At 38.5% G+C, this 57,671-nt stretch carries 51 protein-coding genes; 23 read left to right on the top strand and 28 right to left on the bottom strand.

The genetic code is table 11. The annotated features are described in order from the left end of the window. Positions 1–146 (bottom strand): winged helix-turn-helix domain-containing protein (locus tag B0I26_RS10320; protein ID WP_245934764.1); only part of this gene is annotated, 146 nt, incomplete at its 3' end. A 411-nt stretch (positions 147–557) separates the two neighbouring features. Between B0I26_RS10320 and B0I26_RS10325 the strand changes: the two genes are divergently transcribed. The 17 genes from B0I26_RS10325 to B0I26_RS10405 all read left to right on the top strand — a co-directional run bounded on the left by B0I26_RS10325 (position 558) and on the right by B0I26_RS10405 (position 21,788). Further along, a complete protein-coding gene (locus B0I26_RS10325; protein ID WP_111645366.1) occupies positions 558–1,850 on the top strand; it encodes a restriction endonuclease subunit S domain-containing protein in 1,293 nt (430 codons plus the stop codon). Further along, positions 1,850–2,893, top strand: a complete 1,044-nt coding sequence (locus B0I26_RS10330) for a ParA family protein (RefSeq protein WP_111645367.1) — start codon at positions 1,850–1,852, stop codon at positions 2,891–2,893. Before B0I26_RS10325 ends, B0I26_RS10330 begins: the two co-directional genes overlap by 1 nt. A gap of 25 nt (positions 2,894–2,918) precedes the next feature. Further along, positions 2,919–3,275, top strand: a complete 357-nt coding sequence (locus tag B0I26_RS10335) for a hypothetical protein (RefSeq protein WP_111645368.1) — start codon at positions 2,919–2,921, stop codon at positions 3,273–3,275. 18 nt (positions 3,276–3,293) lie between these two features. After that, entirely contained in the window at positions 3,294–5,171 is a 1,878-nt protein-coding gene (locus B0I26_RS10340) for an HsdM family class I SAM-dependent methyltransferase (RefSeq protein ID WP_220084976.1), read from the top strand. Between the two features lie 4 nt (positions 5,172–5,175). Beyond that, a complete protein-coding gene (locus B0I26_RS10345; protein ID WP_111645369.1) occupies positions 5,176–6,432 on the top strand; it encodes an AAA family ATPase in 1,257 nt (418 codons plus the stop codon). Further along, positions 6,429–6,941: a hypothetical protein gene (locus B0I26_RS10350; protein WP_111645370.1), complete on the top strand. Its 513-nt coding sequence runs from the start codon at positions 6,429–6,431 to the stop codon at positions 6,939–6,941. The genes B0I26_RS10345 and B0I26_RS10350 overlap by 4 nt, the downstream gene beginning before the upstream one ends. 96 nt (positions 6,942–7,037) lie before the next feature. Beyond that, positions 7,038–8,474: a restriction endonuclease subunit S gene (locus B0I26_RS10355; RefSeq protein WP_111645371.1), complete on the top strand. Its 1,437-nt coding sequence runs from the start codon at positions 7,038–7,040 to the stop codon at positions 8,472–8,474. A 33-nt stretch (positions 8,475–8,507) separates the two neighbouring features. Then, on the top strand, positions 8,508–9,593 hold the full coding sequence (locus tag B0I26_RS10360; protein WP_111645372.1) for a hypothetical protein: 1,086 nt from the start codon (positions 8,508–8,510) through the stop codon (positions 9,591–9,593). Continuing rightward, complete coding sequence (locus B0I26_RS10365; protein ID WP_111645373.1) at positions 9,590–10,669, top strand: hypothetical protein; 1,080 nt, start codon at positions 9,590–9,592, stop codon at positions 10,667–10,669. The genes B0I26_RS10360 and B0I26_RS10365 overlap by 4 nt, the downstream gene beginning before the upstream one ends. A gap of 13 nt (positions 10,670–10,682) precedes the next feature. After that, positions 10,683–14,735, top strand: coding sequence for a hypothetical protein (locus tag B0I26_RS10370; protein ID WP_111645374.1), 4,053 nt, complete (start codon positions 10,683–10,685; stop codon positions 14,733–14,735). A gap of 2 nt (positions 14,736–14,737) precedes the next feature. Beyond that, positions 14,738–15,547 carry a hypothetical protein gene (locus B0I26_RS10375; RefSeq protein WP_111645375.1) on the top strand — a complete coding sequence of 270 codons (810 nt, stop codon included), beginning with the start codon at positions 14,738–14,740 and terminating at the stop codon, positions 15,545–15,547. Beyond that, positions 15,534–16,697: a hypothetical protein gene (locus B0I26_RS10380; RefSeq protein WP_111645376.1), complete on the top strand. Its 1,164-nt coding sequence runs from the start codon at positions 15,534–15,536 to the stop codon at positions 16,695–16,697. Before B0I26_RS10375 ends, B0I26_RS10380 begins: the two co-directional genes overlap by 14 nt. Then, the gene (locus tag B0I26_RS10385) at positions 16,697–18,385 is read left to right on the top strand and encodes a helicase HerA domain-containing protein (RefSeq protein WP_111645377.1); all 1,689 of its coding nucleotides are present in this window, start codon (positions 16,697–16,699) and stop codon (positions 18,383–18,385) included. The genes B0I26_RS10380 and B0I26_RS10385 overlap by 1 nt, the downstream gene beginning before the upstream one ends. Then, positions 18,378–18,983 carry a hypothetical protein gene (locus B0I26_RS10390; protein WP_111645378.1) on the top strand — a complete coding sequence of 202 codons (606 nt, stop codon included), beginning with the start codon at positions 18,378–18,380 and terminating at the stop codon, positions 18,981–18,983. Before B0I26_RS10385 ends, B0I26_RS10390 begins: the two co-directional genes overlap by 8 nt. 6 nt (positions 18,984–18,989) lie before the next feature. Beyond that, the gene (locus tag B0I26_RS10395) at positions 18,990–20,438 is read left to right on the top strand and encodes a serine/threonine-protein kinase (protein ID WP_220084977.1); all 1,449 of its coding nucleotides are present in this window, start codon (positions 18,990–18,992) and stop codon (positions 20,436–20,438) included. 139 nt (positions 20,439–20,577) lie between these two features. Beyond that, complete coding sequence (locus B0I26_RS10400; protein ID WP_245934760.1) at positions 20,578–21,141, top strand: LAGLIDADG family homing endonuclease; 564 nt, start codon at positions 20,578–20,580, stop codon at positions 21,139–21,141. A gap of 323 nt (positions 21,142–21,464) precedes the next feature. Continuing rightward, the gene (locus B0I26_RS10405; protein WP_181502839.1) at positions 21,465–21,788 is read left to right on the top strand and encodes a molybdopterin-dependent oxidoreductase; all 324 of its coding nucleotides are present in this window, start codon (positions 21,465–21,467) and stop codon (positions 21,786–21,788) included. A gap of 273 nt (positions 21,789–22,061) precedes the next feature. On the opposite strand, the gene B0I26_RS10415 is transcribed toward B0I26_RS10405, so the two are convergent. The 7 genes from B0I26_RS10415 to msrA all read right to left on the bottom strand — a co-directional run bounded on the left by B0I26_RS10415 (position 22,062) and on the right by msrA (position 28,776). Next, complete coding sequence (locus B0I26_RS10415) at positions 22,062–22,247, bottom strand: hypothetical protein (protein WP_111645381.1); 186 nt, start codon at positions 22,245–22,247, stop codon at positions 22,062–22,064. Between the two features lie 245 nt (positions 22,248–22,492). Then, positions 22,493–24,412: a vWA domain-containing protein gene (locus B0I26_RS10420; protein WP_111645382.1), complete on the bottom strand. Its 1,920-nt coding sequence runs from the start codon at positions 24,410–24,412 to the stop codon at positions 22,493–22,495. 11 nt (positions 24,413–24,423) lie between these two features. Then, entirely contained in the window at positions 24,424–25,314 is an 891-nt protein-coding gene (locus B0I26_RS10425; RefSeq protein WP_111645383.1) for an ATP-binding protein, read from the bottom strand. Between the two features lie 148 nt (positions 25,315–25,462). Beyond that, entirely contained in the window at positions 25,463–25,726 is a 264-nt protein-coding gene (locus tag B0I26_RS10430; RefSeq protein WP_111645384.1) for a metal-sensitive transcriptional regulator, read from the bottom strand. Between the two features lie 96 nt (positions 25,727–25,822). Further along, the gene (locus B0I26_RS10435) at positions 25,823–26,197 is read right to left on the bottom strand and encodes a helix-turn-helix transcriptional regulator (RefSeq protein WP_111645385.1); all 375 of its coding nucleotides are present in this window, start codon (positions 26,195–26,197) and stop codon (positions 25,823–25,825) included. Between the two features lie 501 nt (positions 26,198–26,698). Next, entirely contained in the window at positions 26,699–27,601 is a 903-nt protein-coding gene (gene purU, locus B0I26_RS10445; protein WP_111645387.1) for a formyltetrahydrofolate deformylase, read from the bottom strand. A 200-nt stretch (positions 27,602–27,801) separates the two neighbouring features. Beyond that, entirely contained in the window at positions 27,802–28,776 is a 975-nt protein-coding gene (gene msrA / locus B0I26_RS10450) for a peptide-methionine (S)-S-oxide reductase MsrA (RefSeq protein WP_111645388.1), read from the bottom strand. Positions 28,777–28,868: 92 nt separating this feature from the next. Here msrA and B0I26_RS18850 point away from each other — a divergent pair, with 92 nt between their 5' ends. Further along, the gene (locus B0I26_RS18850) at positions 28,869–28,997 is read left to right on the top strand and encodes a hypothetical protein (RefSeq protein WP_281268701.1); all 129 of its coding nucleotides are present in this window, start codon (positions 28,869–28,871) and stop codon (positions 28,995–28,997) included. Positions 28,998–29,033: 36 nt separating this feature from the next. Here B0I26_RS18850 and hmpA read toward each other — a convergent pair whose 3' ends face one another. Further along, positions 29,034–30,269: an NO-inducible flavohemoprotein gene (hmpA, locus tag B0I26_RS10455; RefSeq protein WP_409991425.1), complete on the bottom strand. Its 1,236-nt coding sequence runs from the start codon at positions 30,267–30,269 to the stop codon at positions 29,034–29,036. 179 nt (positions 30,270–30,448) lie between these two features. Between hmpA and B0I26_RS10460 the strand changes: the two genes are divergently transcribed. Continuing rightward, entirely contained in the window at positions 30,449–30,907 is a 459-nt protein-coding gene (locus tag B0I26_RS10460; protein ID WP_111645484.1) for an Rrf2 family transcriptional regulator, read from the top strand. A 289-nt stretch (positions 30,908–31,196) separates the two neighbouring features. Next, the gene (gene speE / locus B0I26_RS10465) at positions 31,197–32,066 is read left to right on the top strand and encodes a polyamine aminopropyltransferase (protein ID WP_111645389.1); all 870 of its coding nucleotides are present in this window, start codon (positions 31,197–31,199) and stop codon (positions 32,064–32,066) included. A gap of 52 nt (positions 32,067–32,118) precedes the next feature. Here the strand turns inward: speE and B0I26_RS10470 are convergent, their stop codons facing one another. The 8 genes from B0I26_RS10470 to B0I26_RS10510 all read right to left on the bottom strand — a co-directional run bounded on the left by B0I26_RS10470 (position 32,119) and on the right by B0I26_RS10510 (position 42,531). Continuing rightward, positions 32,119–32,784 carry a haloacid dehalogenase type II gene (locus B0I26_RS10470; RefSeq protein ID WP_111645390.1) on the bottom strand — a complete coding sequence of 222 codons (666 nt, stop codon included), beginning with the start codon at positions 32,782–32,784 and terminating at the stop codon, positions 32,119–32,121. 146 nt (positions 32,785–32,930) lie between these two features. Beyond that, positions 32,931–34,097 carry an acyl-CoA dehydrogenase family protein gene (locus tag B0I26_RS10475; RefSeq protein WP_111645391.1) on the bottom strand — a complete coding sequence of 389 codons (1,167 nt, stop codon included), beginning with the start codon at positions 34,095–34,097 and terminating at the stop codon, positions 32,931–32,933. 491 nt (positions 34,098–34,588) lie between these two features. Further along, the gene (locus B0I26_RS10485) at positions 34,589–36,088 is read right to left on the bottom strand and encodes an aminotransferase class V-fold PLP-dependent enzyme (RefSeq protein WP_111645393.1); all 1,500 of its coding nucleotides are present in this window, start codon (positions 36,086–36,088) and stop codon (positions 34,589–34,591) included. A 283-nt stretch (positions 36,089–36,371) separates the two neighbouring features. Next, entirely contained in the window at positions 36,372–37,787 is a 1,416-nt protein-coding gene (locus B0I26_RS10490) for a Na+/H+ antiporter NhaC family protein (protein WP_111645394.1), read from the bottom strand. A gap of 260 nt (positions 37,788–38,047) precedes the next feature. Next, positions 38,048–38,767 (bottom strand): trehalose operon repressor, encoded by a 720-nt coding sequence (gene treR / locus B0I26_RS10495; protein WP_111645395.1) that lies wholly within the window; start codon positions 38,765–38,767, stop codon positions 38,048–38,050. Between the two features lie 25 nt (positions 38,768–38,792). Continuing rightward, positions 38,793–40,481 (bottom strand): alpha,alpha-phosphotrehalase, encoded by a 1,689-nt coding sequence (gene treC, locus B0I26_RS10500; protein WP_111645396.1) that lies wholly within the window; start codon positions 40,479–40,481, stop codon positions 38,793–38,795. Positions 40,482–40,585: 104 nt separating this feature from the next. Then, entirely contained in the window at positions 40,586–41,998 is a 1,413-nt protein-coding gene (gene treP, locus B0I26_RS10505) for a PTS system trehalose-specific EIIBC component (RefSeq protein WP_111645397.1), read from the bottom strand. A gap of 35 nt (positions 41,999–42,033) precedes the next feature. Continuing rightward, positions 42,034–42,531 carry a PTS sugar transporter subunit IIA gene (locus B0I26_RS10510; RefSeq protein ID WP_111645398.1) on the bottom strand — a complete coding sequence of 166 codons (498 nt, stop codon included), beginning with the start codon at positions 42,529–42,531 and terminating at the stop codon, positions 42,034–42,036. Between the two features lie 244 nt (positions 42,532–42,775). Here B0I26_RS10510 and B0I26_RS10515 point away from each other — a divergent pair, with 244 nt between their 5' ends. Next, positions 42,776–43,534, top strand: coding sequence for a MerR family transcriptional regulator (locus B0I26_RS10515; RefSeq protein WP_111645399.1), 759 nt, complete (start codon positions 42,776–42,778; stop codon positions 43,532–43,534). Between the two features lie 218 nt (positions 43,535–43,752). Here the strand turns inward: B0I26_RS10515 and B0I26_RS10520 are convergent, their stop codons facing one another. The 7 genes from B0I26_RS10520 to B0I26_RS10550 form a co-directional block, all read right to left on the bottom strand. Next, positions 43,753–44,136: a PilZ domain-containing protein gene (locus tag B0I26_RS10520; RefSeq protein WP_111645400.1), complete on the bottom strand. Its 384-nt coding sequence runs from the start codon at positions 44,134–44,136 to the stop codon at positions 43,753–43,755. A gap of 112 nt (positions 44,137–44,248) precedes the next feature. Beyond that, on the bottom strand, positions 44,249–46,684 hold the full coding sequence (gene parC / locus B0I26_RS10525; protein WP_111645401.1) for a DNA topoisomerase IV subunit A: 2,436 nt from the start codon (positions 46,682–46,684) through the stop codon (positions 44,249–44,251). A gap of 3 nt (positions 46,685–46,687) precedes the next feature. Then, entirely contained in the window at positions 46,688–48,661 is a 1,974-nt protein-coding gene (gene parE, locus B0I26_RS10530; RefSeq protein ID WP_111645402.1) for a DNA topoisomerase IV subunit B, read from the bottom strand. 248 nt (positions 48,662–48,909) lie between these two features. Beyond that, positions 48,910–49,329 (bottom strand): CoA-binding protein, encoded by a 420-nt coding sequence (locus B0I26_RS10535; protein WP_111645403.1) that lies wholly within the window; start codon positions 49,327–49,329, stop codon positions 48,910–48,912. A gap of 125 nt (positions 49,330–49,454) precedes the next feature. Beyond that, positions 49,455–51,341, bottom strand: a complete 1,887-nt coding sequence (locus tag B0I26_RS10540) for a thioredoxin domain-containing protein (protein WP_111645404.1) — start codon at positions 51,339–51,341, stop codon at positions 49,455–49,457. Between the two features lie 76 nt (positions 51,342–51,417). After that, on the bottom strand, positions 51,418–51,600 hold the full coding sequence (locus B0I26_RS18855) for a DUF255 domain-containing protein (RefSeq protein ID WP_111645405.1): 183 nt from the start codon (positions 51,598–51,600) through the stop codon (positions 51,418–51,420). A 267-nt stretch (positions 51,601–51,867) separates the two neighbouring features. Further along, positions 51,868–52,101 carry a helix-turn-helix domain-containing protein gene (locus B0I26_RS10550; protein WP_342767124.1) on the bottom strand — a complete coding sequence of 78 codons (234 nt, stop codon included), beginning with the start codon at positions 52,099–52,101 and terminating at the stop codon, positions 51,868–51,870. 367 nt (positions 52,102–52,468) lie between these two features. On the opposite strand from B0I26_RS10550, the gene B0I26_RS10555 reads away from it, so the two are divergent. Then, entirely contained in the window at positions 52,469–52,681 is a 213-nt protein-coding gene (locus B0I26_RS10555; RefSeq protein WP_111645406.1) for a hypothetical protein, read from the top strand. Positions 52,682–53,006: 325 nt separating this feature from the next. On the opposite strand, the gene B0I26_RS10560 is transcribed toward B0I26_RS10555, so the two are convergent. From B0I26_RS10560 to B0I26_RS10570, 3 genes are all read right to left on the bottom strand, one after another. Beyond that, positions 53,007–53,333, bottom strand: coding sequence for a YnfA family protein (locus B0I26_RS10560; RefSeq protein ID WP_111645486.1), 327 nt, complete (start codon positions 53,331–53,333; stop codon positions 53,007–53,009). Between the two features lie 317 nt (positions 53,334–53,650). Then, positions 53,651–54,247 (bottom strand): hypothetical protein, encoded by a 597-nt coding sequence (locus tag B0I26_RS10565; protein WP_111645407.1) that lies wholly within the window; start codon positions 54,245–54,247, stop codon positions 53,651–53,653. Between the two features lie 106 nt (positions 54,248–54,353). After that, positions 54,354–55,052 carry an EAL domain-containing protein gene (locus B0I26_RS10570; RefSeq protein ID WP_111645408.1) on the bottom strand — a complete coding sequence of 233 codons (699 nt, stop codon included), beginning with the start codon at positions 55,050–55,052 and terminating at the stop codon, positions 54,354–54,356. A 242-nt stretch (positions 55,053–55,294) separates the two neighbouring features. Between B0I26_RS10570 and B0I26_RS10575 the strand changes: the two genes are divergently transcribed. After that, positions 55,295–55,633, top strand: a complete 339-nt coding sequence (locus B0I26_RS10575; RefSeq protein WP_111645409.1) for a helix-turn-helix domain-containing protein — start codon at positions 55,295–55,297, stop codon at positions 55,631–55,633. A 100-nt stretch (positions 55,634–55,733) separates the two neighbouring features. Here the strand turns inward: B0I26_RS10575 and B0I26_RS10580 are convergent, their stop codons facing one another. After that, entirely contained in the window at positions 55,734–57,440 is a 1,707-nt protein-coding gene (locus B0I26_RS10580) for a methyl-accepting chemotaxis protein (RefSeq protein WP_111645410.1), read from the bottom strand. Between the last annotated feature and the right edge of the window lie 231 nt (positions 57,441–57,671).

Here is a 57,671-nt window from a genome sequence, read left to right on the forward strand (position 1 = left end):
AATCCCCATCGATGGAGCATATCGCAAATACCGCCACGGGACATGGTGACAGAAAATTTCTCTTCTAACACATGTTGAATGATTCGTGTATTCCAGCCTGTTTCGATGCCATATCCTTCATCGGCAGGCGTGCTTTCTTCCAGCATCTTTCGCAATTCACGTTCTTCGTCTGGAGACAGATATGGCTTTCTACCGGGAGCATAATGGCGTTCAAACCTAAAAATGTTCGTAACTTTAAAAAAGAAAAGTCTATGGGAAGAAAACAAAAAAATTAAAAAAATCGGTCCATTCCTGTTTGGCCATCTGCATCTGACGAACTTTATCACTATCCATATACAGCATCTTCAATAACAAACTGATTTTTATATATCTACAAGAAAGAGAAACAAAGGAATCCAAGGAATCCTTCGTTGCTTATTGGCGGCGAAGGATTTTTATTTTATAAAAAAGAGAATAACATGAACAATTAAAAGTAATTATCAAAAAATCATTTGACATTTAATGGTTTTGTTAGTAAGTTATAAATAAGAACAAAACAATTGAAAAAAGAGAATAAAATGAACAATAAAGGAAGTGGTTATATCCATAAATTTATTAATATAGAAGATTTGCGGACTGAACGTTTAGATCCGTATTTTTATCAAATTGAATTGGAATTGAAAAAGCACTTAGAAAATAAACAAACTGTTCCTTTACGGATGTTATGTACAGAAATTACGGACGGAACGAGAAACGCAACAGAGTTTGTTGGTTATAAAACGAATGTCCCTTATATCCGCTTATCAAATATTGATGATAATAAGCTAGTGCAAAAAGGGATGAAATATTTATTTGATTTAGATGGAATTGAGGAGAAAGCCATTGTTAGAAAAGGGGATATTTTAATTTCAAAAATCGTCTCGCTTCCTAAAATGGCTCTTGTTGATGAGACATATGACGGAGCGGTTATCAGTCCTGATATTATAAAAATTCGTCCTGTTGATCAACAAGCTCAAGCGATATTAATGAAGTTCTTTTCTTCAAATATCGGGATACTTTCGTTGAAAAAAATGGCCGTTCCATCTGTATTGCCGAAAATTTCGCTGAAACATTTAGAAGATTTAGCGGTCGTAATAGATGAAGAACCTGAAGAAGACAGTCGTAATGAACAAGCCATTTTAAAACAAAAACTGCATAGCCTATATGAATTCGAGTTCAATGAGATAGACACGTCGCTGCCGACAGAGTTTTGGCTTAAAAACCAACTGACAACAGAGCGATTGGATGTCGATTATTATCGTTATCATACTTCTAAAACGTTTGAGCAATTGAGAAATAAAATCAAAAATGGACAATGGGCGCAGCTGAAAGACGTTTGTGAAATCGTAACGCATACGGTGAGTCCGAAAGATTTTAACAATAAAGAAATCCGTTACATTGGCTTCAAAAATATCGATACAACTTCGCATCGAATTATTTCCGCAGAGACCGTACCATTTGAAAAAGTGAAAAGCCGCGCCCGCTATGTATTAAAAGAAAACGATGTTCTGCTAGGAGTTGTTGGGCCGTATATCGGAGAAGAAAATCATCCCTTAGCTTTTGTCACGAAAGAGTACGAAGGAGCGCTGGCGTCAAGTACGTTTGTTGTAATACGTTCAATAAAGATATCATCATACTATTTGTTATGGTGTTTAAATCATCCTCTCGTTCTCTTCCAAATGAAAATGGAAAGACGTGGGCAGTTGCAATTGATGATTGGTTTAGAAAACTTGAAAAATCTATATATACCTATACTAGGACAGTCGAAAATTCGCCTAATAGAAGCTTTATTAGAACAGTTATTAAAAGGTCGAATAAAGGGGGATTTATAATGACAAAAGTAATTTCATTATTCAATCATAAGGGCGGTGTGAGTAAAACAACGACAACGTTTAACCTTGGCTGGGCTTTAGCGGATTTAGGATATAGAGTAATTATGGTTGATGGGGATCCACAATGCAATTTGACAGGGATGGCATTAGATTTTTCCGGGATGGATGATTTTGAGGTGTTTTATGAGAATAATCCAGGTGGTAATATTAAAGATGCTCTAAAACCTGCTTTTGCGTCTCAACCTATACTGCTTCAACCGGTCAGGTGTTTAGAAGTAACGGATAGACCTAACTTATTTGTGCTACCTGGACACGTAGGTTTTTCAGAGTATGATGTACCACTAGGGATTGCTCAAGAAATGACTGGGAGTTTGCAAGTAACACAAAATTTACCTGGATCTATTAATTATTTACTTCAAGAAACAGCGAAATTTTATAATGCTGACTTTGTTTTAATTGATATGAGTCCAAGTATCAATTCAATTAACCAAAATTTATTTATGTTAAGTGACTACTTCATAATCCCTTGTAGTCCAGACTACTTTTGTTTGATGGCCATCGACTCTCTTTGCAATGTTTTTCCGAATTGGGTAGATTGGGGTAAAAGAATGAAGGAGAATAGAGTTTATGCTGAAGCGTATTATCCTGTGCCGTCTACTCCACCGAAATTTTTAGGGACAATTTCACAGAGATATCGCCCTCGAGATAAAAGTCCGGCGAAGTCTTTCCAAAAATGGATTGATAAAATTAACGAGAGGGTACAAATGAAGCTAGTTCCAACTTTAAGGAAACTAGATATGCTAATCGATATCTATGATGTCCAAGAAGATGGAGTTACACCTGACTATAATTTGTCGTATATATCCGATTTTAATAGCTTGATAGCGCAATCACAAAAACATAAAGTAGCTGTATTTGCATTAACAGATGAACAAATTGAACAATCAGGAAAAATATTAGAAACGCAAAAGGGAAATCGTGAAGATTTTAAACAAGTGTTTTTAGAGTTAGCGCAAAAAATTATTGATAGAACATCAAAATGAACTACTAAAGGGTGTGTATGTAGTCATGATTTTATATGAATACTTAAAAAACCCAAAAACGATTGATCAGCTTGTGACGATTGCATATGAAAATAAGTTATATTGGAATCGGGAACAAATCGAATTGTTCGTCCGGTTAGATCCAACGATTATGCAAAATGAAGCAGGGCTTTGGACAGTGAAGAAAGATGAACGTCAGCAAATCATTTTAGCAGCGATTGAGCAGGCGTTGCAAGGCCGCCCGCTAACAAAAATTGATCCTGATGTTTTCGCACAGCTCCCTGCTGATATGATTGTGCCGCAACGTGAAATTATTGATGTTGCCATTAGCAGCGGCAAATACGAATCACCGCGGGAAAATTTACTTCGTGTCAAACGATAAACAGGAGGAAACAGCAACATGGAAACAACAATTCAACACGTACAAGAACAATTAAAAATGAAAGGATACGATCAATTTTCCGAAGTCACTGTTAACGAAGAAGACGGAACAAAAATTTTCACTGCAACAGGGGATGAAAAAATCGTCTATGTAAAAGTTTTTGAAAAAGATGCAGATTTATCATATGCTGTGCAACAATCGGCACTCAGCGAAGCGCAATATCATGAATCCGTTCCTGACTTTATTTGGGCCACAAACGGAGAGATCAACTATTACGCTGATTGCATAGAATCTGTACCGATTGCAGAAATCCCATCTATTGTTGACGTTACAAAAAAAGAAAAGAAAAAATTAACAAAACAAGAAGAATGGTCACAAAAAATCTATTCGAAACTGCAAAAAAAATTCGATGGTTTACATGAGCGACTCTATGGTCCTGCCGGTGCCGATAATATCAGCTCGACGAACGAAGCGATCGATGAACTGAGTAAATTATTATTTATGGAAATTTTCCGTCTTTATCACCCTGACTACGTATTAAAAGAAGGAGAAAATGCTGGTTTAAAAATATATGACATTTTAAAGCATGATTACATAAAGCAGCATGGAAAAAAAGCGGTAAAGCAAATCAAAGACGCATTTAAAGAAATAAAAAATCACGACGACTATGTAGCGATCAACGACAAAGGTGAAAAGTGCTACATCTTTCACGAAGAGGAGTTTATTAAGTTGGAAAATCCAGCAAACTATGTTGCTGCATTTGAAACATTCCAAGAGCTTGGCGAGTTTGAAGATGAGCATGGAGTCGTGAAAAAGGCAACATTAACAGACGTTACCGCCGATATTTTAGGACGTCTATACGATGTATTGCTGCGAGGAAAATATGATAGTAAAGTCGGCCAAGCAACGTATTTAACGCCGCGGCAAGTAACGGAAGCGATGGTCGAAATGGTCATGCACGATTTAACCGCGAATCCAAAAGAAGCGGCTAAATTGCTAGAAACGGATGAAAACGGAAATCCAACCTTCCGTGTACTTGACCCGACTTGCGGTTCCGGGGGATTTTTAATAAAAGCTTATGAGGCGATCAAACGATACTTTACGAGAGAATTTGCCGGGATGCAAACGGAAAAAATAAAAGAACATTTAGACAAAATGAAAGAGCATAGCTTTGTCGGTGCCGATAAAACACGGAGCATGATTGTCAAAGCGCGTTTAAATATGGCGATGCACGGTTTGCCAAAAGCACCGATTTTCTGGGTAAGCGACTCGTTAATGACCGATTCATTGCAGCCGGAATCATTTGATGTGATCATCACCAACCCGCCATTTGGCTCCGGCTCGGTATCGAATAAAACGGAAGAAGGGAAAGCGATTCTTAAACGTTACACATCCGGAATTGACGAAGACGGAAAACCGACGGGAAAAGGTTTATGTCTTGGAGCAAAGCCAAATAATAAAGGGATTTGGAAGCAAGTCAATTCCACCGACCAAGCGGTATTATTCATTGATCGAAATTTAGAGTTGTTAAAACCGGGCGGTTATTTAATTATCGTTCTTCCAGACGGCATTTTAAGCAACTCCAGCTATAAACATGTGCGAGAATATTTAATGGGCAAGAAAAATGAAGTGACAGGCGAGTTTGAAGGCGGCCGCGCGATTGTGAAAGCTGTTGTTTCATTGCCGACCGTGACATTCCAATTATCCGGCACAGGTGCGAAAACATCATTCCTTTATATTAAAAAGAAAGAACACGAAAACGAAAAACAAGGACCAGTGTTCATGGCAGTTGCAGAAGAAATTGGGTTTGATGTGAAAAATAAAGTCGAAGTACAGCTTGGAAATGACCGGAATGATTTGTTAAAAATTGTTGAAGCGTATAAAAAAGGGATGTGAATCGATGTTAAAAGAAATTCGTTATAAAAATTGGAAAAGTTTTTCCGATGCGACATTATATATCGATCCGTTAACGATTTTAATCGGCACGAATGCAAGCGGAAAATCGAATGCGTTAGACGGTATTGCTTTTTTAAATCGAGTTGTACAAGGAAGGGATTTACAAACTATTTTATCAGGAGATCCTGCTCTTCTTTTAGAAGCAAACATTCAAGCGATTCGAGGCGGTGTGGAATGGGCCGCTAAACGTCCTTTCACAACTTTTACATTAGAAGCTGTTATTGAATATAATGAGGAAATTGACTATCTCTATGGAATTGAAGTGAGTACAAAATCAGATGTAGAAATTGTTTCTGAGTCATTAATCAAAATAAACCGCAAAACAAATAAAACAACCAATATATTTACGGCTACAGCGGAGGAAGGTAGTCCAAGTATTGAAGCTGCTGTTTATAATGGGAAAGGTCGTCCGAAACATAAACAATTAAAACGTTCTGTTTCGGTCATTAGCCAATTAAAAAATCAAGAAACTCGCCAGGAAGTTGATGAAGCGATTCAGTTTGTAACTCATACGTTAGAACATATTTTTATTCTTGACCCTGCTCCTGCATTGATGCGTGACTATAAGCCGTTTTCTAATCGGCTTGCAAGCAATGCTTCCAATGTGGCCGGAGTGCTGGCCGCATTGCCGGAAGAAGAAAAAAGTTATATTGAGTCGTTGCTTTCAAAATATGTTTCCCGCCTTCCTGAAGGAGATGTACAGCGGGTATGGGCGGAGCCGGTCGGCCGTTTTCAAAAGGATGCGATGCTGTATTGTGAAGAACAATGGCCAGGAAGCAATGAAAAATTGATTGTCGATGCGCGCGGTATGTCAGATGGCACACTTCGTTTTATCGGGATTTTAACTGCCTTGTTAACTCGTCCTAAAGGCAGTCTCATTGTGATCGAAGAGATTGATAACGGTCTTCATCCGTCTCGCGCTGAAATTTTGCTTGACATGTTAAACGAAATCGGCAGTGAGCGGCAAATTGATATTTTAATGACTACCCATAATCCGGCGTTGCTTGATGAGCTAGGACCGGAAATGATTCCATTTATTATCGTCGCCCATCGCTCAGCAGAAAATGGAGCAAGTGAACTGACGTTATTAGAAGATATTCAAGCACTGCCAAAACTGCTCGCCAGCGGTTCGATCGGCAAGCTGGTGACAGAAGGAGAAATTGAAGAAACGCTTACACAACAAGGAAGTGCAGAGCGATGAAGCGAAAAATTCTTGTTATTGATACATCGATTTTATGTTGTTGGCTGCAAGTCCCTGGCAAAGAAACGTGCGGAGCGCAAGGAAACAAGTGGGACTATAAACGTGTAAACGATTTGCTGACGGAAGAAGAACGTCAAGGGGCAACGTTCGTTCTTCCGCTGGCAACGATCATTGAAACAGGCAACCATATCGCCCAAGCCGCAAAAGAGCGTTATGAATGCGCGCAAAAGCTTGTTCGCATTATTCAAAAAGCATTAGATAAAGAGTCTCCTTGGGCGCAATTTTCTGAGCAGGCCGAATTGTGGACAGCCGGTGAATTGCATAAACTCATCAAGGAATGGCCGGATCAGGCGAACCAACGTTTATCGATTGGCGACGCTACCATCAAATCAGTTGCGGAATACTACGCCAAAGTCAACGGCTGGGAAGTTGAAATTCTGACTGGTGATGAAGGGTTAAAAGCATATGAACCGACTAAACCAGCAAGAACGCCGAGGAGAAGGAGATAGTGTTTTCAAGTTTGTATTAACAGGAATTATTTATTGGAGATTTTTTAGGTTTCAAAGAAATTCAAATACATTCAGGTATGGAAGGTTTGAGCAAAATTGGAGAAAAAAAGATATTATATATTGAATAATTGTGATAAAACAGTACTAGTTTTTCCAGAAATTATTAATTCGGATAGATTAGATGCTAATTATTATAAAGCTCAATATTTGGAACTTCACAACAGGTTAATTGAGTTAAATGCCAATGAACTAGGAAAGATAGCCAAAAATATTAAGGATGGTCCTGGTGGATGGGATGTGTCAACAGAAGATTATGTTGACTTTGGGATTCCAGTAATAAGGAGCACAAATTTAAAGGATGGATTTGTTAACTTAAACGAAGATGTAGTGTATATATCTGAAGAAAAACATTATAGTTTAGCCAAGTCTGCCGTGAGGAAAAATGATGTATTATTAAGTGTTAGAGGTACAATTGGCAAGTCAGCTGTTTATAATTATGAAAGTGAAGCAAACCTTAACGCCGCAGTTGTAAAAATAACATTAAAAGACGATACGGTTGATCCTTATTATTTATCGTGTTTCTTTAATTCAAGATATGGCCGAATGCAAACTGAGAGAATAGCAAATGGAGCAGTACAAAATAATATGAATTTATCGGAAGTAAAGTCTAACTTAATACCTTTACCGAATATTGTAATTCAAAGATATATCGGCAACAAACTCCGAAAAGCGGAAGAGTTACAGGAAGAAGCGAGGAGGTTGAAGGAAGAGGTTAAAGATATATTAGAATCTAACCTTTGTATGAAAAAAATAAAAAATATTTTAATTAATAATGATGAAAAATTTACTTGGGTTAAAAGGGGAAATATAGAAAATCGTCTGGACGCTGATTATTATAAAAAGACATTTATATTAATAGAGGAAATTTATCTAAAAAACGGGATTAAATTGATGCGTTTAGAGGAAATTTTAGATGATTTGTATACCGGTACTACACCTAATGCTGAATTTATTTCTAATGAGTATCAAGAAATTAAATTTCTCAGGGTTGATGATTTATCAAATAGTTTAGTTAAAAATGAAATTTCTCTATTTATAAAAGAAGAGATAAGACATAGTTTAAGAATTATCACTCCTGGAAGCGTATTAGTATCAATTGCGGGAACAATTGGTCGATCAGCAGTAATTAATCTCGAAAATTGTACAACTAATCAAAATGTAGCTGTACTTCAATTGAAGGAAAGTATAGCTAAGCCTTATTATTTATCGGCATATTTTAATAGTCCAGTCGGTCGTCTATTTTTGGAACGAGTAAGTACCCAAGCTACTGTTAAATATATTAATAATGATTTATTAAAGTCAGTAAAGATTCCTGTAATAGATATAGAAACGCAATCTAAAATACAAGAATTATTAATAATGGCTTCTGAGAAAGAGATATTATCTAAGCTTTTAATATCAGAAGCCAAACAAGACGTCGAAGACCTGATCGAAGGCAAGTTCAATGAGTCGAAAGTTTCTGAAGGGGTGTAGAGGCACTCCTTCTTTTCTAGAGGGGTGAATGGGATGGACTTGAAAAGGTTACATAGCCATTTAGAGAAGCTGTATCATTATGGTGAAACGGCTTATGTTGCTGAGCTTGAGCCGTTTGTTGCGCGAGGTCTTTTATATGTGCGTGGAAAGAAGGCAGTGATTACGAACAATTGGATTGCGTTTGTGAAGCGGTTTTCGAATCAAACTGATTTTCTTCATACATTGTTTTGCTTTGATGAGGAGTATCAACAATACTTGTTGAAAACTTCCTTGTTAACGGTATTAAAAATGCGTGAGGCTGAGGATTTGGAAGGAATTGTTGATTTTATTCATAAAATGCCAAGATTTGCAGGGAAAATCGTAAAAATATTAGATGAGTTAAAACATGGTGAGCGATACGAAATGGAAGCTTTAGAGCAGTATGTAAAGGAAGTCGACTCTCTTTTCCGTGAGCGCAATCATTTTATTTTTAACGGGACGCCGTATTATCAGCGCATCATTTATTATTTAGATCATGTCCAACAATATGAACAAGAAGTTGTTGAACAGGATGAACCTCTTGGGACGAAAATTGATGAACAATGGATAAAAGGGCGGAAGATCGCTGCTAACTTGCAGTTACCGGTATTAAAGGATCAGCCTCTTGCGGTATTAGCCCCGCATGAGCCAAACATCGTTTTAAAAAATCCGTTATTTAAACATATTTTTACCCACCCTTGGAATTTATTGATTTTCCTTTGCTGTGTTGTCCGCGAACAGACGGAGGCGCAAGGGATGACAACGATTCGCTTTCATGCGGTGAACAATGAGGTTGACGTGATTTTAATGTCGGCAAAAAATCAAGAATACCGCTACGGCACGATTAATGATTTTATTTTAGAGTTTTGCAAAATGAACAACTATCAGCTGTTTCCAAACGAAATCACGCATTTAGAAACGATATTCCACTATTTACACGATCGTGGTTTTTTAACGATTGTCGATGAAGAATACCGTATCCCGAGCCATATTGAAGATGAGCTGTACAATACGAGTTTATATATTCCGCTCATGGCAGGCAGCAAACAGCTCCGTCAAAGGATTGAACAGTGGATTGATGAATTGAGGGACAGAGGATGAAGCAAATCAAACTATCGATTGAACGATTTTGGATTGAGCCAGGGAATTTTGAGCGATGGTGTGAGTTGTTATCGCGCATTCCCGAAAAAACCGAGGCGCGCTCCATCAAGGAAATCGCAAAATTATATTTAGGCAAAGATGTCGAAGAAAAAGATAAAAAGCTGGACCGTTCGAAGGAATTATTTGGCCTGCACGGTTATGAGTACGCCAAACATTCGCGGAATTTTGAAATTAAAGGAGTCCATTTCCTAACACGAACAGACGATGGATATTTGATCCGCACGGAGGAAGCAAATGAATTTGTCGCGGCGTACCAACAGCAACACGGTTGGGAAGTGTTGCTTGCGAAGCAACTGCTTCGCTACTCACCAAGAACGCGAGTCATTATGCATGTATTGTTAAATGACGGTTATTTTGAAACAAACGGTCAGTCGCTCGAACAACTAAGTAAATGGGCGCTGCGCTTTGACGGTGCTATATATCATCCGTTTTCGCGAAATCCCGACTTGAATGATATGAACCTGCTTCTTCATGAATTTAAGAATGAAGCATTAGGGAAAGATTGGCGTCACATTCTTGCCGGAGAAGAAGTTGAATTGGCTGAAGATTGGGAATTTGCCGGCTCAAGCGGCAAAGAGCCGGCAAAAACGAATCTTTCTTCGTTTATGCGCGCACCGATGCAATTATTTGCTTATTTAGACTGGTTTGTCGAAGCTGATGTCGGAATCGTCATTTTAAATAAAGAAAAGGTGTTGGAGCATATCGATTCACATTCTTTATTTTCATTTACGAACGTTCAGAGTATATCAGAAATCGAATGGTTAAAGAAAAAAGTGGACGAAGAGCAGGACGGTCGCGGTTTTGTTGCGATTGAACCGTTACTTCGTAAGCTGATGGAGCGTTTTTATCCAACATGGGAACAAGGGCTTGCGCGCTTTGTCGATTATTATATGACAAAAGGCATTCGTGAAGGTTTGTTTTATATTGCTGATTATGAATCAGGCCAGCCAAGACATGGAAGGGGTTATTTAGGTAAACGAGAATATCAATTATTAAAACTTGAATTCCAGCGATAAAGGGGTTGAAAAGATGAGCAAATCTGTCTGGTTAAAAGATGGGGTTTCTACATTTCCGATTCACCAACCAATGGTCGGTCAGTGTGAATTTTATGAGGCGTTTAAAGAATATTTACAAGATTTAAAGTCAGCACCGATGGCCCGGGTGTTTACATTGATTGCTAAATGGGGAATCGGTAAATCGCGTATTGCTTATGAATTAGTGAGCGAAGCGCTTGGAATTGATAAAGGATGGACGATTCGCGATCAATCCGGCAGGCTACAAAAAGTCCGCTTATTACAATCCGATTTTGCTGACGGTATTTTGCCTATGTATATCCGCTATGAACAAATGCATGAGGACCTTCTTTATGGAGAAAACTGGGTCGGTTATGGCGCGTATGTAGCGCTGGCCAAATTAGCGGAACAACAACCTGCCCGCACGATTCAAGGTTCGATTGTGAAACATATTCAAGACCATTTTCTCCCGTTTGGTTTTTCACCAGCAAAATTGGCAGAGGCGATTGAGTTAGGGCAACATGAAGCAAATGATTTACTACAACATATTGATCAGCTTGATCAACTTGTTCAAAATGGTTTAGCTTACCTAAAACAGTTTGGCATTGAACATTTAATGATCATTGTCGATGAAGTGGAATCGGAATACGAGCTGTTTATGGATGGAATTCAAGAACAAAGCGAAGAGCGGAAAAAGAAACTTGACGGTGAAGCCATTAAAGTGATCACATCCGCGATTAAGCATGAAGACAGCCGCACCCGTCATCCAAATGTTTCTTTCTTGCTGCTTTGTTCACCGGCCATTGGCGATCAAATTAAAGCGCTCGAGGCGCTTGCCCGCCGTTTAGATAAATTGGAAATCACACAAAACTCTTATGCCGATATTAGCGATTATATCGCATCGCTGCAACAAAGCGGAACATTGCGTGAATATCCTGCAGGTCTTGTCGAAGCAGCTTACACGATTGCCGCCGGAAACTTCGGTTGGCTCAATGTGATCATGGCTCATTGTGACCAATACCTAGAACAGCATCCTGACAAAGAAACAGGTGAAATTTTACAAGACTTAGCTTATTCTATTCCGCGTTTTAGAGAAAGTTTAATCGATCATTCCCAGCTCGATTACATTGATACAAAGCCGATGCATATTCCGTTTGTGAAAAAAGCGTTATTGCGGCAGCTGCCATATCCGAAAGATTATTATAGTGCAGAAGAACAACAAATTTTATTATCAGCGAAACATATTGAAGGTATACCATTATTTAAAGAGTTTGTCGCTTTGCCGCTTGCGAAAAATGATTTAGGTTTTTATCTTGTGCAAAACAAATATAAAGCTGAATCTGATCATTTATTCGTGAATGAAACGACAGGTGAATCATTTAGTTTAGATGTCCTCTTGCGCAGTCTTGAAACGTTCTCAATTAATGTACCTAAAGGCTCTTTTATTGTCGGAAAAGAACGGGAAACGTTTTTAGCTCAAGTGCGCATGCTTTATCCGAAAGACGAAGTCGTTGAAGCGGCGGAGCTTTTATATACGTATCTTGAGCAACGAATGAAAACAGAGCAATTCGAAACATATATTGGTCCAAACTTTGCGTTCCTTGAGCGGTTGAATCGCCGCTATGCCGTCAAAAACGGGATTGCGAACTATTTATTAAACGAAGAAAAAGATCAAAAGCTTCAACAACATTTAAACGAGTTGGCGAAACAATATGATAAAGACGGTGAAATCGATCGCCTTCTTCTCGGTTTTACAAGAGCGATTGAGCAGGATTATCCAAACGTGCAAGCAATTCAAGTAAAAGGTAATAAATGCGGGCTCCGTATAAAAGTAACGAATCATCTATATTTAGGAGTTCATCCGAAAAAAATCGTCGATATTATTTGGGTTAGCAAACTACCTTCCTTGCACGATCTTGTTAACAGCAAATTGCTAGATAGCGGCAGTCACCCGATTATCATTTTAGCACCGACTGCTGATGCGGAAACAGAAATCGATGATATAAAACGAAAGTATGAGCGGCTCGGCCGTTGCCTGCTCTTTTTCCAAGTAACAAACTTGCAGAAGAAGGTATTAGAAGCGTTATCGGTTGAACGTGAGATGATGGATATCCGCAAGTCAGCCCATCAATTAGCGCAGCCATTCCGCGCAAAAATTCGTGCCATTACAGATGAAATTGCAAGAATCGCACGAACTTGGTTTGAACAGGTCGATAAAGAAGGATATGTGTTACGTCCGATTGTTTTTACAAAATCAGAAGAAGACTATCTTCCGGTATTAGCGGAAGGATATGCGAAATTGATTATTCACGATGCGACAATCGCTGAACTTGGCGCAAAACAAGGTGTAAAATTTATGGACAGCGAAGATTTCAATCGCTTTCAACATGCTTTAAAGGCGACGAAAGTTCCGGCTAAGTTAGATAAGGATGGTTATCGCGGTGCAGGATTGTTTATTCAGAATCATGAAAACGGGCAATATGAAGTGCAAATTCCGGCTGCATTCGCTTCTTTGATGTCATTTATCGGGAATCGCCGAGTAACAACCCAAGAAATTGAAGAAGCATTTTTCTTTAGTTCTGTTGATGTAATTAAGCCGGCAAAAATCATTGAACAATGGGTAACGTTTATGCAAGCGCTAAAAGTCGTGAGAACCATCAACAATACTCATGTGGAAAATGTTACTTCATATACGTTGGAAGCAAAAAGAGATAAAATTAAACAGTGGTATGAAAAAGAATACGATCAACTCGTTGATCAGTTCAAGGAAACGTTTAAAGGACCTAGACTCGATTTACTGAAGGGATATAAAAGACACGGAAGCTTAAGAAAAATTAACGAAGCTTTGCGTAATATCGATTTAAAGCTATTGCAAGTTCATACAAATAACCACCTCGCTATTTGGAAAGAGCAATTAAGTTATTTGCAACAATTTCATGATGAATGTAATTTCATCTTTGATGAAGAAAAATGGAATACACTTCAACCAAACGAGCGCAACTTTGAGAATCTCACATTAGATGGAAAAGACATGCCGATTTGGAAAAAGATAAAAATTGTACAACAATTTCATGATTATGTGTCAACGATTCAAAAGGACATTCTTGCAAAAATTCAAGAAAAAGTAGAAGAGATAAAAAATACGAACGAATATAAGGGGTACTATATCCCTATTTCACCATTTACGTACGTGCTCGAATTATATAAAAACGAAATTGAAAATGCGATGAATCATGTAAAATCTTCGCAACTACGAACGATGGTATCAAATGAAGAAACACTGGCACATCATCTATCTCTAGGAAATTATAAAGAAGCAATTGATCGGTTAAATATCATTATTTCACAAATCGGCTTAAAAAAAGTGGACCATACAAAGGTGGATTGGAAAGAACGGAGCGGTATCATTGGCCGTTATTACGATTTGAAAGATAAATTTGTGCAAATGGTAGACCTTTTTGTAGAATCGAAACCGAAAGTTGAGAAATGGATTGCTTATTATGAAATTAGTGAGATCGATGTGAAGCGTGAGGTAGGGATTGTTGAGCTTTCTATACTTTTTGACAAGTTAACTGTATTTTTAGAATCCGGTTTTGAAGAAGCGGTTGATGATCTTTTTACCGCAAAAAAAGAAAAGGCGATGGCACTTATTGATGAAACAGAAAAGCTGTTGCAGGAACGAAAAAACGATCTGACGGATCTAATCGCCCAAGTGACAAAAGTGGAAAATACGACGAAGAAAAAGCGGAACCAATATTTCGATGACCTCTTAATTGATGCGGTGAACCGCCTGTTCCGTCTGCAGCATCAACCGCTATATCAAGCGGACTTAAGTGCACCGATTCAAGAAGCAACCTATGAAGAAACGATAAGAAACGTACAAGCGGAAATGAAACAATTAGAAACATATGCCCATCAGTTTTTTGCGGACCATGCCAAATTTGTGCAATTTGAGTTTTATAAAGAAGTGGTTGACCGCAAAGGAGAGTTAGACTGGGCCCATTACCAAAAAGAAAAGGAAGAACTTGAGCAAATCGGATTGATTCGTACAAAAGTGGAGGTTCTCTAATAATGTCGAGTCTGCAAATTTTAAAACCATTCGCAAGACGGACAGAGTATAAAATGCTGCGTGAATGGTTTAAGGTGAAAGAAAAAGAGATCGACAAGTTGCAGTCAGGTATTTGTGTGATTCCAGCGATTGTTCTTTTAAAAATGTCAGAAAGCGACCGTTCGCGTCTTATTCAATGGACAAAAGGATGGGGAAACCAGTTAATGGTTTTCCCACCGTATCTTCATTTAGATATTTCATCATTATTGCAGATGAATAACGCGATTTTCATTAAAGAAATGAATGAATGCACGTATGAAGGAATTCCGGTTCGTGAAGAAATCGTGACTAATTTAACTCCGAAAATTCAATTACCGACAAAACAAACGGTTGCCGTTGACTTTTATTACGATACAAGCAGCGGCTGCATGACGATCACAACATTGCCGCTTCTTGATTACCGGTTGCTTGAGCAACGTGAAATATGTCAACGTCTATTTCAATCGTTAATGCACATCAATGAAAGAGATAAAAAAGATGAAATGAGCGAAGAAAAACAAATTGCTTTTAAGCCTGTTCATCACTTTGTACTTCTTCTCTCAGCAGCTAACGTCTTAGAACGACAACAAATCGTTCCATTCATTGAAAAGTTTTTCTATGTAGAAGTACGCGAAAATGACGTGAGGCAGGCTTTAGCTGAACTCGAAAATTCGCATTATATCGATTCAGGCGGAACGATTACCGAGAAAGGGCAGCAGTATATTACGGAACATGGTTATCGGGCATTTGTAAGAGAAATCATAAAGCGGAGGAAAGATGATGGAGAATGGTAAAACGAAACGGGATACCGCTATTGCCAATAGTTTAGTAGCAAAAATCCAGTTAGGCTTGCCAAGTACAGTTACGAAATTAAGCGCGAAAATGCGTTTTATCGATCATATTGCTCCGAAACTTCGCAATAGCGGTGTCATTCGCCCCGTTGAAAAAAAATCACCACTAACGATTCGGGCAGCAGGGATAGCTACCGCAAGCAAAACAATACCAGCATTTGGCAGTATTTTATATAGCGCTGGTGCTGTTCGTCAAGATTTATATATAGAAGAAGGGTCTGTGTATGAAACATTTCAAGACAGCCTCGTTGACATTGATGAAGCGGATGATATTGATATTAACCATAAATTAAAATTTATTCATGTGATGCAAGTTTACGATTTGCTAGAAGAGATGATGATGGAAGCCCATAAGCCGGAACTGGTGATTGTCGACACTCCGTTAATGTTAGAGCGGGCTGACGCGCCAATGGATACACATGGCCAATTATATATTGACTATCAAAACTGTGTAGAAAGAATCAAAAATTTTTGGGAGACATATCAACATTTTATTTTTCCGTTTAATCGAAACGGTATTCGGCTTGTTTCAGTGAGTACGAAACGTTTCGGTTCTATCTTCTACGGTCTTTTTTCCGAAGATAAAAATAAAGAAATGTATATTGTAGATGAAGTAAGTTTTCACGATATCGAACAGAACAATGAAGTGTTATTCAAAATTAAAAAGGTTGGCGTAAAAAAACTGTTGCACGGTGTTTTAACTCGAAGAACGCGTACGGCTGCCTATCAATACGATTTATTAGTCCAAACGAATCAGTTGGAGCCTAAAGACATTAGAAATCTAGGAATTATCAATTTTCATTTCCGGGCAGGGATGCATACACAACCTTTATTAGTAGAGATAATGGGAAACGCTCAAAAATGGGATTCTCAAAGTTTAGATGAGCTTACATCCTATCTCGTTTCGCTTTATACGCTCGACCAACCAAAGGCACTCCCGTTGCCGCTTTGGTATGCTGAGCATGCTCTAAAGCCAATTCGAAGTGGGGCGATTATTCAATATTTTAAAACACAGGCACGCGAAATGATTAAAAAGGAAGAAGTAGAAAATGTTTGGACCGAGGAAGTAGACTTTTTCGGGGAGGATGAATAATGAGTCAAGAAAAATATATCGGCAAATTGATTGGGAATACCGGAAACCCGAATGATTTAAAAATGGTGCTGCAAGATAGCTTTTCCGCACGCCGTGGCGAGTTTGTGAAAATTTTACATCAAGAACGTCCAGATGAAGAACCGACATATGTTCTTGGGCGGATTACTTCGATTTCGCGCAGCAATATTTTATACAATAGCGATCTTGGGGAAGGATTGAATTCGATCGAATTATTACCAGGAACACAAATGACAGGGGAGACATTGTTTGCTTCCATTGACCTTGTCGGTTACAAAGAATCGGCGACAGGACAAATTCGCATTCCGCGTCGCCCGCTAGATCCCGGGAGTAAAGTCTATGGGGTCGATTATGAATTTCTTTCTAAGTTTTATCAATTTGACGAAAATAAAAGCATTGCGATTGGCAACTTAATCGGTTACGAACGTGGAGAAAATATTGTTCCTGTTTATTTGGATGTTAATAAATTAGTGACAGAACATTTAGCCGTTTTGGCGATGACAGGGTCAGGAAAGTCTTATACGGTCGGCCGCATTATTGAACGGCTTGTGGCGCAAATGAATGGAACCGTTGTTGTATTTGATACGCACGGTGAGTATGGGAAAGCATTTGAAAAAGGAGAGATCCACTTCAATACAAATCTTGAGCATATTGAAGATGAAAAAGATCGGGAAAGCATTTTATTTATTCAAGAACGTTTCCACGCTTTACAAGCAGCAGGAGGTGGCATTCATGTATATACACCGCAAATGGAAGAGTTTGATTATAAATACGCCGGCAAGAATAAACACCTCGCCTTGCAGTTCGATCGTTTTGAAATGGACGACTTTGAAGAAATTTTGCCTGGCTTAACCGAACCGCAACAGCGTGTGCTCGATGTTGCGATTCGTTATTGGAAATATAAGTACCCAAACCCGCCTCGCGATATTAAAGATTTACGCGAGCTGCTTTCCGGTGATTTAGAAGAGTTGCGGAATTGGGATGAAATAACAGAAGCAGAAGCGCGGGCATTGAGCGGCAGAAGCGCAGCGGTCGCTTCGATGAAATTGAATCGTGTCATTAACGAAGCACGAAGCTTTTATACAAAAGCGATTGGTGAACCGACAGATATTTATAAATTAATTGGAGAAATGAACGAAAAATATGGCCGATTAATCATTATTGATTTGCAAGGTTTATCAGATGATGCAAAACAAATCGTTACGGCACTCGTATCAAGTGAAATTATGCGGGCAGCGGCAGATAAACAACGTCCGATTCGTCCTTGCTTCCTTGTGTATGAAGAAGGGCATAACTACGCTCCAGCAAATGCACCAACGATTTCGAAAAAAATTATTAAAAAAATTGCCGCGGAAGGCCGGAAATTTGGGGTAGGTTTTGCCATCGTTTCACAACGTCCGTCTAAATTGGATGCAGATGTGACCTCGCAATGCAACACGATTATTACGATGCGCCTTAAAAATCCGGATGATCAACGTTTCATTACGAAAACATCCGATATGTTAACGAAAGCAGATATTGATGAACTTCCATCTTTATCTACAGGGGAAGCGTTAATTACGGGGCGTTCGACTCCTGCTCCGCTATTAGTGAAAGTTGGTACAAAAGCGTTAGTTCATGGCGGTCAATCGCCGGAAGTAGTCAAAGAATGGGGTGTATTCGGTGGATAAAGAGCAATTAAAAGCAAAAATTATTGATGAGTTTAAAAATGGAACGATTCGCGATTCGCTTTTTCCGATGATTTCCGTTTATGGGATTCGTGATTATTCAGAGACTGTTCATTCAGCAGGACTGAATTATATTACGGAAATCGCCAGACATATTCAAGGAGTAACCGCTTTATCCGAATGCCCTGTTTATCCAATTAACCAACAATATGGCCATAGCATGACCCGGGAAGTCCGTCCGGATTCGGTATGGTATCGCCAGCAGGATGTAAAGCCTATTCTTGTTTCGGAGTTTGAACGATTTGAAAATTCAAAGGGCAAACATGATAAACTAAGAGAGAAATTTGAAAATTTATTATTGGCCTATCACCAACTCGGCGGCGATTTACCGTTGATTCTCTTTGTCTACTGGTCTTACAGCGGGGCAATTCCGAAAAATATCGATAAATATATTAGCATTTTTGATGAAGGGTTCACATTACCGAACGGCCGCTTTATTCCGGGAATTAATTCGTTCGTTACTGATTATCTCGTTTTTCAAGCAGTGGCAAGCGGAACGAAAGAAAATCTCACCATAAATGAATGGATTCAAGTGAGGTAAACAATCATGGTCCGTAAGCGTTATTCAATTCAACTAAAAAAGGATATGAATATCGGAGATAAATATATTTTGCAAGAAATGGTTGGTGAAGGATCATACGGATATGTGTGGAAAGCCCTTCGCTGTGAAGATGAAGAAATTATCGCTTTAAAAATCCCGAAAAGCCAAGAGCGCGGTGATGCAGCATTAGTGGAAGGGGAGCGCTTTATTGACGTTTCTCATGAAAATATTATCAATATTTATTGGATGGGCAGAGTAGACGGTTATTTTGTCATTGAAATGGAGCTGTTTGATGGGAAACCCCTCTCCCAAGAGTTAAATGAAGAGGGAAGCAATCATCCAAGGACATTTCAAAAAATGTTTGATATTTTTGAACAAGTGCTAAATGGTGTTGAATTTATGCACTCTCTACGCATAGCGCATGGAGATATCAAACCGGACAATATTTTAATCAATGACACGACTGTAAAGCTCACAGACTTTGGAACAAGCCGCTTGATTGAAGATATTTTTATCAAAACAATTGATGGGGCTGGAACTTTTGCTTATATTGCACCTGAAGTTCTTCATTCACAAACACGATATTTAAATTCTGATATTTATTCTTTAGGGGTTTTGTTATATCAATTGTTAACTGGGAAAACTCCGCACGACACCTATTTTAATGTCATTCATAACGTCCCTTTTCCAAAACCGAGGGAATTGAACGAGCGCATTACACCTTCGATGGAAAAAGTAATCATGAAGGCGTTAGAGAGAAACCCGGAAATACGATATCAGTCGGTTACCGATTTCCGCACCGAATTTAAAAGAGCGGTAGATGAACATTTTCAACAGCAGCAAGTTGAAAAGTTTATTCCTCGTGTAACATTAGCAAGCAAACACGATCCGTTGGAATTAGCGGTATTGAACTGTAAACTCAAAAAATTTACATTAGCTGAAAAAATTTTGACGACAGAAATAACCAATGGAAATACGATGCCGGAAATCTCTTTGCAGCTCGCATACGTATATTACAAAACAGGGCGGTTATTTGAAGCGTTGCGGAAAATCGAACAGATTGAAGGAGCAGCGGTTGAGGATACACGCCAGGAAAGCTTTGCGACAGCCGTAAAAAATTTAAAAGCAAGAATTTTCTTAGCCATGAAAAAGTACGAGGAAGCGTTGCGCTTATATGAAGAGCTGTATCAAAAAGAACCTGATAATTTAGATTATCGTTATAAATTAGCAGCATGTTATGGAGTGTGCGGGCAAGGAGAAAAAACGATTCAAATTTTAGAACAAATCAACCAAGAGACACCGGGTATTTGGGTTGTTGTTAAAAAACTTGGTCAAGCGTACGAACAAAAAAAGGATTACGAGCGGGCAAGAGCTTATTTCAAATACGCTTTAAAACTTCGCCCAGATGATGAGTATATGAAGAAGAGATTAGCGGCTTACGAGTATTATTTGTAACTTTTGAAGAATAAAAATGTCAGATCGGATATCTTGATTAAACGATTCAGAGACGAATTAGGTTCAAATCAACCGCTTTATCAAAATAAACAAAAATAAACAAACCGGTGTTTATATGTTATATCTCAATAGCAAAGTTATGAAAAATGATTTAATGGTGCTCCATGGTATCACACCAAATAAATCGCTGGAAGTAAAATTTCCATATGTTCCGGATATGTATTTGAGTCATTTTATAAGAGGATATTTTGACGGTGATGGAAATATTAATCCTGATGGCTATGTAGTCAGTTTTGTTGGCGGCTCTCTGGATTTTATGGTTGCTTTGGAGAATCATTTAAAACCACGTGGATTTGAAGTTAACTTAACTAAAAAAGAAAAACATATTCGTTTATATATGAGCGGCCGAAAAACCATTAAGGAATTTTACGACTGGATGTACTACGATAAAGGGTTATACTTGAAACGTAAATTTGAAGCATTCCCGGATAAAAATTTGGATGCAGAAACATTGCAAAACGCAAAATTAAAAAAGACAAAACAAGCTGTTGCAGAAAGAAAAAAAGCTTTTATCGATGAATATCGAAAAAGTTATTGCGTTCATCAAGCATGTGAAACGGCTGGAATTACATTAGGAACGTATTATACATGGTTAAAACGTGACAAATCATTTAACGAAGAATTTTATAATTTTATAAAATGAAAGAAAGGGCAGTTAAGTAACCAATAACTGCTTTATATTTTTCACACTCCAGTTTACATAACACAAATTATAGGAAGTTAAAAAAAGAAAATATATATTGTCTCATTATAAAAGTAAACTTTAAATAGTGAGACATAAAAAATTTTGAAACAAAGTTCGGTTCATTCATTTATAACCATTATCATTTCATAATTAATAATCGGACAAGCTTAGAGCGGATTTTTAGGATTTTTAGTTTGTTACAACTGGTTCACAGGTCATAAAAAGTTTTTTTGAACTCATATATTAAAGTGTGACATTTTGATATTTTGGAGTGAATTTATTTGGAAATTCGTCCGTATTTTATAACCAAGTCTCTTGTTCCAGAAAATCAAGAATCTCCCATTCGTTTTTTGCTAAGTCAGAAAATTACTCCTATTCCGTATTTTTATCGCTGCAATCATTTTACTTATCCTTCCCTTCTTTCCCATCTGTATTATTTAACAATTGGCGGATTGGTTCAGTATCCTTCTTATTTATTAAAATCGATGCAGTCGAAATCTTTCGTTATCACGCTGGAATGTGCCGGTAATCAACGGGGCGAATTTACGCCAAAAGTGTTTGGGGAGCAATGGAAAGACGGCGCGATTTGTATGACAAGCCTATGAAAAAGGTGAATATACCATTTTGGCAAAAGCAACCGATTCAAGAGGACGAGCGCAGCCATTTTCTGCAATGTGGAATCGGAAAGGGTATGGCTACAATGCTGTACAAAAAATTCGCGTTAAAGTTAAAATTGAATAATCTTTATGAGAATGAGAGCATTTTTGTTACAACCAACAAAAAGTAAATGCGCAGCAATTCATCATGTACCATTGGGAATCGCTGCGCATTTATTGCAACTGTCTCAATAGCAGAAAAAGCACTGTATCATCCTTCCGCTAATTATTTAAATAACGCACACCAATATATTCAACGCGAATGAGACCGCCTTTTTCTTGTGCGTATTGTTTAACAAGTTGTTTCGCTTTTAAAAATGCTTCCATCATGCCTCCAGCAAGAATTGTTTCCTTCCATGTCAGACGTTTCGGATGATCTGTTTCAAAAGAAAATAAATATTGTTTCATATACTCCCTCCTTTAAAATCTATATTTTTCAGGATAATATTATTATATAATATAACTGTATTAATTTTTTATAAAAACTGTTACAAATGTGTTAACTTTTTATAAAAACTAAAAAAAGCGGCTATTGAAAGCCGCTTTATTTCATCGAATTTACAGAAAAACAAAAACCCTTAGAATCTTCCAAGGGTTTTTGTTAGATAATATAAAATTGGAAACAAATCGATCTGCATTGCTGACGGAAATGTTTATAAACTCTTATAGAGAAGCTTCTTTAAAAGCGGGAACAGAACGTCAGGGAGTTTGGCAATATCGGGAACGAGAATGCTGTATTTGCCATAAATATTTTGAATTGTTTTCTTTTGCCCCTCATCAATTTCACCATTGGCTAAAAAGACATTGATTACTTCGATTCCCAGCTTTCGCGCCTCCATCACCGCTTCGTGCGTGTCAACAATCCCGTTTTGTTCATAACCGAACGCTGCTGGTTCTCCATCAGAGAAGATAAGCAAAAACTTTTGTTTTTCTGTTCGTTTAATCATTTGTTCGGTCAGCACGCGAATGGCAAACCCGTCACGGTTGTCTTCCTCCGGCTCCAACTGCATAATTTCCGGGCCACTCGTTTTTTTCAGCGAGCGGTCAAAAGGAATGACGGTTTGAAAATAGTTCGGTTGTTTGGTTTCTGTCGCTTCGTTTGTATCTTCCCAAAATCCAACGATTTGGTGCGGTACGGAAACGGATTTTAACGCTTCATGAAATAAAATAATTCCTAATTTGGTTTGTTCCATTTTATCATACATCGAAGCGGAACAGTCGACTAAAAGCGAAAAAACGGCATCAATTTGTGTTGACGGTTGATGCTTCTTATAAAATAGCCGCGGGTTTTCGTCTGTTAATAAACGGAGCAATTTTTTGCTTAAACGTCCAAAATGTAAATCGCTCCGCGGCAGCGTTTTCTTATGTTCCAGCGTTTTTTCAATCATTTGTTTTAATTTCTTTTGATATGGTGCGACGATGGTTTTGTTTTTCTCATATTGCGCCACGTCTTCACTTGAAGGAACGGATGGGGAAATAAATATCGGAAAAGCATGTTTATTTTCTTTTCCATAATCATGAGAGAGACGTCCTTCACGAATATCCCGCTTTTGTTCCATCGCTTCTAGTTTTGAATAGTCTTTGCGTGCGCTTTTTTGCGCCGAGCCTTGGACAAGCGCCAATGCTTGATCGCCTGCTTCCCCTTCGCGCACTCCTTCCCCAAGCAAATCCGTTTGTGAGCCTTGTTCTAAGTCAAACTGCAGAAAACTTTTTGTCATGTCGCTTGTTTCGCGGTGCCACGTCGGTAATATATCACCATGAATGTCTTCAGCGCCATCTTTCTTCTTATCTAACACATCGCAATTTTTTAGCGGGTCTTTTCGTTTTAGATCATCAATTGTAAGACCATGTTCTTCCCGTTCATAAACGTTTTCCGGAAGATGAAAATACGTGTTCAGCATATCGTTTTCTAATATTTCATCAAATACTTCGACCATTTCAAGCACAACTCCTGCGACATCTTTTGTGGACTTTGTTTCAAAAAATCTTGTAAGCGTGCTGCGTATAAACGGCATGGCTAAATCAATATTTTCGCTGATAGACAATACCTCTTCAAGCGGTGAATCAGCGGTTAACAAAAGATAAATCGTATTAAATAATGCATCCGTATGAACGGCTTTGACAAGATTGACGTTTAATTGGCTTTTAAAGTAACGGCGATAGACTTTACGGCGAATGGAAAAGGCTTTTTTCGTTCCCGGCCGCTCTTTTTTGCAAATTTCTTCAAGCCGCACATCTTCCGCGAGCATAAATAGTTGTTTAGCAAAGCTGGGAACAGATGTCTTCTTCGTTCGTTCAATAAACCGAACAACTTCTTTAAAATCAGTGTGATACAAACTGCCGATTGCCCGAAGAAATACATCGCTTTTCATTCCGTTTACTTTATCTTCGGACGGACGATTGTCCCAAAAATGGCTGACGAATAATTTGCGATGAACGATGTCGACATAGGATTGATAGCCGAATTCCACTTCCCATTCTTCGTTTTTCACTAGCGTCTTTGCCAAATCAGAAAGCTGCATAAAAAGAAACGAATCAATTTTTTTATCATTAAATTGAATAAATCGATGCATCTTATGAACCCTCACTCAAAGAGCGTTTCGGCGATATTTTGGATCGCTGCCTTTTCCCGTTCGTCTTCCAGCTTTTCAATAATTCCTCGTTGAATCGCACGGAGCGGAGGTAAATAAACCGCTAAATCACATGTATCAATAAGGGCGCGAATCGAAGCGGCTTCTTCGGAAATTTGCCCGTTTTTCACCTGAGTGATCAAATCAGCTGATAACGTTACAAATTTATCAATAAGTGTGGAGTCAGTTAATTTACTTTGTGTTTGTAATACGGTTTTTAATGTTTCCCCTTGAATATATGGTACTTCAATAACAATAAAACGATTTTTCAACGCTTCGTTTAACGGCACTGTCCCAACATATCCTTCGTTAATAGCGGCAATGACACCAAACGTATCTTTGGCTTTGACGACTTCGCCTGTAAATGGATTGGTAATCATTTTTCGATAGTCAAGCACACCGTTCAAGATTGGCAGTGTTTCCGGTTTTGCCATGTTAATTTCGTCAATATATAATAAGTGCCCTTTTGTCATCGCTTGAATCACAGGACCTGGAACAAACTCAATTGTTGTTTTCCCATCACGTTCTTGGATCGTCTTAAAGCCAAGCAAAGCTTCCGCGTCCAAGTCAACCGAACAGTTAATACTATGCATCGGCTGTCCAAAAATCGCTGACAATGTTTCAGCTAATTTCGTTTTCCCTGAACCTGTCGGACCTTTTAATAAGACGTTTTTCCCTAAAGAAAGCGCGACAATTGCGTCAAATAATATCGAATCGTCAGATGGCGTATAGCCGCCTTTACCAATGAGCCCGGAATCTTTGTCACGGGAAAATTGTTGTTTCCGCGCTTCTAATATATGTTTAATCTCTTCAGGGAGATGTAAATGAATCATTTCCATTGACATATCGCTAATCCTTTCTATTTTCTTAATCATCTTTTATTCATTAGTATTCTACTAAAACAAGAAAGTTTGTGCAAAAGTAAACAATAATTCAGAAAACAATAAAAATATTATGTAAACAAATAATAGACGCGAAAAGATTTCGCATCTATTATCGGCTTTTTACTAATAAATTCACTGCTTCTTGAATTAACTTTTCGCTCTCATGGTTTCCTTTTTCCATTTCTTGACGAATACAATGTTCTAAGTTCGTACTAACAATTACAGCAATCGCGCGATCAATCGCATTGCGAATAGCGGATAATTGCGTTACTACGTCTTTACAGTCTTGTTCTTCTTCCATCATTTTTAATACACCGCGTATTTGGCCTTCGATACGTTTTAGACGATTTTTAATTTGCTTATCATAAATCATTGTCCATTTGCTCCTTTCAATATGAAATATATACCCTTAATGGTATATTAACTAATATGATACCGCTTGTCAATGATACAGAAAATATCGAAGAAATTATCCGAAGTTGTCTTTTATCGCTTTCCGAATTAATGCTTCGCAACGATCCAGCTCCGCTTTCAATTGTTTTTTATACAATTGTGCTTTTTTATAACCTTCTTCTGTAAAACGGTAATATACCACTTCCTGATATTTCATCCCTTCTTTTTTCGTTTTCACTTGTTTTAAAATGCCGTCTTCAATTAAATCATGAAGTGCCTTATATACTTCCGAATGATTTGGTCTATAACCAAACGGTTTAAATTCCTGGCGGAGCAGGTCTAGTATTTTTAGTCCATATAAACGTTCTTGCTCCGTTAGCGTGATTAAATACAGCTTCAAAAAAGCACGTTGTTTTAAAAGAAAGCCGCTTGGAGTCCGTTTATCCCCCATAAAAAATCCTCCCTTTCATGTAAGGTGGTTGATTATATTGTAATCATTCAAGGGAAACAGTTAAAATCCTTCTTTCTTACGAATATGCTGTTTTATTTTGTTCATTTTGGATTTAGAACATAGTTTTATTAATAAAGCTTGAATATACTTTACTTAATTTTTTAAAGATTTTTTACTAGTAATAAGCTGGAACATAAAACTAAAATGATTTTGCCGTTCATTGCCCATTTGCGGAATAGACTTCTAATCGTAATGCAAGGATTTTCCATGACAAACAGCGGAAGTGAATCGCAAAAACTGAATGAACTGCTCCCGCATATACGTTCCTCTTTATTATTATAGAAAAATATGAGGTGATTCACAAATTTTGTTGCTTTTTCCCCAACAAAAACGATCGTGTCTCCCATAAGTTTGCTCTTTGCAACGATTTGACGGACGCGTACATATAAAATGCAAAAGAAGAAAACACCCGTATCAAACGAGTGTTTTCTTAACAACCACTTATTTAAAGACGATTGTTTTATTTTGATGAATAAGAACTCGATCTTCAAGATGCCATTTCAAAGCGCGTGAAAGTACCGTTTTCTCGATGATGCGCCCGATTCGCTTTAAGTCTTCTGGATGATGTTTATGATCGACCCTTGCTACATCTTGCTCAATAATTGGTCCTTCGTCTAGCTCGTCTGTTACATAATGCGATGTTGCCCCGATCAATTTAACGCCGCGTTCATACGCGCGTTCATACGGCTTTGCTCCGACAAACGCCGGAAGAAACGAATGGTGGATATTAATAATTCGAAAAGGAAATTCTGCTACGAAATCGGGTGATAGTATTTGCATATAACGCGCAAGCACAATAGTATCAATTTCATATTTTTTCAATAAAGATATTTGCTCTCGTTCTGCTTCTCTTTTATTTTCCTTCGTGACAGGAATATAGTAATACGGAATACCAAGCGCTTCAACACTGTCTCGCGTATGTTCATGATTGCTAATGACTAACGCCAAATCAGCAAGCAATTCGCCCGCCTGCCATTCCCAAAGTAATTCTAATAAACAATGTTCTTCCTTAGAAACAAAAATAGCGATTTTTTTTAATTCACTATGTAAACTAAAGCGCCAGTTCATCTGAAACTGCTTGGCAACTGGTTCAAAAGCTTCTTCCATCTCTCGTTTTCTCGATATCATCTCAGGGCAATCAAATTCGATCCGCAAGAAAAATGTACCGCCTTCCGGATCTGTTGAATATTGGCTTGATTCAACGATATTTGCTCCTTGATTATATAAAAACGTTGTTACAGCGGCGACGATGCCAGACCTGTCAGGACACGATATTAATAAACGGGCTCGGTCTTTATATTGCTCTAAAAATGTTCGTAGACGGCGTTCTCGAAAATGACTCATTACCATATCTCCTTCCACAGATAGAAAATTCTAATAATTTATTATAATACCATAATCAATGACGGATGCAATAAAAAGAGCTGTCTCATAAGAGTCTGACCTCACACATTCATCATGATATATAGCCGATTTAGCCAATATAATACACTATATATCATATCGTGATTGTCGGTCTGACCCTTTGCTTTTGAAACAGCCTTTTATTTTTCTTTTTCAAATAATGATAAATATTGTCCGTATCCTTCCTTCTCCAGTTCTTCTTTTGGAATAAACCGCAATGCCGCAGAATTAATACAATATCTTAGCCCTGTTGGAGGAGGTCCGTCATGAAAGACATGGCCTAAATGAGAATCAGCTTCGCGGCTGCGAACTTCAGTGCGAATCATTCCGTGGCTTAAGTCTAGATCTGTTTTAATATTTTCTGGATGAAGTGGTTTTGTAAAACTTGGCCAGCCGCAGCCAGAATCGAATTGATCTAATGAACTAAATAACGGTTCGCCAGAGACAATATCCACATAAATTCCTTCTCGCTTATTATTCCAATACAAATTGTTAAATGGCGGTTCAGTGCCATTCCGTTGTGTCACCTCATACTGAAGAGGTGTTAATTTTTTTCGGAGTTCTTCATCGCGCTTCTTGTTAAACCAATGTTTTTTAAGAAATGTATCGCGTCCTGAACCGATTCGATACAGCTTGTAGCGAAGTGGATTTTTTTTATGATAGTTTTGATGATATTCTTCAGCTGGATAAAATGTTGAAGCTGGCAAGATTTGTGTGACAATCGGCTTAGAAAAACGGCCGCTTGCTTCCAATTCGTGTTTAGATTGTTCCGCTAGGCGGCGTTGTTCCTCATTATGATAAAAAATAGCCGTTCGATACGATTCGCCGCGATCATGAAATTGTCCGCCTGAATCAGTTGGATCAATTTGCCGCCAATAAATATCTAAAAGTTTTTGATAAGGAAATACGTTCGGATCAAAGGTAATTTGGACAGCCTCGTAATGTCCGGTGGTGTGTGAGCATACTTCCTCATATGTTGGATTTTCTTTATGACCGCCTGTATATCCGGATACGACTTTTATAATTCCCGGCTGTTCTTCGAATGGCGAAACCATACACCAAAAACAGCCGCCGGCAAATGTCGCTAACTCATACTGCTTATCTGTATGTTCCATTCGTGTTTCACCTCGCTGACTTCTTTTCTTCCATCATAACGCAAATCTAAAATGGAGGCAAAAGACAACACTTTAGTCGGGAGTACGAAAGAATGAATGGAGTAGAAAGGGAGAAAAATCAGTCTTTCTCGGAAGCGGAAAAACAATCCGATTTCGCAATATTTTTAAGCAAGAGAAAGAAAAAATCGAAAAACATCCATAGTAAAGTAATTGAGCAATAAAAAACGCCAGGCGTAAATACCTGGCATTCTATATTATTATTTTGTTAAATCTTCGGCAGAGCCAAAGAATTCATAATGAATTTGTTCCTCTCGCACGCCCCATTCTTTTAATGCGTAGTAAATGATTTTCATAAATGGAACAGGGCCGCAGAAGTAGAATTGTGAATCTTTATTTTTTACTACGGATTGAATAAAGTCTAAATCGATATATCCTTCTTTAGCAAAGCCGTATTTTTCGCGATCTTCTTCAGAAGGTGATTGATAGCAAATATAGTAAGAGATATTTTCGTTTTCTTTCGCTAATTGACTGATATGGTCATGGAACGCATGGACTTTCCCGTTAATAGCCGCATGGATGAACGTCACGTTTCGTTTTGGCTGACGCTCAAGTACTGTATTTAGCATACTTAATAAAGGTGTAATTCCTACCCCGCCGCTCATAAACACGATCGGCGCATCGGATGTGTCTAAAACAAAATCCCCCGCTGGAGCACTTAGCTCAACGATATCTCCTTCTTGCACATGATCATGCAAATAGTTAGATACAATTCCAGCTGCCTTGTCAGCCGTCGCCGCTTCTCGTTTCACGCTGATGCGATAATAGTCTTTTCCTGGCGAGTCTGACAAACTGTATTGACGAATATGTGTATACTCTTCACCTGGGATATTGAGTTTTACACTTACATACTGACCTGGCAAGAATTCAGCAATCGCGCCCCCATCTTCCGGCATTAAATAGAAGGAAGTGATGACATCGCTTTCTTTCACTTTTTTCTTGACAATGAACTTGCGGAAATCTTTCCAGCCGCCTTGGGCTTCTTCTGCTTCCTTATACAATTGAGCTTCCGCTTGAATAAAGACATCAGCGAGAACTCCATACGCTTCTTTCCATGCTTCTATAATTTCATCAGTCGCTGCATCCCCGAGTACATCCTTAATCGCAATCAACAAATATTTTCCAACAATCGGATAGTGCTCTGGTTTGATACCTAAGCTGCGGTGTTTATGTGCGATTCGTTTGACAACAGGCATAATCGCTTCTAAATGATCGATATGTTGAGCGGCTGCGTAAATAGAAGCCGCAAGCGCTCTTGGCTGCTTTCCTTGTTTTTGATGCGTCTGATTAAAAATGTTTAACAGCTCTGGATGATTAGAGAACATTGTTTGATAAAAGTGCTTTGTAATTTGTTCTCCGTATTGCTCTAATACCGGAACAGTTGACTTAATCATTTCCATCGTTTTTTCGCTTAACATTGTTTTGGTGGCACTCATCTTCTATATCCCCTCACTAAAAGATGTATTTTATATACATCTTTATTCAAACACGGTTATCGAATAAAAGCAATATTTAAAATACATCTTTAACAAATTGTTCACAATTGGATGTTTTAAGATTTTTCTTCATTCATGCTAAAATAAAAGACGAAACTATGAATGAAGGTGTGAAAGTGATGCACTTAACAACATATACGGACTTCTCCTTGCGCGTTCTCCTTTATTTAGGAACGCTTGAGGATGGCGAAAAAACAAATATCAAAGAAATTTCGCAAACGTTTTCGATTTCCGAAAACCATTTAAGCAAAATTGTGTACGAGTTAGGAAAGCTCGGTTTGATCGAAACGATTCGTGGACGAAACGGCGGCATCCGTTTAGCAAAACCGCCTAGTGAGATTAATATCGGGTGGGTTGTTCGCCAAACAGAAGATAATTTATCGTTAGTTGAATGTTTTGCAGGGCGCGAAAACCATTGTATTGTTACTCCCGTTTGTCATCTAAAACATATTCTTCACGAGGCGCTGCAAGCATTTTTAAAAGCGCTTGATTCATATACGTTAGCGGATTTGCTTCAGAATAAAAATGAACTAAAAAATTTGTTTACTACTGCTCTAGACATGAACAAAAGCATCTAACAGCGTTAGGTTAGATGCTTTTTATATTTTTCAATCTTTTTGACATACTACAAACAAGAACGTTTCGGGATTTCTTTGTGCTAATCTCAATGATCATTGTAGCTGAATGCGAAGATAATGAAGACAATAAAGAGCAAAATCAATTAAAACCGGAACAAGCGGATACAAATTCATCTTAAACGACAATTTTCGGCAAAAATGTAAATACTTCGTTTGTCACATTCGACAAAATATATTAATATTAGAAAGGTGTTATAAAAATATAACTTTTATTTTAAAGGAGGCAGCAATGAATAGTTTACCAAAGCAATTACCACCTTATATTAAAAATGAAAATGGTGAACTTTGGTTAACAGAGGACGAGCGTGAAAATCTAAAGATTAGCTATCGGATTAAAGATATTATTTTCTCGGACCAATCACCGTTTCAACATGTCATGATTCTCGATTCTTATGATTTCGGCAGAATGCTCGTTCTTGATGGGGTTATTCAAACGACTTCTATTGACGGTCACATTTACAATGAAATGATTTCACATGTTCCGCTTCAATTTCACCCCTCACCAAAAAAGGTGCTCATTATCGGCGGCGGTGACTGTGGGGCAGCACGTGAGGTTGCGAAATATAAAGAGGTTGAAGAAATTCATATGGTTGAAATTGATGAGATGGTCGTAAATGTATGTAAAGAACATCTTACAGATGTATCCGGAAATCTTTCCGATCCTCGCGTGAAATTCATGTACACGGACGGTGTCGCATTTATTAAAGAACACGCCAACACATACGATGTGATTATTATCGATTCTTCAGATCCTGTTGGTCCGGCGAAAGAACTGTTTTCATATGAATTTTACAGCAATGTTTACCGCGCGTTAAAAGATGACGGTTTGATGGTTTGTCAAAGCCAGTCTCCTATTTTTCATATGGACGTGCTGAAACAAACTCATGCTAACATTAATAAATTGTTCCCATATTCTACTATTTATACTGCAACAGTGCCTACTTACCCTGGCGGATTATGGAGCTTTACGATCGGCTCAAAAATTCCGCTTTCCCTTTCAGAAAGCAAGTTGATGCCAACTGATACAAAGTACGTCAATGCCGATGTATTAAAGCAATGTTTCCAGCTTCCGCAGTTTATGAAGCAACAGCTGTTGTAAAACAGATTGGTGGGCTAGTCCACAAAATGAGAAAAGGCGTGCCCACCATATGTTATTTCCATTCAAGAATCTCTGTTAAGTCACTGTATATACAGTCAGGCCAAATCCCTAGCTCATCCATTATTTCTCCCGTTCGGTTAATCCATGCCGTATAAAACCCAAAGCTCTTCGCTCCAGCAATGTCCCATGTATTCGATGAAATAAATAATACATCCTCCCTATTCACTTTCAATCTGTCCAGGACGAGCATATATGAGGCAGGAGTTGGTTTAAACTGTTTCATATCATCAACACTGATCACATGATGAAACCACTGGCCGAATTCATAATGATTTACAAGCGGTTCAAGCATATCCCTTGAGCCATTTGAGAAAATGGCCAATGTTTTATTGTCTAGCTCCTTTAGTACTTGTTGAACTTCTTTGTAAGGAGTGAGCTGTAAGTAGGCGTTTATTAGTTTTTCTTCCTTCTTGTTATCCAAAGATACTCTTAATTTTTTACACGTATAACGTAACGCATCTTTTGTTACTTCTAAAAAAGTACGATATCTACCCATTAGCTGCCTTAAAAAAGAATATTCAAGCTGTTTCTGCCGCCAAATCTTGCAGAGCTCTTCCCCTTTACCAGGAAAACACTCTTCACATGCTTTCTGAACAGAATACACATCAAACAACGTACCGTAAACATCGAAAACGAATGCTTCAACAGAACGAACCATGCAGTTTGCTCCCTCCTTTGTTAAATCATAATAGTTAGAGGCTGACCATAAGCATTATCCAATGTTATGTCTGACAATTTGCTTTAGATTCAGCCTCATTGTTCGCTTGGACATTTACTATAATCGTAAAATCTCACTTTTTCGTTTTACTCATGAGAAAATGCCCGCTGAGCGAGAAGAGATAGAGTGATATCATCTGCGGGCGGGTTATGAAGCCCTGCTCTTACATCGCGATAAAATCTTTGCAGGGGACTGGAGGTAAATAAACTTTGTCCTCCGACAATGCGCATCGCTTGATCAACAATTTTGACAGCCGCATTCGTTGCTGCATATTTAACTGCGGCAAGTTCCGGCCCCATGTGTAACCGTTTATCCGGATATTGATCCCATTTTTCAGCAACCGAATACATAAAATGCCGTGCGGTCATGAGTTCGATGTCAGCTTCTGCTATCTTTCTTCGCACCTCTGGCAACTCTTTAATCGGATGGGACAAACTGTTTGGCTGATACGTTTGTGCAAAATGAATCGCTTCATCTCGTGCTGCAATAGCAATCCCTAAATAACAAGCAGGAATATGCAGCAGCCATCCTTGAGGGTTTCCTTTTTTCTTTTGTGATTTCATTTCCACAAGCGCTTCTTCCGGCACCTCGACGTCTTCCAGTATTAAATCATCACTTCTTGTTCCTCTCATTCCGAGTGTATCCCACGTTTCTTCTATTTTCACTCCTTTGGTGAACCTCGGAATAAGAAAGTCAGCTACCTCTCCTGTTTCCGCAATCGTTGCAGAGACAATAAAATAATCAAGGGCCGGGGCCATCGATGTATACGTTTTTCGCCCATTAATCATCCAACTGCCGTTACACTTTTTTGCTGTTGTTTCCGGTCTTCCCCCGCGAGCGGGACTTCCTGTTGCTTTTTCCGATTGGGCGCTATTGATTAAATATTGGTGTTGAATAATTTCTTTACATAACCGTGAAAAAACAGACTCTTTCCATTTTCTTTCTTGGGCGATATTCATAATGATTCCTAAATGCCATCCGATCGATAAAGCGGTTGCTGCATCTCCTTGAGCAATGGTTTCTTGCACTAATAGAAACTCATAGAGGGAAATTTCCTGTCCGCCGTATTTTTTAGGGATGGTCAGTGAAAGAAACTGCTCCTTCTTTAATTCCGCAAAATTTTCAAATGGAAAAGCGGCTTGCTCGTCATATAAATGAGCCCGTTTTCGAAACTGTTTTGCTAGTTCGGCTGCTTTTTCGTATAATTTCTCCTCGCGTTCCGTACGAATAAATAACTCATATATCTCCTTCATATCCTTCATCTTTCCTTTTTTTATTTATTTGCTACTTATTTTACATTTTACTTATCATAAATAGAAAAATATATAATTATAATTATGAAACTAAAGATGGTCATTGTTTCAGTTCCAATGATACATGCCATCCGAATGTTAATGATTAAAAATAAGTGTTTTAACGATGGTTTTTAACATAGAATCCGTTTTAACCTTTTCTAAGAACGGAAAATCATTGGAAGTTACAGATAATTTTGCAAGTGGTTTCACTTTGCTTTCACATATCCATTCATCTTTAATACCTCCTTGTTTGAAAAAGTGTTTGGGAATGATATAAGAAGTACATCCATCTCTCCAAAGTTCTCCCTTAAACTCTTCATTAACGGAAAAATAATAAAATCGCTTAATTCCCTTTTTCGTTTGAAGGGTAATAAAGAGCCAACATATTCACTTCGATTAATAACGGCAAAAAACATGGGCCAAATCTTGATGATTTAATTTCTTGAACGTTAAATTTCGAACAATTGCCGAATGTCTTTATCGTCTTTCAGATGATAAAACTCGTTTTTCTCTTTACTATATATATAATCTTTTTTCCATTCATCTTTGTATAGCGTAATATAACGGATTGCACGGACAATTTCATATATCTCTTCATTTGTCATAATTGGATGAAGGGATACACGGATCCATCCCGGCTTATTCAGAAAATGGCCTTGTTGAATTTGCTGTGTTATTTGTTTGGATGTCTTCTTGTCGATTTGGAATAAGTAATGACCATACGGCCCGGCGCAAGAGCACCCGCCCCGTACTTGAATGCCAAATCGGTCGTTTAGCCATTTAACCGCTAAATTGTAATGAATTCCTTCGATCGTGAAAGAAACAATTCCAAGCCGATCTTCACGATGTCCCTCTAAAACGCGGACATGAGGTATCGTTTTTAAGTTTGATAATAAAATCGAAACCATCTCTTTTTCCCGCTTAATCATGTTTTCTACACCCATTTGTTCTTTTAATTTAATAGCTAACGCGGCTTTGATAGTTTGCAAAAACGGTGGCGTCCCTCCGTCCTCACGGGCTTCAATATCGGAAATATACTGATATTCCCCCCAAGGGTTGCTCCAAAGAACAGTGCCTCCTCCTGGATGATCGGGGACGTTGTTCTGATATAATCGTGAATCAAATATTAAAACACCGGAACTTCCTGGTCCCCCTAAAAATTTATGCGGCGAAAAAAAGATTCCGTCTAATTTTTCAAGCGGGTCATCCGGGTGCATATTAATGGTTGTGTATGGAGCCGATGCGGCAAAATCAACAAAGCAAACTCCCCCGTGTTCATGCATAATTTTGGCCAATTGATGATACGGCGTTTGAATTCCGGTTACATTGGAGCATGAAGTAAATGCACCGATTTTCATTTTCCGGTGACGATATTGCCCTAATAGTTGTTTTAAATGTTTGATATCTACATCTCCGTTGCTCGTTGGTCGAATCGTTACGACATCGCCAATCGTTTCCATCCAAGAAAGAATGTTCGAGTGATGCTCCATATGAGTAATAAAGATAATCGGACGCTCTTCATCAGCAAGAGATAGCCTATTTTTTAGTTGTTCAGGGATTCGTATTCCTAAAATGCGCTGAAGCTTATTGATGGCCCCCGTTGTCCCTGAGCCGGTCATAATAATAACGTCATCGGTATCGGCGTTTACATGATGCTTAATGATTTCCTTTGCTTTCTTGTAAGCCAATGTCATCTTTGTTCCTGTTACATTCGACTCTGTATGTGTATTCGCCACAAATGGCCCAATTTCCTCGCTTAATTTTTTCTCAATCGGTGCGTATAGACGCCCGCTCGCTGTCCAATCCGCATAGATGATTCGTTGTTTTCCGAACGGTGAATCAAAATAATGATGAACCCCGATTGTTTGTTCTCTGAATCGTTGAAAATAAGACTCTAATTCTCCGCAAAATGTAAAAGCGGCTTGGCCAATGTGTATTCTGACGTCCATATGAACATCCTTTCATCTAGTCTTTTATTCATAAATTATGTTATGTACCCGAAAACGTTAAATAAAAAACCGCAATCCCTATAGAAGATTACGGTTTTCAATGAGTATAATTATTAATATCTCTAATGATTTATTTATTTTGTTATTTTGTCATTTTGTTCATTTAGAACATTGTTTATTTTAAAATAAATATGCTGTATTACTAAATATAATAAGAATCCCAAGTTTTTTTCGCTTACATGGATTTGCTAAGTTTCGCAAAATTTCTAAGCTGTCATTATCGTTAAAAAACGATAGGAGCAATTAAATAACCAATAAAAGATAATCCACCGCAAAGTAAAGAAATTTTCAATTTATACTTAGCGTATTCCATTACATCTAAGTCCATGATCGCGGCAGTCGTTATCGTTGTATCTCCCAATGGAGAGGCAAATGCTCCAAATGTCCCGCTTGCAAAAACAGCGCCTATTGTCATTGGCAATGACGCATCTGTTGCCGCAGCTAACGTCACCCCTAACGGTATAAATAACCCCCATGTCCCCCAAGATGTTCCTATAAAATAAGAAATAAATGAACCAAATAGAAAAATGGCGGCAGGGACAATCTGCTTTGGCAGAAATGTTCCAAATGTGGATGATATGTATTCAGAAAAACCTAAATCTTCAGCTGTTAGTGAAACCGCCCACACTAAAATAAGCATACCAATAGGAATCATTAGTTGATTCCCACCATCAAAAAAATGATAAATCAGTTCATTTAACGACTGGTGACGAAATAAATAAAAAAGAATGGTGATGATTAGCGTAAAGAAAAGAGCAAGTAACATAACAAAAGTCGCATCTGCCATCGAAAAGGCCTCTATTACTGTTTTTGCACCTTTCGCTTTTCCGTCATACCAAAATAATAGCAGCGTGAACAACCAAATGAGGGAAAGCGGGAAAATAAGATGTAGCGGCTCCCCTACAACTAACTCCAGCTCTTTCTTTATTCCTAAACGGTGAAAATAATTCGTCTCCTGTTGTTCCCGTTCATTTTTTTCGCTTTTCGCGCGGTTGCCGATGTTCATAAATGTCGTGAACAAGCCAATGATCAATGCAATAATGGCAAAAAAATTAAAAGGCAAGCTGGCCATAAACATTTGATAGGCTGATTCTTCCAGACCGTTTTGTTTTAAAGCCCCTTCCACAACCGAAGTCATAAAGCCGATAAAAGCGGTAGCAGCCGGCAATAATACAATAATTGGTTCTGTTGATACATCAATAATGTATGCCATTCTTCTTTTATCGATATGAAGCTTTCCAATCATCGATTTCATCACCGGACCAATTAACATGATGCGAAACATCGGCGTAAAGAACGTAAATGGAACGGTAAACCATACGAATAATAACATTCTTCTTTGCGAATGAATTTTTTCACTCATCCATTGCACAAACCCTTTTACGCCTCCAGTTATTTGCATCATTCCAATTAACGCACCAAAAAGGTACAAGAAAAAAACGACTTTTACATGTTCGACATCTATCAAACTTTGAATAATGTATTCGATTGCCTTTTTGAATCCGCCGAACAAATGCGGCTCTAAACAAAACGAACCTACTAACAATCCTAATATAAGTCCCAATAATATTTCGCGAAGCCAAATTGCCATTGGAATGACAATTAAAAATGGTAATAGCGATAACCATGAAGCTTGCATCATCCTCATCTCCTCTGTATGTTACAAGGATAGCCATAAATTTTTCGTGATATTACAATCATTTTTCTTAATAATGAGGTATGTTATTTTCATTTTAACATTGATTATTTAGAACATAGTTTAATAAAAACACAAACTTTATTCATTACTTTTTCTCTTGTTCTTGCTTAAGAGTATTGCGTAATAAGGTTGTTTCCCCGCTTCTGATAAGCAAATAAAAAAACACCCGTACGAATGTACAGGTGCTTCACTTCAATACATTACTGATGACTTCTCCGGGCAAAATCAACAAAACGAAACTTGTCAAGCCGGTGTCTTGATTCCGTGTACTGAAACAAGCTGGCATCGTCCAAATATACGAAATTTTTAACGACAACGATATGTTCGTATCCATCCAAGTCTAAATATTTGTAATCCTCATCGGTTGCTTTATCGACAAATATTTCTTTTTTCGCAAAACTGATTTTTAGTTTTAGCACATTTTCAATATATTCGTAAATGGAATCTTCACATATTTCTCGCGTTAAAGAAGGTACAAATTTTTTATTAAAAAAATCCTTATCTAAAATAATTTTTTCCCCTTCGATTTCCCGCGCGCGAATGACTTTCCATACTTCATCTTTATTTGTGACGTTTAAATGTTTTTTCAAATCATCATCAGGCTTCACAAGCTCCAATTCACAAACAATGGTTTTTGACGGCTTTTTCATTTTCTGCGCCAGCTCTTTAAAACTGACCAATCCGGAAACAGGAAAATCATATTTGCTCACATCGAGAACAATGGAACCTTTTCCTTTCATTTTTTGAATGTATCCATGTTCTGATAAAAGATTTAATGCTTTGCGAATCGTCTCCCGTGAAGTTTTATATTGCTGAACCAATTCATTTTCTGATGGCAGTTTTTCATTTGCTTTGAATATTCCGTGCCGAATTTTCGATAACAAATCATTATAAATGGTTAAATATTTGTTTTCTTTCATGTTTATCACCGAAAATATTGTATCATTATTTTTTCAAGTGATAAACGATCGATTCGTAAGGCCGCAATGTCATTTTTTTGAAATTTTCTGGTGAGTTTTCATAATTCGAAAGCAAAATGGCGCTTGTATAGCCTTCGATGTCAACGGTATTTGGCAGTTCGAATGTTGTTTCTTTGCCATAAAAATTGTTGACAACAAGAAGTTTCTCGTTTTCTCCATTGCGCACATAAGCAAAAATGGCTGGATGCTCTTCTAAAATGAGCTGGTAATCACCGGTTGTGATAATGTCATACTCTTTCCGTAATTGAATGAGCCGCTGATAATGATAAAAAATGGATGTTGGGTCGTTCAACGCGTTCTCCACATTAATCTCTTTATAGTTATCCGCCACGCGAATCCACGGCGTTCCCGTTGTAAAACCGGCATGCTCACTTCCATCCCACTGCATTGGCGTGCGCGAATTGTCACGCGATTTACGTTTTAAAATTTCAAGAACTTCTTCCTTTGTTTTTCCTTTTTCTTGTAAAATTTTGTACATATTTAATGTTTCCACATCACGATAATCTTCAATTCGATCAAATTTCGGGTCAGTCATCCCGATTTCTTCGCCTTGATAAATATATGGAGTGCCTTGCATCATATGAATGACCGTCGCAAGCATTTTTGCCGATTCTTTATGATATTTTCCATCATCCCCATAGCGGGAAACGACACGAGGCTGGTCGTGGTTGCACCAGAATAAAGCATTCCAGCCGCCGCCTTTATTCATTTCTACTTGCCATGTCGATAAAATTCGTTTTAATGCCAAGAAATCGAAATCGGCAATCTCCCACTTTTCTCCGTTCGGATAATCGACTTTTAAATGATGGAAATTAAACGTCATATTTAATTCTTTCCGCTCCGGATTTGTATATTTAATGCAATGATCAATCGTTGTCGATGACATTTCGCCAACGGTCATAATGTCATATTTCGAAAATACTTCGCGATTCATCTCTTGTAAAAACTCGTGAATGCGCGGACCGTCTGTGTAAAATTTGCGGCCGTCCCCCGGCGGCACAGAGCCGTCATCATCGAGAAAACGCTGATCTTTAGAAATTAAATTAATGACATCTAAGCGAAAACCATCGACACCTTTTTGAAACCAAAAGTGCATCATGTCATAGATTTTTTTACGCAGTTCTTCGTTCTCCCAATTTAAGTCTGCCTGTGTGACATCGAATAAATGCAAGTAATATTGACCGGTTTGTTCATCGTACTCCCAAGCTGAGCCGCCAAACTTTGACTCCCAGTTCGTCGGTGCGCTTCCATCCGGCTTCGCGTCTTTCCAAATGTAAAAATGGCGATATGGATTATCTTTTGATGAACGCGCTTGTTTAAACCATTCATGCTCGGTAGAGGTATGGTTAACGACCATATCCATAATAATCTTGATTCCGCGCTGATGAGCTTCATCAAGCAAACGCTCAAAATCTTCCATTGTTCCATACTCTTCATGAATGCTGAAGTAATCGCTAATATCATAGCCGTTGTCTCGCTGCGGCGATTGATAAATCGGTGTTAACCAAATGACGTCGATTCCTAATGTTTTTAAATAATCCAACTTTTCGATAATCCCTTGTAAATCACCGACTCCGTTTCCAGTTGTATCTTTAAAACTTTTTGGATAAATTTGATAAACCACTGCCTTTTTCCACCAAGGTTGTTTTTCCATTGATAACCACCACCTGTTATTCTTGTTGAAGCACATGAAACAAAACGATACCATTGGCAAATGGCTTATATACCAATGGCATCGTCGCAAGAAATGATGTTTGCTTATTTATCTTTCTTTAGTTTTGCAAAGATCCAAGTCAATACAATTGGTACAGCAATCGCAATCGCCATACCGATAAAGAATGGAATCCATTTTTGCGGCACGATCGATAAAAATCCCGGCAGACCGCCCACGCCAATGGATGGAGCGATTACTTTATTAAGCGTAATAAACATACCGGCAATCGCCGCTCCTGTCATCGCGGCAATGAACGGATATCTAAAACGCAAGTTTACACCAAACATCGCTGGCTCCGTAATGCCTAGATAGGCTGAAACAGCGGAAGTGAGTGATAATCCTTTTAATTTTTCATCTTTCGCTACGAACATCATGGCTAATGCTGCAGAACCTTGTGCAATATTTGACATAACAAGAATCGGCCATAAGAATGTACCGCCTGTGCTTGAAATTAACTGTAAGTCCACCGGCAGGAATGTATGGTGCATTCCTGTAACAACTAATGGAGCGTACAATGCACCGTAAATAAGGCCGCCAATCGCTGGAACATTATCAAAAATGCCAACAAATACGTTTGTAATCGCATTACCGATCGCGAACGTAACCGGTCCAATCGCGATAAATGCTAAAAATCCTGTAATTAATAGTGCAAGCGGTGCAACTAACAATAATTGGAACGCATCCGGAATTCGCTTACGCAAGAAAACTTCAATTTTCGCTAAAACATAAGATGCGACTAATACGGGTAATACTTGACCTTGATAACCTACTTTTTGGATTTCCAAGCCAAATAAATTCCAAACTGGAATATTTCCTTCTTGCTTTGCGGCACCCCATCCCCATGCATTTAAAAGATCAGGGTGTACAAGCATTAATCCGAGAACAATACCTAACAATGGACTGCCGCCAAATTTATTCACCGCAGACCAACCAATTAAACCAGGCAAGAAGACGAATGCTGTATTAGCAATTAAGTTAATAATGCTTGCTAAATCAGCCCATTCTTTATGCACTTCAACGAACGATTTGTCATCATAAAAAATTCCCGGCCCTGTTAACACATTGTTAATTCCCATTAATAAACCGGCTGTTACAATCGCTGGCAAAATCGGAATAAAGATGTCTGCCAACGCTTTAATCGCACGCTGCAGCGGATTTAATTTTGCTTCAGCTGCATCTTTTATTTCTTGTTTTGTCGCCCGGCCAATCCCTGTCATTTCCACCATTTCATTGTACACTTTATCGACAAGCCCTTGGCCGATGACAACTTGGAATTGACCGTTTGCCGAAAACGAACCTTTTACAATATCGATGCTTTCAAGAGCTTCTTTATTCACTTTTCCTTCGTCTTTTAAAGCAAATCTTAAACGCGTTACGCAGTGCGTTGCGGCAACGATATTCTCTTTTCCTCCAATCGCTTCCACAATGTTTTCGACTGATTGTTTGTTGACACTCATTATGAACCCCCCCGTAATCGTTTACAAAAATATTGTCATTTTGTTATTATGTGCATCAATGGATCCGTTCCTGCCTTTGCGTGAGCAACCGGATATTTCTCTATGGACTGAACTGTGTCCATATTCGTAATGACAATTGGTGTAATGGAACTTGCTGCTTTTTCCTTAATGAACTCAAGATCGAATGTAATTAAGCGATCTCCGACTTTAACTTTATCGCCCACTTGAACATACCCTGTAAATCCTTCCCCGTTTAACATGACTGTTTCAAGTCCGATGTGAATTAATATTTCCAGCCCTGTTTCGGAACGGATACCGATCGCATGTTTCGTATGGAAAAACTGAATAATTTCTCCATTTACAGGTGAAACAACCTCTCCATCGACCGGTTCAATGGCAATCCCTTCTCCCATTAGCTTTTGAGAAAAAGTAGGATCGGGAACTTGTTCAATATCAACAGCTTTTCCATTTAAAGGAGCGAACAACGTCTCTTCTTTTTTCAGCTCTTTTTTTGCAAATAATTTTGTAAACATAACTAGCACTCCTTTTAACCGCTTTCAAAAACTTGTATATACAAGTTGTTTTCATTTTAACCTGTATATACAAGTTAGTCAACAAAAAAATAATATTTTTTATTTTCGTCATATTCGCTTAAATGCCTGACTGTATTTGTTTGTATGAATTTGTAATGTTTTGTCGCCTAGCAGGAAAACAGACAGGGAGTAGTGGAATAAAAGTGTAATCATTTTTAAAACATAGAAAAAGGAAGGGATTTGGATGGAGACATATACGTTAGCAGAATTCGCAAAAACGATGGGCGTATCGCCAAAAATAATAAAACAATGGGAAAAAAATTTTAAAACGTACATCTCGATACCGCGGACAAAACAAGGCGCACGCATTTATACAGAAGCAGAAGCGGATTTTTTTCAAAACATTAAAGCTTTGTATGAAAAAAAGTTAAAAAAATATGAGATTATGAACTATTTACAATCGCAGGGCATCCAGACCGAGTCAACATGTTTTTCTCAAGAGGAAAATGCAGGCGAGCAAATGGCTGTGAATGGAGAAATGATGGAGGTTCATTTAGTGAACAAAGATTTCCAAGAAACTTCGCTGCATTTGAAAGAAGAACTTCGAGAAGAAGTATATGTATCAAACATCATGAAAAAAGAAAAGATAAATCAAACTCATTCCATTATTTCATCTATTTCATCGCCTGTGTCAGACCTCAAAAGTTGTACGCAGAAAATTTCCGATCAGCATGAAGCAGCAACTCATACCTTCGTTCATTTAATGGAAGCGGAACACCATGCACAGGCTATTCAAGATCCTTTCCAAAACACAAAGATAGAAATGTCAGAAGAGATTTTACAGGAAGAAAGAGAACATTCTCTTTCAACGCTAGAACATGAACAAAAAATTATGGAACGTGAGCGTGCATTCCGCGAGCTTGTTTTATCTTTTAGAGGAGCGGCAGCAGCCGAAATGAAAAAACCAAAAAAATGGTGGAAATTTTGGACGATGAGTAAATAAAAAACGCAAGCAACGGTCTACTATGATGACCAGCGCTTGCGTTTTTCCTTTTGTCTAACATTTTCTCTAACTCTTCAGCCTCATACGGCAAAATAACAGCTGAATTCAATAAAAAAGACTGCAGCAAATGATCTCATACCCCCTCGGTCAACCAACCGCTTTGCTGGCTATGATGCAGAGTAAGAAAACGCTGTCTCTATTCCATCTGAGTTGAATTTTTATTGATTAGAGCTAGAACGCTTATAATAATTTGCTGCATATTTTTTCAACTCATCGATTAGTTGTCGTTCTTCCTTATGTGAAAGGATTAGATTGACTCCGTAAAAATAGTCATTGGCAAATTTTCTTTGCCATACTAATTTTCCTAGAACCGTTAACTCCAACTCGCTTAAAGTAAACGTGATTTCGATGATAATGATTTTCTTATCAAGGGGGATATTTAACGGCGTTCCAATTTTCATGCCTTTTGGGCTGATGTCATGAATTTCTGCTTTGCCTTTATCGGTTTCAACCTTCTTTTCACCAACTTGTACAATTCGAAAAGTACAAGGAAGCGGCTGACCAAATTCGTAGCGAAATGCTTCTTGTCTTTTAAACCTCACATAAATCCCCTCTTTTAAGAATTTACAACTCTCAATATATCGGGAAGTTGAGAACATTGCAAGAAAAAAGCGACTTCGTGACAAGCCGCTTTCCTTATTGTTAATTATACGTTTATTCTCCAAGATTGTTAAGAAGAATCCACATCTCTTTTACTTCGCCTGCTTCCTCGGTGTCAACGAGAAAATCGCCGTTGTTATATCGATCAACTAATCGCAGCTGTGCAGACTGGATGACCTCGATGTGTCCGTTTTCTGTTTGTAAACAAACGGTCTCGTTCTCATTTTCTGTTAACAATGAGGCAACAATGCGATGTGGTTTCGTCTTTAACTCTCGTAACATCACAACGCCGCGTTTTGCCCGTGACGTTTTCTCAAATTCAATGAGCGGCATTTTCTTCACCGCACCGCGTTGAGTAGCGATAATTAAATATTGTAAATCTTGATTTTTAATTTGATGAGCAGAAACAACAAAGTCGTTTTCTTTCAGATTAATTCCTTTTACTCCGGCAGCGCGCACACCAACCACACTAATTTCTTCTTCACTGAACCATAGCCCGTATCCTTGATGAGTGACAAGGAAAATATCTTGCTTTCCATCCGTTGTATAAACCGCCACGACTTGATCGTCTTCTTTTAAATTGATAGCTGCGAGCGGTTTTGTGTAACGTTGCACTTTGTATTGGCTTAGCTCGGTTCGTTTCACTAAACCGCCTTTTGTCACAAAGACAAGATCAAGAGGCTGTGCAAAATCCTTTACCGGAACCGCGGCGATAATCTCATCTTCGCGTTCTAATGGGACGATGTTCGAAATATGCTGCCCTAAATCTTTCCAACGAATGTCAGGCAATTCATGAACAGGGCAATAAATATAATTTCCATGGCTTGTAAACAACAGCAATACATCGGTTGTGCTCATCTCCAGCTGCGCAAGCAAACGATCAGATTCCTTCATTCCTAAATCTTGTCCGTTGGAAGCGGAGTAAGATCGAAGGCTTGTTCGTTTTACGTATCCTTCTTTCGTTACGGTCACCATCACCTCTTCTTGCGGAATCATAATCTCTAAATTAATTTTAATTTCTTCAATTTCCTCTTCAATCGTTGTCCGGCGTTCATCGGCATACGTTTTTTTCATTTTTTTCAAATCTGCTTTAATGACCGAAAGCAGTTTCTTTTCACTCGCTAAAATCGCTGTTAGTTCAGCAATTTTTTTCGCCAGCTCCTCCGCTTCCTGTTTTAAGGCAGTAATATCTGTATTCGTTAAACGATACAGCTGTAACGATACAATCGCTTCTGCCTGCGCTTCGGTAAACTGGAATTTGGCGATTAAATTGTCTTTCGCATCGCGTTTATCTTTCGAAGCGCGAATCGTCGCGATCACTTCATCAAGAATCGATAAAGCTTTCATTAAGCCTTCGACGATATGTTCGCGTTCGCGCGCTTTTTTAAGTTCAAATTGCGAACGATTCGTGACAACCTCTTTCTGATGTTCAATATAAGCGTCTAACAATTCCGGAAGGCTTAACAGTTTTGGACGCCGCTTATGAATCGCCACCATATTAAAATTATAAGGTACTTGCAAATCTGTATTCTTATATAAGTAGTTTAAAATTCCTTCTGCGTCTACGTCTTTCTTTAATTCGATGACAATTCGCAAACCGGTGCGGTCCGTTTCATCGCGAACTTCAGCAATTCCTTCCAGCTTCCGTTCAAGACGAAGTTCATCGATTTTCTTGACAAGGTTCGCTTTATTGACCTCGTACGGAATTTCCGTAATGACAATTTGCTGTTTTCCGCCTTTTCCTGTTTCAATCGTAGCTCTGCCGCGGATAATAATTTTTCCTTTTCCGCTCTCATAGGCTTTTTTGATGCCGTCTTTTCCTTGAATAATGCCGCCTGTTGGAAAATCAGGGCCATGAAGAACGGTCATTAGGTCATCCACCGTACAATTCGGTCGATCAATTCGCATAATCACCGCATCAATCACTTCGCCTAAATGATGCGGCGGAATTTCTGTCGCATATCCCGCAGAAATCCCTGTTGAACCGTTTACAAGCAAGTTCGGAAACATCGCTGGCAGCACGACAGGCTCTTTGCTCGTATCATCAAAGTTCGGAACAAATTCAACGGTTTGTTTGTCAATGTCCCGTAATAATTCCGAGGCGATGGCGGAAAGACGGGCTTCCGTATAACGCATTGCTGCCGGCGGGTCGCCATCAATGCTTCCGTTATTTCCGTGCATTTCAATTAAAATGTTGCGCAGCTTCCAATCCTGGCTCATCCGCACCATCGCTTCATAGACGGAAGAGTCTCCGTGCGGATGGTAGTTGCCAATCACATTTCCGACTGTTTTTGCCGCTTTGCGAAACCCTTTATCAAATGTATTTCCGTCCATATACATCGCATACAATATGCGGCGCTGCACCGGTTTTAAACCGTCGCGCACATCAGGAAGCGCGCGCTCTTGAATAATATATTTACTATAACGCCCAAAACGGTCGCCCAATACATCTTCCAATGGTAAATCTAAAATTCTCTCTGTCTGTGCCATACATTATACCTCCTCTGCGACCGATAAATGTTCATTTTCTAAAATATTCACATCATCTTCCAAACCGAAAGCGACGTTCGCTTCAATCCATTTGCGGCGCGGCTCTACTTTATCGCCCATAAGCGTTGTCACCCGGCGCTCCGCTCTTGCCGCATCATCAATCCGCACCCGGATTAACGTGCGCGTCTCTGGATTCATCGTCGTTTCCCACAATTGATCCGCGTTCATTTCACCAAGACCTTTGTAACGTTGAATCGTATATCCTTTGCCCACTTTTTTGATGGCTTCTTTTAACTGCTCATCGGTCCAGGCATACTCGACAATTTCTTTTTTGCCTGTTCCTTTACTTACTTTATAAAGCGGCGGAAGCGCAATGAATACTTTGCCTGCCTCAATCAGAGGTCTCATGTAGCGATAGAAGAACGTCAGCAGCAAAACTTGGATATGAGCCCCATCTGTATCAGCGTCCGTCATAATCACGATTTTATCGTAGTTAACATCTTCAAGCGAAAATTCCGGACCGACACCGCCGCCAATCGCGTGAATAATCGTGTTAATTTCTTCGTTTTTAAAAATATCAGCCAGTTTTGCCTTTTCCGTATTAATCACTTTACCGCGCAACGGAAGAACAGCCTGGAAGCGGCGATCACGCCCTTGTTTCGCTGAACCGCCCGCAGAATCCCCCTCCACTAAATACAGCTCATTTTTTTTCGGATTCCGCGATTGTGCCGGTGTCAACTTGCCGCTTAACATCGCTTCTTTTCCTTTGCGTTTTTTGCCGCTGCGCGCTTCTTCTCTTGCTTTACGAGCCGCTTCACGCGCCTGGAACGCTTTAATCGCTTTTTTAATCAACATCGCGCTGATGTCTGGATTCTCCTGTAAAAAGTAAATAAGATGTTCGGAAACGACCGCATCTACAGCCGAACGCGCTTCACTCGTTCCAAGCTTGCCTTTCGTTTGCCCTTCAAATTGCAGCAACCCTTCCGGAATACGCACAGATACAATCGCTGATAAACCTTCACGGATGTCGGAACCTTCCAAGTTTTTATCTTTTTCCTTCAATAGTCCAACTCTGCGCGCATATTCATTGAATACGCGCGTCATCGCTGTTTTCGCACCGGCTTCATGTGTGCCGCCATCCTTTGTGCGCACATTATTGACAAAAGAAAGGACATTTTCAGAGTATCCGTCATTAAATTGAAAGGCAAATTCCACTTCAATCCCGTTTTGCTCTCCTTCAAAAAAAACGACCGGATGAAGGACATCTTTTTCTTCGTTTAAATACTCTACAAAAGCTTCAATTCCGTTTTCGTAATGAAATACATCGCGCATATCCGTGCGTTCATCAATGAGTTCAATTTTCAGCCCTTTTAATAAAAACGCTGACTCGCGCAAACGTTCGCTTAACGTTTCATAACTAAACGTTGTGGTGCTAAAAATCGTCGGGTCAGGCTTAAAATGAATCGTTGTTCCTGTCCTTTTCGTTGTTCCGATTTTTTCTAGAGTCGTAACAGGTTTTCCTCCGTTTTCAAATCGTTGCTGATAAATAAAACCGTCGCGATGAATCGTCACCGTCAGCCATTCAGACAGCGCGTTCACGACAGAAGCACCGACGCCATGCAGGCCGCCGCTCGTTTTATATCCGCCTTGGCCAAACTTGCCGCCGGCATGCAGCACCGTCAAAATCACTTCAGGCGTCGGTTTTCCGAGTTTATGCATTCCCGTCGGCATCCCGCGTCCCTCGTCTTGGACAGAGATGCTGTTATCTTTATGTATTTTTACAAGGATATAACTTCCATAACCGGCTAATGCCTCATCAACAGAGTTATCAACAATTTCATAAACGAGATGATGCAATCCGCGGCTGTCCGTGCTCCCGATATACATTCCCGGGCGCTTTCGTACCGCCTCAAGTCCTTCGAGTACTTGAATTGCATCTTCATTATATTCATATACTTGTTTATTCGTCACGCACATACCCCTTTCAACGCAAAACAAGAACATTTGTTTCTGTTTGTTTATTTTAACATAAATTTTTGAAACGTCTATGCCTATTTTAACGATTCCAGCAAAATAAGCAAATTTCCTTACTAAAAATGGAAAAAGACTGACCCTAAAGCAAAGTATCAGATCCCGCAACCACCATATATAGCGTTAAATAAGAACACGATATATGATGAATGGCGTGTGAGATCAGACACTTTTCGGTCAGCCCCGAATCCGTTTTAGTTCTTTTTCGTTAAGGCATGTTCGACTTTAATACAGCGATCCATCACAACGGTATACCCTTTTTCTTTTAGAAACTCGTAGGCTTCCTCATTGACAACTCCTAATTGGGCCCAAAATACATCCGCGTCGATTTGGACAAATTCACGGGCGATTTCCGGCAGATGCTCCGGACGGCGGAAAACGTTGACAATATCGACATGACCGTCAATGTCTTTTAACGTTTTTACCGCTTTAATCCCTTCCCATTCATCAATCGTCGGGTTCACCGGAATAATTTCATATCCTGCGTCTTTCATCGCTTTCGCTATCATATAAGACGTGCGCTCAGGATTATTGGATAAGCCAACGACCGCAATGCGTTTTGCTTTTTGTAAAATTTCAGCGATTTCTTCGCGGCTTGGATTCGTGATCGCCATCTTGTTTCTCTCCTTTTGTTATTTTTTCTAATATTTCTTCATAAAAGAAGCAGAATCCTGCTATTTCCCGTTAAAAACATTCTCTTTCATTAATGTTCCAAAAACATGCAATCGATATAGTAAAATTACTTTTCATCGAGCAGCTGCTTCATCACTGCTTCCACATCAGTCGTCGGCTGTAAACAAGCAAAATTTTCACATATATAGACCGTTGTTTCGTCTCCAATTTGTTTATATTCCGCTGCAAACGGGGCAATCGCCGAAAAATCAGCGGGATGTTCAGCGGCCAATACGGAATAGTTCGGAACAAATGCTTTTTGCAATTGCTTTAACAGTCTTTCTCTTTTTTCGTCGCCCTTTTTTCCAAAAATCACAATTTCCTTTGCCGGCATCGCAAAAAGCAACAAACCTTGAAGGAAAAACGTATGACCGCTTTCATACGCTTCCACTTGACGCTTGAAAGTCGAGTACATCTTTTCCGCCTTGTCTAATAGCTGCAAGTCGCCGGTAAGCCGGGCAAGGCGAATCATTTGCACGGCGGCAACGCTGTTTCCCGACGGCACAGCCCCATCGTAAATTTCTTTTTCGCGAACAATTAACTGTTCTGCATCCTTTCCTGTAAAATAAAAACCGGCGTTTTCCTCATCCCAAAAGAGCTCAAGCATCTCTTTCGTACGCTTTATCGCTCTTTCTAAATAAGAACGTTCAAATGTCGCTTCATACATCTCGATATAGGCCCAAATCAAATAAGCGTAATCGTCAATAAATCCTCTGTTTTTCACTTCCCCTTCACGGTAGCGCACCATCACTCTGCCGTCTTGAACAAGATGTGTTTCAATAAATGCGAGCGCCTGCTTTGCCATCTCAAGGTAGGCATCATTTTCATATACTTTCGCCGCTTTTGCTAAACCAGCAATCATTAACGCATTCCAAGCGGTTAAAATTTTATCATCAACATGTGGATAAACACGTAGAGCACGTGCGGCAAACAACTTTTTCCGCGCCGTCTCGAGCTTTTCTTTTAGCTCTTCATTCGTCAGTCCATATCGTTTCGCAACCCCTGCTAAGTTCGTATGAATTAAATTAGGTACATTATGTCCTTCAAAATTCCCTTCTTCTGTGATATCATACACTTCGCAATACCATTCACCCAATTCGGTTCCGAGCACGTTCAACACTTCATCTTGATTCCATACATAATATTTTCCTTCGATTCCCTCTGAATCTGCGTCAATCGCCGAGTAAAACGCTCCTTCTTTTGAGGTCATTTCCCGTTTCACAAACTCGATGATTTGCCCGCTTATTTCTTTGTAGCACTCATTTTTTGTAAGCTGATAAGCTTCCGTATAGGTCATTAACAGCAAGGCATTATCATAAAGCATTTTCTCAAAATGCGGCACAAGCCACATCGCATCGGTTGAATAGCGGGCAAAACCGTAGCCAATATGATCGTAAATGCCGCCGTTCGCCATGCTGTTCAATGTTTTTTCTGTCATGAACAGCGCCTGTTCTTCACCTTTCCATTTGTAATAACGCATGAGAAACATCAGCATATGCGGAATTGGAAACTTCGGAGCACCGCCAAAGCCGCCGTAAACGCCGTCAAAACTGTTCGCCAACTGCCGATATGTTTTTTCCAGCGCAGCTGATGAGAGTCGGTCGTTACCGTGAGCTTGAGCAGCTTGCGTTAGGCCTTTCGTAATTTGTTCGGAAATGCTGATAATTTCTTGTGGATTTTCCTTAAATTTTTCATATAACTGTGTAATAACTTCAATAAAGCCCGGACGTCCGTACCGGCTTCGTTTTGGAAAATACGTTCCTGCATAAAACGGCTTTTGCTCAGGAGTTAAAAACACGCTAAGCGGCCAGCCGCCATGCCCTGTGAGCATTTGACAAACACGCATATAAATCGAGTCAATATCCGGCCGCTCTTCCCGATCGACTTTAATAGATATATATTTTTCATTTAGTATCTTGGCGACTTCTTCGTCCTCAAAACTTTCGTGCGCCATGACATGACACCAGTGACATGTAGACTAATACTCCAATTCTTCTGCGTATTTCTATTCCAAGCCCCCTATTCGAGGGCTAGGAATAACCGATGGACAAAAACACTGGCTTGCCTTCCCTTTTTGCTTTTTGAAACGCTTCCGGCGACCATTCCAACCAATTCACAGGATTTGTTTCATGTTGCTTCAAGTAAGGACTTTTTGACAATACTAGCCAATTGTATTTTTCGTTATAACGATCACGTTCAAGATATTCTTTCATATGTAACACTTCCCTTTATTAAATATTAGAACACTTCTTCCACCTTTGCTTGAACGGTTGTCCATCAGACCGTATAAAAGTATTTGCTTGGAAGATACGTTTGTGTATATTTTACCAAGTATTTCCCATGAAAATACAATAAAAACAATCTCAAATTGGAGAATTATACAATATAGATATTTCATAATATATTTGTCAAAAATAATTTTTAAATACCTTGATAAACAGAATAAAAAAACAGATATCCCTATATAAGAGACATCTGTCCTAGTCGTTATCGTTCATTAGCCGATCTGTTCCATAAATTTGTTTGTTAATCATTGTATAATTACTATCCCGTTTATTATATTTGAATGCTCGATATGCAGTTTCTTGAACTACATCCAGTGCATCATCTTTGTTTTTTAGATAAATAAATGCAATTCTATAAATTTCTCCTTCATACGGCTGAAATATTTTCAAAAATGCTTCTCCATCGCCTTTCTGGGCTCTTTTAATCAATCTTATAATTGAAAACACCTCCAATAATTGCTTTATCAATTATTAGACGTAAAGAGTTATAATTTAGCTTTTAGTTTTCGAAAATTTTTTCAACTATATAAAAACAAGGATGTCTCAAAAGTGTTCGTATATTGTTCACTTTTGGGGAATTTTTTTGGCAAAAAAGAAGAAAACCGTTCCTTTTTTGGTATCATAAGGTCACCATATCATTTATTTAACATGATGTCCTATATATTGTGTCGTGGAGTCTGACCTTGGACAGCCTCTTTTTACTCCATCTACTTATAGAGAAAATAATCACAAGTAAGGGCTAATAAGCATATTTGTATAAGTGAACACTTTAAAAAAATGATGGAGGAACAAAATCATGACACACGAAATTAGAAAAGCGAAAATTAAATGTGAATTCACGAATGGTTTTTCTCTCTCCCCCGATACTTCGACAGAAGAAGCTTTACAGACAATTTTAGATGCAGTAAAAAAAGGGAAGACTGCAGAGGTAAAAATTGTTGCGGAATATATGGATGGAACAGAAGCAGATTTTGAATTTGCGGATGAAGAAGATGATGAGGAAGATTAAATTTATGCCAATAAAAATAAATACTCCTTTTTCATGAAGAGCATTAGGAACGTTTACAAACATTGTAGCTACAGGTTCAGTCGTTTATTCCATTCGTAAAGCTGGACTAGAGGAGAGGTTAGAGTAAGTTGATACTTTAACCTTTCCTCTTTTTTTTCGCTAGTCGATTTATTTTTATTGATATATCAGCATTTTTATTGTTTTATCGTATAAAATCGCAACTAAATTAGCATACCAATTAACAGAATGACAATCATGTTGGATGATAGTATGCAAATTAGATTTATTCTTTCTTAATTGCTGTCCTCAGACTGCCATTTTTTGTTTAATGTCTCGGTGCCCAGAGCATTACAGAAACACCAACCAAACATATTACCACCCCTAACCAATCATATAAATCAGGGGTTTGTTTATCTATCCCCCAGCCCCACAGTACAGAAAGAATAATAAAAACCCCTCCATATGCAGCATAGACTCTGACAAATGAAGGGAATGATTGAAATGTAGCTATAACTCCATACAATGCTAAAGCTATTCCCCCAATTAAACCTAAGTAGAAGGGTTTACCTTCCCTCAACCATTGCCATATAAGATATCCTCCACCTATTTCAGCTAAACCTGCAAATAAGAATAATAATATTGTATAAAAAATATTGACCACTCCCTCTTTTTAAAAAAATATTATCACTATTCATATTATCCTAAAAAGAAAAAAGACACCCACTTCCTTTCATTAGTGTCTTCTTCATCTCATATATTTACATATGTGGAAAACTAACCATCAAAGTTCTCTTCCCTAAAAGCAAATCCAATTGAGCTAATTAAATTTACTAAACATCCCTGCTCTTTACTTTAGCAAAAAAGCTTTACTCCTGCTTTTTGAAGTAATACTTCCATTCGTAGAAATGTGTTTTTCAACACATTGTTGATAATGAACAAAACAAAAAAAGAGCTTTCCGCTCCTATTATTCAAAGTCTTAGTATACGTTGAATGTCTGTCTCCACCGCATATACACGTTTGTTAAGTGCTGATGTTTTGTCATCGACATATTCAACAATTTTCTCAGTATATGCACCAAGACTGTCAATTAAATTTTTTTGCAGCTGCTCTTGCCCTTTTTTCAGCTCAACAAGTTCAAAACGTATTTCTTTTTGCCCTTGTTCCAAGCTATTTAACCGTTCACTTAATTGCTTCTGGCCATTTTCTAAACCATCTAATCGTTCGCTTAATTGCTTCTGGCCATTTTCTAAACCATCTAATCGTTCGCTTAATTGCTTCTGGCCATTTTCTAAACCATCTAATCGTTCGCTTAATTGCTTCTGGCCATTTTCTAAACCATCTAATCGTTCGCTTAATTGCTTCTGGCCGTTTTCTAAACCATCTAATCGTTCGCTTAATTGCTTCTGGCCATTTTCTAAACCATCTAATCGTTCACTTAATTGCTTCTGGCCATTTTCTAAACCATCTAATCGTTCACTTAATTGCTTCTGGCCATTTTCTAAACCGCCTAACCGATTGTTTACTCTCTGTAACTCGCTAAGAATTTGTTTTAGTGTATCTTCCATCTCCAATTCCCCCAAGTAATTTCTTTTATTATACCATGTGTTCAACATAAAAAATCAACAAAGTTTTTTAACAGAACTAGTCAACAAATGCAGACTTGAAGTAGAATTACTCTGTTATTGGAATTGGTTCCCCTAATAAGTATCCTTGTCCAAAATGAACACCCAATGCTTTCGCAACCGCTAAATCCGCTGGCTCTTCAATCCCTTCCAAAATCAATTTCATATTTTTATCATGACAAATGTCCAAAAGCATTTGAATCACTTCTTGTTTTTTTTTTGAAACAGCTAAATCAATGGCAAAATATCGATCTAACTTCACAAAGTCTGGCTCCAGTTCGATGACGGTTCGCAATGATAATTCTCCTTTGCCAAAATCATCAAGTGCAACGGTATACCCCTTGTCCTTCAAAAAAATGATTTCTCTTCTGAGTGCTCCCATGTCTGAAATTTTTTCTGCTTCGTTGATTTCAAACACAATGTTTCGATTGGAAGACTGTACGCTATTCAGAAAGTTAGGAAAAAACGAGTGAAGCACAGTAGAAGGATATACATTCACGAATTTTGTGTGAATTTCTTTTACAGAAGACAAAGCAAGCTGAACAGAACAAGTATCCAAGTCATACAGCCTGTTTTTTTTCATTGCAAATTGAAAAAGACTTTCGGGATTTTGGAAGAACTTACAACGTAACAAAGCTTCATAACCGAATACTTTCCAATCTTCCAAAGCATATATCGGTTGGTAAACATGATGGAACAATTTCTTTCGTATGATATCATCTAAAAGCATTTCATTTGCGACTGACACAGTAAAAACTCCCTATCTAAATCATTTGAGACAGTTAGAGAATAAACAGCATAGGTATGTATACCTATACTAATCCATGTTCGATTTCTTCGACATAGTTTATTAAAAACGGATATCTAATCAATCCTTAGATAAAAAAGATACCTAATTATATCTATAGTATATCAAAATAAATTTTTAATATCTATAGTCTCTTCGATAACTTTAAAGATTGAAGCTACAGTTACCTATGAGGTGATAATATGAGTAATTTGCCAAAACTTATTGGGGAGCGGATTCGAAATTTCCGCAAAGAGAAGGGATTGAGCCAAGAGGAATTAGCTCATAAAGCCAATCTCCACACTACATACATAGGACAATTGGAGCGTGGAGAGAAAAACGCCACTTTGGAAAGCGTAGAAAAGGTGGCTAACGCTCTGGAGATTTCATTAGAAGACCTCTTCCGGTCGATCAATCCGCATGCCAATTCTCACGAGTACACATTGTCCCAAATCGTCACACGTTTGCAAACAATGAGCATCAAGGATCAAAAAATGATCCTCAAATTCTTGGACCTATTGCAAGACTGGAAAGATCAATGAAAAGCATTGGATTATCAAGCAGTTCGGACAAAACAGGAAACAAAAAGAGGCGGAAGTATACATTCCGCCCCATAGATGTAACACGTTTGTGGTTCGATCGTTATACTTTAAACTTTCCAACAAGACTTTGTAATTCTTCCGCCATTCTGGCCAGAGTAGTGGCTGAAGCAGTAATTTCCTCCATAGTGGCCAATTGCTCTTCGGTTGCGGCAGAAATATTTTGTGTTCCTGATGCCGCAACTTCGGCAGCTTCTGTAATCACATTAATGGAATGAAGAATCTGCTCTGTACTTGCGGCCATTTGTTGAACAGCAGATGAAACTCCTTGTATTTCGCCTGCCACTTCGCTCACAGAGTGCTGAATTTGTTCAAATTGATCTCCAGCAGTGTTAACGATGACAATACCTTCTTCCACTTCAAGAGTAGCCCTATCCATTGATTGAACTGCTTTTTGCGTTTCATCTTGAATCGAGTTGATTAATTGTGAAATTTGCTGGGCCGATTCAGCTGATTGTTCCGCCAGCCTGCGTACCTCGTCAGCAACAACCGCAAAGCCTCGTCCATTTTCTCCTGCTCTTGCTGCTTCAATTGCCGCATTTAATGCTAAAAGGTTTGTTTGGGCAGCAATATCAGTAATAACTTCAATGATTTTCCCAATTTCTTCGGAACGGTCTCCTAAGCCTTTTATCAATTTTGCTAATCCAGAAACGGTTTGATTAATTGAGTTCATTTGTTGAATGGAAGTTTTAATCGTTTGTTTCCCTTCAACTGCTTTTTCCGAAGTTAAAACAGCCATCGTTGACACTTTTTGTGCATTGTCGGCAATCTGCTGGGCTCTTATGGACATTTCGTTAATGATTTTCGAAGTCTCCTCTACACTTTGAGCTTGTTTTTCTGCTCCTGCAGCTACTTCCTGAATCGTTAAAGCAATTTGTTCCGTTGCTTTATTCATTTGTTCCGCACTTGCGGTAAGCTCTTCAGACGAAGCTGCTACATGTTCTGATGTTTCTGTGACTTGTTGAACCAACTCACGCAAACCGTTAACCATTTTATTGAAGGAATTTGATAATATTCCAAGCTCATCTTTGGATTGATACGCCGCTTTTATCGCAAAATTACCTGTCTCAGCCTGAGCCATTAAGGTTTGTATGTCTTTAAGAGGATTTGTAATCATTCGGGTGATCAAGAAGCCGAACAAGGAACTCAAGCCTACGGCGAATAGCGTAATACCAATCATAATAACAGAAGCTTTTTTCTTGCTGTTATGATTTAGGTGATATAGATTGTCCGCTATTTCTTCGTTATAATCGCCGAGTTCTTGAGCTAACTTGTTTACCTGACTCCGCAGGCTTTTTATTTGAGACAATAGATTGTAAGCATCCTTTTGTTTATTTTCCTTCACTAAACTCAATACTTGCTGAACTTGACTTTCATATTTTTGATATATTTCTTTAAGCTGGGCAAGTTTTTCGCTTTCAAATTGATTTAATCTGGTTCTCTCGTATTCACTGATTAATTGTACATTTTGATTCAACCTCTCCTTCATTTGCGTTTCTAAATCATTTATTGTTGCAAGGTCTTCTGTGATCATTAACTCCAACATAAAAGAATCGATGGCCCTATTATTAATACGAAATTGACCGAGCCATTTAATGGGCAATAGCCGATCCGTGTACATTTTCTCGGAATTGTTCGACATTTCGTTCATATAATGATAACCTGTAATCCCAACCCCTCCTATAAATAATACCGAAATCACAACTAATATCACCAATTTTTTCCCAATTTTTAAATTTCGAAGTAACATTTCCTATTGTCTCCCACCTTTCTTGATGATAATTGTAGCTATATATTTATGTATCGGATTTATCGTACTTTTGTTTATACTCTCATGAGAAAGGCTTCACCTTCTCGGTCAAATCTCAGCTGTTCAAAAACACATTCACTCCCCCCTGACACTCCATGTGAATGGACGGAGGACAGAAATGATAATTACAGCCAATGTTGAAATGATCAATGTTTTAGAGAAGAGAGCGTC

The organism is Paranoxybacillus vitaminiphilus (genome assembly GCF_003259935.1).
GTDB classification, from domain to species: Bacteria; Bacillota; Bacilli; order Bacillales; family Anoxybacillaceae; genus Paranoxybacillus; species Paranoxybacillus vitaminiphilus.

Bases quoted from the DNA above. Each gene is read 5' to 3' on its own strand.
- B0I26_RS10325 (WP_111645366.1), top strand. From the start codon at position 558: ATGAACAATAAAGGAAGTGGTTATATCCATAAATTTATTAATATAGAA.
- B0I26_RS10330 (WP_111645367.1), top strand. From the start codon at position 1,850: ATGACAAAAGTAATTTCATTATTCAATCATAAGGGCGGTGTGAGTAAA.
- B0I26_RS10335 (WP_111645368.1), top strand. From the start codon at position 2,919: ATGATTTTATATGAATACTTAAAAAACCCAAAAACGATTGATCAGCTT.
- B0I26_RS10340 (WP_220084976.1), top strand. From the start codon at position 3,294: ATGGAAACAACAATTCAACACGTACAAGAACAATTAAAAATGAAAGGA.
- B0I26_RS10345 (WP_111645369.1), top strand. From the start codon at position 5,176: ATGTTAAAAGAAATTCGTTATAAAAATTGGAAAAGTTTTTCCGATGCG.
- B0I26_RS10350 (WP_111645370.1), top strand. From the start codon at position 6,429: ATGAAGCGAAAAATTCTTGTTATTGATACATCGATTTTATGTTGTTGG.
- B0I26_RS10360 (WP_111645372.1), top strand. From the start codon at position 8,508: ATGGACTTGAAAAGGTTACATAGCCATTTAGAGAAGCTGTATCATTAT.
- B0I26_RS10365 (WP_111645373.1), top strand. From the start codon at position 9,590: ATGAAGCAAATCAAACTATCGATTGAACGATTTTGGATTGAGCCAGGG.
- B0I26_RS10370 (WP_111645374.1), top strand. From the start codon at position 10,683: ATGAGCAAATCTGTCTGGTTAAAAGATGGGGTTTCTACATTTCCGATT.
- B0I26_RS10375 (WP_111645375.1), top strand. From the start codon at position 14,738: ATGTCGAGTCTGCAAATTTTAAAACCATTCGCAAGACGGACAGAGTAT.
- B0I26_RS10380 (WP_111645376.1), top strand. From the start codon at position 15,534: ATGGAGAATGGTAAAACGAAACGGGATACCGCTATTGCCAATAGTTTA.
- B0I26_RS10385 (WP_111645377.1), top strand. From the start codon at position 16,697: ATGAGTCAAGAAAAATATATCGGCAAATTGATTGGGAATACCGGAAAC.
- B0I26_RS10395 (WP_220084977.1), top strand. From the start codon at position 18,990: ATGGTCCGTAAGCGTTATTCAATTCAACTAAAAAAGGATATGAATATC.
- B0I26_RS10400 (WP_245934760.1), top strand. From the start codon at position 20,578: ATGAAAAATGATTTAATGGTGCTCCATGGTATCACACCAAATAAATCG.
- B0I26_RS10415 (WP_111645381.1), bottom strand. From the start codon at position 22,247: ATGAAACAATATTTATTTTCTTTTGAAACAGATCATCCGAAACGTCTG.
- B0I26_RS10420 (WP_111645382.1), bottom strand. From the start codon at position 24,412: ATGCATCGATTTATTCAATTTAATGATAAAAAAATTGATTCGTTTCTT.
- B0I26_RS10425 (WP_111645383.1), bottom strand. From the start codon at position 25,314: ATGTCAATGGAAATGATTCATTTACATCTCCCTGAAGAGATTAAACAT.
- B0I26_RS10430 (WP_111645384.1), bottom strand. From the start codon at position 25,726: ATGATTTATGATAAGCAAATTAAAAATCGTCTAAAACGTATCGAAGGC.
- B0I26_RS10435 (WP_111645385.1), bottom strand. From the start codon at position 26,197: ATGGGGGATAAACGGACTCCAAGCGGCTTTCTTTTAAAACAACGTGCT.
- purU (WP_111645387.1), bottom strand. From the start codon at position 27,601: ATGAGTCATTTTCGAGAACGCCGTCTACGAACATTTTTAGAGCAATAT.
- msrA (WP_111645388.1), bottom strand. From the start codon at position 28,776: ATGGAACATACAGATAAGCAGTATGAGTTAGCGACATTTGCCGGCGGC.
- B0I26_RS18850 (WP_281268701.1), top strand. From the start codon at position 28,869: ATGAATGGAGTAGAAAGGGAGAAAAATCAGTCTTTCTCGGAAGCGGAA.
- hmpA (WP_409991425.1), bottom strand. From the start codon at position 30,269: ATGAGTGCCACCAAAACAATGTTAAGCGAAAAAACGATGGAAATGATT.
- B0I26_RS10460 (WP_111645484.1), top strand. From the start codon at position 30,449: ATGCACTTAACAACATATACGGACTTCTCCTTGCGCGTTCTCCTTTAT.
- speE (WP_111645389.1), top strand. From the start codon at position 31,197: ATGAATAGTTTACCAAAGCAATTACCACCTTATATTAAAAATGAAAAT.
- B0I26_RS10470 (WP_111645390.1), bottom strand. From the start codon at position 32,784: ATGGTTCGTTCTGTTGAAGCATTCGTTTTCGATGTTTACGGTACGTTG.
- B0I26_RS10475 (WP_111645391.1), bottom strand. From the start codon at position 34,097: ATGAAGGAGATATATGAGTTATTTATTCGTACGGAACGCGAGGAGAAA.
- B0I26_RS10485 (WP_111645393.1), bottom strand. From the start codon at position 36,088: ATGGACGTCAGAATACACATTGGCCAAGCCGCTTTTACATTTTGCGGA.
- B0I26_RS10490 (WP_111645394.1), bottom strand. From the start codon at position 37,787: ATGCAAGCTTCATGGTTATCGCTATTACCATTTTTAATTGTCATTCCA.
- treR (WP_111645395.1), bottom strand. From the start codon at position 38,767: ATGAAAGAAAACAAATATTTAACCATTTATAATGATTTGTTATCGAAA.
- treC (WP_111645396.1), bottom strand. From the start codon at position 40,481: ATGGAAAAACAACCTTGGTGGAAAAAGGCAGTGGTTTATCAAATTTAT.
- treP (WP_111645397.1), bottom strand. From the start codon at position 41,998: ATGAGTGTCAACAAACAATCAGTCGAAAACATTGTGGAAGCGATTGGA.
- B0I26_RS10510 (WP_111645398.1), bottom strand. From the start codon at position 42,531: ATGTTTACAAAATTATTTGCAAAAAAAGAGCTGAAAAAAGAAGAGACG.
- B0I26_RS10515 (WP_111645399.1), top strand. From the start codon at position 42,776: ATGGAGACATATACGTTAGCAGAATTCGCAAAAACGATGGGCGTATCG.
- parC (WP_111645401.1), bottom strand. From the start codon at position 46,684: ATGGCACAGACAGAGAGAATTTTAGATTTACCATTGGAAGATGTATTG.
- parE (WP_111645402.1), bottom strand. From the start codon at position 48,661: ATGTGCGTGACGAATAAACAAGTATATGAATATAATGAAGATGCAATT.
- B0I26_RS10535 (WP_111645403.1), bottom strand. From the start codon at position 49,329: ATGGCGATCACGAATCCAAGCCGCGAAGAAATCGCTGAAATTTTACAA.
- B0I26_RS10540 (WP_111645404.1), bottom strand. From the start codon at position 51,341: ATGGCGCACGAAAGTTTTGAGGACGAAGAAGTCGCCAAGATACTAAAT.
- B0I26_RS18855 (WP_111645405.1), bottom strand. From the start codon at position 51,600: ATGAAAGAATATCTTGAACGTGATCGTTATAACGAAAAATACAATTGG.
- B0I26_RS10555 (WP_111645406.1), top strand. From the start codon at position 52,469: ATGACACACGAAATTAGAAAAGCGAAAATTAAATGTGAATTCACGAAT.
- B0I26_RS10565 (WP_111645407.1), bottom strand. From the start codon at position 54,247: ATGGAAGATACACTAAAACAAATTCTTAGCGAGTTACAGAGAGTAAAC.
- B0I26_RS10575 (WP_111645409.1), top strand. From the start codon at position 55,295: ATGAGTAATTTGCCAAAACTTATTGGGGAGCGGATTCGAAATTTCCGC.
- B0I26_RS10580 (WP_111645410.1), bottom strand. From the start codon at position 57,440: ATGTTACTTCGAAATTTAAAAATTGGGAAAAAATTGGTGATATTAGTT.